The sequence below is a fragment of the Candidatus Binataceae bacterium genome (assembly GCA_035294265.1).
In the GTDB taxonomy this organism is placed as follows: Bacteria; Desulfobacterota; Binatia; order Binatales; family Binataceae; genus DATGLK01.
In genome coordinates this window covers 113,654-171,324 of sequence record DATGLK010000010.1, presented here as the reverse complement: position 1 = coordinate 171,324, position 57,671 = coordinate 113,654, and the positions used below count along the sequence as shown (strand labels likewise).

The window sequence follows — 57,671 nt, the reverse complement described above, 5'->3', positions numbered from 1 at the left end:
GGTCACGGCCCGCGCCGAACGGATTCATACGCTTCAATTCATGCCGTTCGCGGTTCGCAGCGGATTGGAGGCCCCGGGCTTGCGCGGGCCCCAGCAGTGATGAACCATCCTTACTCTGTTGTTTCGCGAATCGCGGCACTGCTGTGGGCGCTGGCGTTGGGCGCGTGCAACGGGATGCCTGGCCGCCCGCGTCCCAGCCAGCGGCCGGTTCAGCCCAGCGCAGTTTCCGACTTCGCTCAGCTCTATGGCGAAAATTGCGCTGGATGTCACGGTGTGGATGGCCGCTTCGGCGCGGCGATGGCGCTGGACAATCCGGTGCTGGTGAATTGGCTCGGAACCTCGGTGCTGCGCGATTTAATCGCGCGCGGCCGGCCCGGAACGGCGATGCCCGGGTTTTCGCTTGCCGCCGGCGGTACGCTCACTGACCGCCAAATCGCTATTCTGGTCGAGGGGATTAGCCAGCGGTGGGGGCAAGGTAGCTCGGCGGTCGGTGCGCCGGTTTTCGCCGGCGCCGAAGGCAATCCGCGGCAAGGGCGCCAGGATTATCTCGCCTTTTGCGCCTCCTGCCACGGACCAGATGGGCGCGGTGGCGCCACTCCCGGCGCGATTGTCAATCCCGACTATCTGACCCTGGTCAGCGACCGGCATTTGGCTGCCGTTATCGTGGCAGGGCGTCCCGATTTGGGCCATCCTAATTGGCGCGGCTATTCAGCGGGCCATCCACTCGACGCGACGCAAGTCACCGATATCGTGACTTGGCTGGCCGCCCAACGGCCGCCAGCGCTAGGCAGCAGCGATGTCGGCGCGCAACTTTCCAGGAGCAGCAGATGAGTGAGGAGACCCAGGCCCACGACGGCCAGCGGCACGAACAACCCACCCGACGCGCGTTGCTCAAGCTGGCGGCGCTGCTCAACGCGGGCGTTGCGTTGTTGTTCGCCATTCCAGTGCTGGGTTATCTCCTGGCGCCGGCTTTGCGCCGCACTTACTTGACCTGGATCGCGCTGGGGCCGGTCACGAATTTTCCCCTTGGCCAAACCCTTCTGGCGACCTATCGCAATCCCTTCGTCAAACCCTGGGACGGTTCCACCGCTGACATTCCCTGCTGGGTGCGCCGCCTGTCGCAGGATAAATTTCAAATCTTTGCCATCAATTGCACCCATTTGGGCTGTCCGGTGCGCTGGTTCCAGGAATCCCAGTTGTTCATGTGCCCCTGTCATGGCGGAGTCTATTACGCCGACGGCCGGCGGGCTTCGGGACCGCCCCCGCGCCCGCTCTATCGCTATTCCTACAAAATTAGCAATGGGCAGCTCTGGGTGCGTGCGGGCGAGTTGCCCACCTTGGGTCAGACTCAGGTTTAGCGGACGGATGAGAGAATGCAGCGCTGGTTAAGAGCGATCGGCGGATGGCTCGAGGAACGTACCCATCTGGCGGGGGCGATCGAGGAAGCCGCCCGCCATCGAGTACCGCGCAACTCGGCCAGTTGGTGGTATGTCTTTGGTAGCGCGACCTTTACCGTACTGATCCTGCAGATCGTCACCGGGATCTGCCTGGCCACGGTTTACGTACCTGCCGCCGACCGCGCCTGGAACAGCTTGATTTATCTCAATTACCAGGAGCCGCTGGGCTGGTACCTACGTGCGCTGCATGGTTGGGGCTCTAATTTCATGGTGGCCCTGATGTTCATCCATCTGATCCAGGTCTTCCTATTCGGCGCTTACAAGTATCCGCGCGAGCTGACCTGGCTGGCTGGCGTGGTTCTGCTGCTGTGCACGCTGGGGATGGCCTTCACCGGGCAGGTGCTGCGCTTTGACCAAGACGCCTACTGGGGACTGGGCATCGCGGCCGCGATCATGGGACGAGTGCCGCTGCTTGGACCGCGTCTTGTCCATCTGCTGCTGGGCGGTCCGATTATCGCGGGCGAGACGTTGTCGCGCTTCTTCGCCCTGCACGTTTTCGTGATTCCCGGCATCTTGCTGGGCTTTGTCGGCCTGCACTTGTTTTTGGTTTTGCGCCTAGGGATCAATGAGTGGCCGGTACCGGGTCGGGTGGTTAAGCGCGAGACCTATCTCCGGGAATATCACGAGCTGGTGGAGCGCGACGGCGAGAGCTTTTTTCCTTGGGCGGCGCAAAAAGATCTGATTTTTGCCGGGCTGATCGTGTTGGCTTTGCTGATTGTGGCGGCGCTGGCCGGCCCGATTGGCCCCAACGGGCGGCCCGATCCGTCGATCATCGAAACCGTGCCCCGCCCTGACATTTTTTTTCTGTGGTTGTTCGCCCTCTTCGCCCTACTTCCGCCCTGGACCGAGACTTTTTTGATCCTGGTCGGGCCGGTGGTGCTGATTGCCATTCTGATTGGCCTGCCATTTTATTCCGGCACTGGGGAAAAAAGCTTTCGCCGCCGCCCCTTCGCGGTGGTCTTCGTGATTCTGGCCTTTCTGCTCTTTGCCACGATGACCTGGCTGGGCCTCAGTTCGCCCTGGTCGCCGGTGATGGATGCCTGGAGCGCGGTGCCAACTCCTGTGGATTACGTCAAGGGGCGCACACCGCTGCAACTGCAGGGGGCGCTGCTCATCCAGGATAAACAGTGTCGCAACTGCCATGCGCTGGGCGGTCAAGGCGGCAAACGCGGTCCGATGCTCGACAACGTGGCCACTCGGCTTACGCGCAACGAACTGATTCGTCAAATTCTGCAGGGCGGTGGTAACATGCCCGCCTATGGCAGCAACTTGAGTCCGTCGGAAGTCGATGCGATCGTGGATTTTCTGCAAACCATGACGCCTCCAGGCGAGCCTCCCGCGCGCAATTCCGCCCCGCCCGCCGAGCCCTGAAGCGTCAGAGAGTTGGCCGTTTATGGTCGTCGGCGGGTTCGAGCCCACTGTTGACTGGCATGCCATCGGCCTGCCACTGCGGAAATCCTTCGCGCAAACGGCGTGCTCGCCTGCCCCGGTGGCGCAACAGGGCAACTGCGCGATGTGCGAGCAGACAGTAGGGGCCGCGGCAATAGGCGATCACCTCTTTGTTGGTTGGAAGTTCCTTAAGGCGCTCCTTCAACTCAGGGAGCGGCATGCAGATTGCTCCGGGTAAGTGGCCTGCGGCGTATTCCTCCGCCGGCCTGACGTCGATGACGATGATGTCGCCGGTACGCAGTCTTCGCAGCAATTGGGCATTGGTCAGCGGCTCAAGATCGTCGGCATTGGCCAAGTAAGAGCGCATCAAGCGATCGATCTCTCCCAGGCGCTTCTCGGCGACTGAGCGAATAGCTGTAAGTAATGCGAGCACGTCGGGACCCGCCAACCGGTACGAGACGAAAAGGCCCGCTCGGTTTGCTTCGACGATGCCGGCGGCGCGCAGCACTTGAAGATGCTGCGACACGTTGGCCACGGACAGATTAGCTTCGCGGGCCAGCGCCTCAACTGTGCGATTGGTTTGGGCCAGCAGCTCCAGCAGTTTGAGCCGCTGCTTGCTGGCGACCGCCTTACCCACGATTGCGAGCTGCTCGAACAGCCGGTCCTGAATTGCGGCCGAGGCTTCATCCCCCGCAACGATGAGCCGCGCCGCATCGGCGATTTCCAAGCCGTGCGATTCGCGCTTGGCTGGAGCTGGTCTGATTAATGCGCGCCTACCGGACATCTGTACGAGGTTCGCCGTAAACGAGGTAGTAAATCAGTGGCACCACCAGCAGGGTAAAGCCGGTGGAAGCGAAAATCCCAAAGATAAAGGCCCAGGCCAGCCCCGAGAAGATCGGATCCAGCGTAATTACGATCGAGCCCAGCACCGCCGCGCTAGCGGTCAGCACAATGGGGCGAAAGCGCACGGCACCAGCCTCCAGCACGGCTTCCTCCAGGCTGAGTCCGCGGGCGAGACCGAGATGGATGAAGTCGATCAGGATGATGGAATTGCGAACCACGATCCCGGCCAGCGCGATCATTCCGATCATCGCGGTGGCGGTAAAGAAGGTTGGGTCGGAGTAGCCGGCGACAGGATGATTGGTCAGCAGGTTCAGGACAAAGAACCCCGGCATGATACCCACCAGTGTCAAGGGTATTGCCGCCATTATGATCAACGGCATGGCCATCGATCCGGTTTGCCCCACCAGCAGGATGTAGATGAAGAAGAGTGCGGCGGCGAAGGCCACGCCCAGGTCGCGGAAGACCTGGACCGTAATGTGCCATTCGCCTTCCCCGGTCCACACAATCGAGTAGCCGCGGGGGAGCATGCGAGCGGTGCGGCCCTCGAGCCATAACACTTCGTTGACCGGGCTGATTCCAGCCGTGCCCGCCATTACCATCGCGACCCGCCGCAGATCCTTATGATAAATCGGCTGCTCATCGGTGGTCTGCTCAATTTCACCCAGTTCCGAGAGCGGCACTAGCTGACCGGCGGATCCACGCAGCTTGAGCGCCAACAGCCCCTGCAGCGAAGAGCGCGCGGCGCGCGCCATTCTAATTTCGATCAGCAATGGGGCGCGTTCGGATTCGGCGTGGATGGTACCGGCGGACTGACCGCCGAGCGCGATCGCCAGCGCTTGGGCGACGGCGGCGGTGGTGATGCCGTTGAGCGCCGCTTTCTGCCGATCGACGACAAACTTCAGCCGTGGAGCACGGGTTATGGAAAAATCATCGGGCGACACCAGGCCCGCGGTGTTGGCGAACACGCCTTTGAGTTGGCGTCCATACTCGATTAGCTGAGTGTATTCCGCATACGGCGGGCCGTAGATTTCGGCAACCACCGAGGCCAGCACCGGCGGGCCGGGCGGGACTTCGATTATTTTAGCCAGGCGGACATGATCGCGCCGGGCGATCGCGCGCACCAACGGTTCCAGCCGCAGCGCGATTTCATGCGAGGACTGCTGGCGGTTGCTTTTAGGCGCGAGCTGGATTCGGATATCAGCTTGCCATGGCGCCTGACGCAGATAGTAGTGCCGAACCATGCCATTAAAGTCGAAAGGCGAATTGGTCCCGACGTAAGCTTCGTAGTCGGTGATCTCGTTGACGCGTGCCAGTAGCCGTTCGAAGTCGAGGGTGACTGCGTTAGTCGCCTCCAGGGGCGTGTCCTGCGGCATGTCGATCACCAGATCGAGTTCGTTTTTGTTATCGAACGGCAGCATCTTGACCGGCACCAGCCCCACAATAACCAGCAATATCGAGAGCACGAATGCGCCACCTATCCCCAAGATAAACAGCCACGCGCGGCGCCGACTCTCCAGCAACGGCTGCAACAGCCGCCTGTACCAGCGCCGTATGCTCGCACCCTCCTCGCCGGCCGCGTCTCCCGGGGGCGTGTCATACTCGTGCTTGAGCAGGTGAAAGGCCGCCCACGGCGTGATCGTGAACGCGACAATCAGTGACATCAGCATCGCCAGCGGTACGTTGAAGGGCATCGGCCGCATGTACGGTCCCATCATGCCGCCCACGAACAGCATCGGAATGAAGGCCACAATCACCGTGAAAGTGGCCAGAATGGTGGGCGGGCGGACCTCGTCCACCGCGATCAGGGTGGCCTCGCGCGCCGGTACCTCGCGGAGCTTGAAATGACGATGAATGTTCTCGACGTCCACAATAGGATCGTCCACCAGCAGGCCGAGCGAAAGGATCAAGGCAAACAGGGTGACGCGATTGATGGTGTAGCCGGCCAACAGATTGCCCAATAGCGCCACTGCCAGGGTTACCGGTACCGCGATGGCAACGATCAAGGCCTCGCGCGCACCGAGCGAAAAGGCCAATAGCACGGCGATGATTGCCACGGCGATCAGAAGTTCGCGCACCAGCTCGTTGACCTTTTCGTCGGCGGTCTGACCGTAGTTGCGCGTAACCAAGAGCCCGACGTTGGAGGGAAGCATCAGCGGGCGTAGCGCCTGGATTTTGGCGAGCAAGCCCTGGGCCACCGCGACTGCATTGGTGCCCTGGCGTTTGGCAAAAGCGATGGTTACCGCGGGATAAATCGCGCTACGCTCTCCGAGTCGCGCAAGCTTTAATTGTCCGGGTTCCTCAAAGAGCAATTTGCGCGCTGGGCCGAAGCCGATGTTGGTGTAGGTCGTGGCCTCGGCAGGGCCGTCGATCACCTGGGCCACATCGCGCAGGTAGACCGGCCTGCCAGCGGACACCCCCACTACCAGGCTGGCCACTTCCTCGGCATTGCGCAGGAAAGGCCCGCTGTCCATCACGAACTGGCGATCGTCGCGCGCGAAACTTCCGACTCGCAGGTTCGTGTTAGCCCCCTGGAGGGCTTGTTGCAGCGCCTGGACGCTGAGGTTATGGGCGGCAAGCCGCTGGGCGTCAAGCAGCACCCGCACCTGCCGCGGCCGCCCCCCGACCACAAAGGAGCGACCGGTGTCGGGCACCTCCTGCATCCGCTCCATAATTTCGTCGGCAATCCGGCGCAGCATGGCGTCATCGACCTCGGCGCTGTATAGGGTAACGCTGAGAATGGGGACGTCGTCGATGCTTACTGGTTTGACAATCCAACCGGTTACGCCGGTGGGTACCGCATCGCGGTTGGACTCCAGCTTGTTGTAAATTTCTACCAGTGCTTTGGTGCGGTCGTAGCCAACGCTGAACCGCACGGTCACCATCGCCACCCCGGGCTGCGAGGCCGAGTAAATGTGACTGACGCCGTCCATTTCCCACAGGCGCTTTTCGAGGTTGGTGGTGACCAGATTTTCGACCTCGGCTGCGCTTGCTCCGGGCATCTGCACGATGACGTCCGCCATCGGTACAGAAATCTGCGGATCTTCCTCGCGTGGCGTGACGGCAAGCGCAACCACGCCGGCGGCCAGCGAGGCCACCAATAATAGGAGCGACAAATTGGAGCCCAGGAAGAGATCGACAATCCTGGCGGTAAATCCGGGCCCGTCGTTAGCGGTTGCCATTGCCCACCATCGGCGCAGTGCCGGCGATTACCCGATCGCCGGACTTAAGACCTGCTAGGACTTCTACGCGGTCGTTGAACTCGCGCCCCAGAACCACTGGCCGCAGTTGCACTGCGCCTGGCGTCAGGACGTTCACCGTTGCAAGCTGGCCGATAAGCCGTATGGCTGAGCGCGGCAGGGTAATCATATTTTGGGTGCCGTAAACGAACTGCGCCCGGACGAACATGCCGGGCTTGAGATCAGGGTCAACAGGCAGGGGAGCTCGCAAGCTGAAGCTGCGCGTGCTCGGATCAGCCGCTGGCACAATTTCGTTGACCCGGGTCGATAGCTCCAGCGCGCCGTCGCCGGCCACGACCTTAAGCGGCGAGCCAACCCTGATTTGCCGCGCCAGCTCTTCTGGTGCTGCCACTTCAACCCGAAGCGCCTTGTCGTCATAGAGCCTTACCAATGGTTGGCCCGGTAGGGCCATGTCGCCGGTGCGCACCAGCCGCTCCACCACTATCGCGTCCACCGGCGCGCGCACCGTGGCGTACGTTAAAGCCGAGCGCGCGACCGCCAGGGCGGCCGTCGCGCGGCTCACATTACCCAGGGCCGCGTGATAGGCCGCGGTGGCTGCGTCAAATTCGTGCGGGGTCACCGAGCCGCGCTTAACCAATGCCGCAAAGCGTCGATAGTCTGCTTGGCTCCTTGTCAGTTCGGCTTGCGCCATCCCAAGCTCACCGGTCGCTTGTGCCACCTGCGCTTTCAGCCCGCTTGGGTCCAGTCGCACCAACACCGCGCCCTGATGTACCAGCTGTCCCGCATGGACTGGAACCGCGATTACGCGGGCTGACACTCGGCTGGCGGCTTCCACGGGCGTCACCGACTCGACGGTCCCCACCAGATTGTAGATCTGTGGCACCGTTTGTTCGGACACCACGACAACAGCTTGGTTTGGAAGATAGGAGGGGCGCTGGTTAACCAAGCCAGGTGCGATTTTGCCGGCGCCGTTCCACCAGATCAGCAGGCCAATCACAGCCACGCCGCCGATCAACAGTATCCAGCGTGGTATTCGCAGACTTGCAGTGTTCGCTTTTGGGGTCATTGGCCGTTCGCCATCGGCATCCGGCCCACCACCAGCTCCAGCGCGGCGCGATCAACCGCGAGGGCTATATGCGCTCGAATCCGCTCCATGTCGGCTCGCTGCCGGGTAGTTTGGGCGTCGAGGACCGCGACGTTAGTTGCTAATCCCGCGCCATAACGATCTTCCAGGATTTTCAAGGCGGCGCTTGCATACGAATAGTTGCGCTGCGCCACGCTCACATTCTGTTGCGCGGCGGCCAGGGTTCGGTAAGCCCGTTCCACCTCCAGCCCGATGGCGTGCTTAAGGTCCTCGGCCAGAGTCTTGGCGCGATTTAGTTGCGCCAGAGCTTCATCGACCTTGTTCTTGGTCGCCAGGCCGTTGAACAGGTTAAGACGCGCGTAAACGAAAACCGCATAATTATTCCCCGCCCGGACCAACTCCTCGGAATCGTTTTCATAGGTGGTGGCCACGCCGACGCTAGGTAAATAATCTGCGCGCGCGATTGTCACCGCTTGCTCGGCTTGCCCAACGTTGGCCGCCGCGATGCCCATCTCCGGGCGTGAGGCGATGGCCTGGCGGTTCAGTTCGGCCAAGTCGAGAGACCCGGTCGGGCCGACGCCAAGGGCACTCTGCGCCATGGGTAGCGGCGCGAGGCGCTCATTCTCATCACCCAAGACATGCGCCAGCGCCGCCCAGGCAATTTGCATCTGGCTTCGAGCGTCGGTGTCTTCTTCCTCCAGGCCCCCGGTCAAAACCTCAGTCCGCAAGATGTCCGCGTTGGCCGCCATCCCTTCGGCGAACAGATTGCGGCTCTGGGTTAGGTGCGCGTCGGCGGCGGCCCTGGCACGCTCGATCACGCCCACGCGCTCTTCGGCGAGCACCGCGGTGAAATAGGCCTTGATCGTGGCAAACGCGATCTGTTCGCGCGTGCGCGCCTGACGCCAGGTCGCGGCTTCGGCGCCAAACTTGGCCGCTTTGAAGCTGGCCAAAAGTCTGCCCCCGGCATAGACCGGGAACGACAATTGAATCTGGCTCTGAAAATTAGACAAGGTTCCAGGGTGGTTGAGGCTGGAAAGCGCAAAATCGCTCTGACTGAAGTCCTGTTGGAGCAAGAGGTCGGAAAATACTAGTACCGGATTATCCGTGGCCGAATAATTTTCGATCGCATCCAACCGCGGCAACATCGCGCCGCGCGCCACCCCTACCGTGGCTTGCGCCGCGTCTTGCGCGTACGAGGCCGCTAGCAACGTGCGATTGGACCTCAAAGCGATCGCGATGGCTTGGGCCAACGAAATCCGCTTGGGTGGCGCTTCCGCGGCGCTTGCCCCGCCTACCATCAGGCCGGCGAGCAGCACGCTGAGCACCAACCTGCTCCAACCCTGAGCGCTCATTCGTCCCTCCCTGAACGTCGCCCAAGTCGCGCCGCCGCTTGGCCGGGAAGCGCGAACTGCGTCAACTCGCGACTGGAGCATGCTTCAGGCCTTGGACGGCGTTTGGCTGGTAAGCGAACAGGCGGTCGCCCCAAGCCCAAAGCGTTTCAGGATGGCCTCGGCCGGGCAGAAGCCGGTCAAGGCGGATTGGAAAAGATTGAGCCCCACGAAGAGCGTCAATAACAGCCAGCCGCGACTATAAAATTGCGCCAACCCCAAGCTCAGGATTACGAGACTTCCCGCCAACAATCGAACCCATCGTTCCAAAGACATTGGCCGTCTCCTTTTCAATAATTTCATTGAATTCTTGATTACTTTGCGGCACGCCGTCAAGTGCCTAATTTTTCCTGAGTTTGCTGGCGAAGGGCGCGCAGGCTTCCCGCCGCACTTGCGCGCTGCCAGCAGATCTGATGGATCAAAGAGGCGGGCCGAGCAGCTTAATCGCAACGGCTAACCGGAGGCTGAAAGCTATGAGAATTGTTTACTTCAAACTGCTGGGCTTCTTGCTACTGCTCGTCTTGTTGCTCGAGTCTGGGGTGACCACCGCGTCTGCGCAGCTCCAGCAGCTCCCGGCCGACAAGTACATCGCGCGAATGAATCAGGCCGGGCGCGACCTCAAAGTAAACCAGGTCATCCAGAAGCTGGGGCTGAAGTCGGGCGATATCGTGGCTGACATCGGCTCGGGCAGTGGCTCCTTCTCTATTCCCTTCGCCAAGGCCGTCGCGCCCAACGGGACGGTGTACTCAGTGGACATCGATCCCAAGATGCTGGCGTACGTTCGCAATCGCGCCAAGGAAGCTGGGGTTACGAACCTCAAGACGGTAGTCGGGCAATACGACGATCCCAAGCTGCCGGTCAAGGACGTTGACGTGGTGTTTTTCCATCGCGTTCTCCACATGATCGAACACCGCCAAGCCTACCTGGACAATGCCGCCAAATACCTCAAGCCCGGTGGCCGGATCGTGGTGATCGATAAGAATCCGCAGGATTCGCTTAACAGCTGGATGTGGCTTAAGCAGTCCGACGTGGATAGCTGGATGGCGGCGATTGGCTTCTATCCCGCCCAGCATTTTGGCATCTATGACGACCGCTACTTCGTGGTATATGCCCGTCCTTATGACAACAGTGTGTTAGTTCAGAAGTACCGTGATCTGAGGAACATGAAACCCTCGGCTCCGACCACCAAATAATGTTGCCATCGGCAAGGGCACGGCGGCCAGCTTGAGCGGGTCGCCGGCGCCTGCGAAGCTTGACAAGTTCTCTGTTCTGTGGAGCCGACCGGAAGGCCGTTGCGGCAACGCTTCCTACCCCGCTTTGTTAGTTTGCTTGGTTAATAACGGGCCCACGTCAGCTCTGTGCTCGAATGTGGGCGGCCGAGCCCGCAGTTGTCAAAGCGGGGTGTTGAGGCGGCTTTTCAGGGATTGTTCATCAGACGATGAGCGGCACTGAGATGGCGGAAAGAATCGCGCGGCCGGTTTTGGCGTTCGTAAAGCTCGGCCAGATGCAGATGGGCTTCGATAAGGTCGGCATCGCACTCCAGCGCACGTAGGAAATTCTCCTCCGCGCGGGCCAAGTCCGATTGCTTGCGATACATTACTCCAAGATCGAAATGCACCTCGGCGTCGCCCGGTTCCAGCCGCGCCACCGTTTCCAGATGGCGAATAGCACCGGCGAGATCACCGCAAGTCTCGAATAGACGACTGAGCCGACGATGGATCGCGCTGTCCTCGGGCTCGTGTTCCACATACTCGTGATAGAGCTTCAGCGCGCGCAGCGGGTCGGTTTCCTCCAGCTCGGCCGCGTTTTGCAGCAAGCGCCGCATGCGTGCTGGTTCCTCCAGTTTGCCCAGCGGCTGGCCGGTGTCCGGAGCCAACGCGAGCAGAAGTTGGCCGCTGTCGGCCTCGAATTGGGCGGTGCCGTCGCGGGCCAGAATATGGCCGTTGCGTTGGTAGAGTTTAAGCGACGTCAGCGGGCGACTTTGGTCGATAACTCGGCCGAGGCGATCGAAGCATTGCTTGAGGGCCAGGATGCGACCGCCGCTTGGTAGCAACTCTTTGGTAAGCCGCATGCGCAGCAGGTCTTCGAAGCTGAATTGATAGTTGCGGCCGTGGGTGGCGGTGGGGGTAACCAGCTTGCGCTTGACCCAATAGCGAATGCGCGCCGGCGATATCGCCAGAATTCGCGCCGCCATCCGGGTCGAGAAACTCTGTGCCGCCATCCCACCCCGCCGCTCCATCGCAGGTTCAGTATAGGGTCGCCGAGAATATCCCATCAATCACAGGCCCGTGCGGTTTTGCACAGGACCGACGCAATTGCTCACATCCATGCTCTGTGGGCCGTCACCGGTGTTCACCTGGAAGGCGTCGTGCGTTCCAGCTCGGCCAGCACCGTCAGGCTGCGCACGGCCGCCCCGACTGCGTTGGCGGCGTAATCCAGCCGCGCGGCGGCCTGGGCATCGGTCATCCCCGGTCCGGTAACCCCCAGCGCCACCGGCTTGCCGCTAGTGGCGGCCAGGCGGGCCGCAACCTGGGCTACGGCGTGAGTAATCACCTCGTCGTGTCGGGTCTCGCCCTGGATTACCGCGCCGATCAATACCACCGCGTCGATGTCGTTACGCTCCAGCAGTTTTTTGATTATTGCCGGCATGTCGAAGATGCCCGCGACGTGGCATTCGGCGCCGATTTCTGCGCCCAATGCGCTGGCCTGCGCGCGCGCCCGCGCCGCCATCGGCCCGGTCACTTCGCCGTTGAAATCGGCCACCAGTAATCCTAACTTCACTTGCACCCTGCCTCCATTCCCACCTCGCGCACCGCGACGCCATGGGCGCGCAGGTAGCGCTTGATCTCGCCGATCGAATGTTCGCCGTAATGGACGATCGAAGCTACAATGGCGGCGTCGGCGCCGGCTTGGACGAAGGCTTGGCGCAGATGCTCGGGCGCACCTGCCCCGCCAGAGGCGATCACCGGAATAGTGACGGCGGCACTGATCTGGCCGGTCAATTCCAATTCAAAGCCCTGGTTGGTACCGTCGCGATCGATCGAGTTGATACATAGTTCACCCGCACCCAAGTCCTCGCCACGGCGTGCCCAGGCAATCGCATCTAGGCCGGTGGGCAGGCGTCCGCCGTCGATCACGACCTCGTAGCCCGAAGGCAGTGAAGGCCGTGCGCCGGTGCGCTTGACCTGCATTGACAGTACGATGCATTGGCGGCCAAAAGCGCGTGCCCCCTGGCTGATGATCTCGGGGGTACGCACGGCGCCGGAGTCGACGGAAACCTTCTCCGCGCCTGCCAACAGCACCGCTCGCATATCCTCGAGGGTGCGCAAGCCGCCGCCTACTGTAAAGGGGATGAAGATTTCACGCGCTACCGCGCGCACCACCTCCAGCATGATCCCGCGCTGCTCGTTGGAGGCGGTGATATCGTAAAAGACCATTTCGTCGGCGCCCTCGTGGTAGTAATGGCGCGCCATCGCCACCGGGTCGCCCACATCGACATTGCCTTCGAAGGCAATTCCCTTGGTGACCTTACCCGCCCTGACATCCAGGCAGGGAATAATGCGTTTAGACAGCATCGGCCTCTATACCAGGCGGCAGAAATTATCCAGCAGCCGCAATCCTGCCGCGCCGCTCTTCTCCAGGTGAAACTGAGTAGCGACTAGCCGACCGCGCGCCAGTGCCGCAGTGAAGCTGACGCCATAATCTGCGATGGCGATGGTCACGTCCGGGTCGGTGGGCACGGGATAATAGGAATTTACGAAATAAAAATGGGTCTGGTCGGGGACACCATCGAAAATCGGATGGGGCCGTACTTGATGGACCTGGTTCCAGCCGATCTGGGGCACTTTCAGCGGATTGGCTTGCTCGGAATGAAATCGGCGCACCGTGCCGGCGATTAGGCCCAGGCAGCGCGTGTCATCCTCTTCGCTGCGCTCCAGCAGGATCTGAATTCCGATACAGATTCCCAAAAACGGCTTCCCGGCCGCGATTACCTGCTCGCGCAGCACCTCTTCCAGCCCTAGCCGGCGCAAATTCTCCATCGTCGCGCCGGCCGCTCCCACCCCCGGTAAAATTACCCGCTCCGCACCGGAAATCACGCCCGTCTCCGCAGTGACCACACATTGGTGGCCCAAATGTTCCAGGGCACGGGCGACACTGGCCAGGTTGCCGGCGCCGTAATCAATAATGGCGATCATGATTTCAAGTAATCGAGCGGTCCGAAGGTCAAAAAGGCCCGGGCCTCGTGATTTTCCTCCCGCGGCGTTCGCAACTTCCTTTGATTTTTAGCACGTGCCAGGCTGCGCTTCCCATCCCTATCGCTCTGCCGCAGCAATTGCGGCGTCCGTGCGGCGGAGCGAAATCCGATGCCTCTTCCCTAAGTAAGCGTAGCGCTTCGCGATTGCGCACGACTGATAGCGTTTTAATAGGGAGCCGCCATGCCCCCCCTATTGGAACCTGCGACGTTCGAGCGCCCTTGGGCCTTTTCCGCGGCTTCCTAGGGTTGGGGATCGCGATGGACCGTGGCGGGAGAAAAAGCGGGCAGGCAGACCGCTATGTATTCCGCCCCCTCGGGCGTGCTGTAGCGCACCCATTCGCCGCGCGGTGCCAACACCGCCTGCCCGGCCCGCGCCTCGAAAGTGCCGGCCTCGCTTTCGACCCTCAATGCTCCGCTCAGAATTAGGCTGTACTCGTCGAAGGCGGGCCGCTGACCGGGTTCTACCCAGCCCGCCGGACTGGTCATCCGAGCGATACTCACAGGCGCGCCCGGCGTATTGACCAATCCCACATATTCTTCGATCCGCTTGGGCTTGTTGCCCGCTGCCGCCACTACCGTGGGGCTGCCAATCAGAGTTGCCATCGGTCCTACTTTCAGTCCATGGTAAGGACGATTTTACCAACTTGAGCATTGCCCAGCATGTAGGCATGGGCATCATTGATCTGCTCGAAGGCAAAGGTGCGATCGACCACGGGATGCATCCGGCCGCGTTCGAATTCGCCCAGCATTTGTTCGGCGAAGCGTTGGCTGCATTGCAGAGCTTCCTCGGCGCTGCGGGTGCGGAAGGTTACTCCGATAATCGAGATGCGTTTGCGCGCGACCTCGTCCAAATCGCACGGTCCAACCTTGCTGTCGTTGCGTCCTACGCTGACCAGGCGCCCCTTGATCGCCAGCGCCTTGATGTTGTCGGGTAACATCGAGCCGCCCACATGATCGATGATTACATCCACACCGCGTCCGCCGGTGGCTTTAAGTACTGCCTCGGTCCAGCCTGGCTCGGTGGTATTAATCACCTGATCGGCACCAAGCGATCGCAAGGCCTCGCTCTTGGCTGCTGAACGGGTGGTGGCGAGCACGGGATGGGCTTCCAGGCAGCGTGCGATCTGAATCGCGGCGGTGCCCACGCCCGAGGAGCCCGCGGTTATCATCACCGCTTCACCCGCGGCCAGGCGGGCGTTACTGACAAGAGCATCATGGGCGGTGATAAAGACGTTGGGAATGGCCGCCGCTGCCACCCAACTTAAGCCGGCGGGAATCGCCATCAGGGCGCGCTGATCCACTACCGTGAAGGGGGCATAGCAGCCGTGGGCTCGTGCCATTACTCGATCTCCCACCTTCCACTGACTGACGCCCGCGCCCACCGCCGCGATCTCGCCGCCGAATTCCGTCCCGCCGCGGCCCGGCTTGGCGTTGGGATTGTCCAGCCGCAGCTCAGGACGTCGAATCAATTCACCGCGGTTGATCGCGCTGGCGTGAATTCGCACCAACACCTCGCCCACCCCAGGGGTGGGAATCGGCACCTCGCGCCACTGTGGTATCGCGCCCTCGGGTCCGGGCACGTTGTAGAGCGCCTTCATGGTCTGGCTCATGATGACCGCCTCCGAAGCCAACTGTCCGATGTTGCTTAGCACTCCGCGACCGGCGGCGCCATCGGCGTGCGCTTCGGTGCGCGGCGCTGGCGATAAGCCTGCCGTTCGTGCTAGTTCCTCGCCAAACCCACCAGCGGGGATGCGGTCGCCGAAGACCCACGGGAGGAGACGTAATGAAGTGCAGCCAGATTTCAAGCCAACAGCCCACGCTCGCGCCGGCGCCCACGGAGCGGGGACGCATCTCGCGCCGGCAGATGTTGGCCGGGATGGCCGCGCTGGGTGCGACCGCGCTCGGCGCCGTGGGCCGCGCTCGCGCGCAGTCGGCGGCCGCCGGCACAGGCGCGGCGCAGCACGGGCGCATCATCGATGTCCATCATCACATGTTGCCGCCCAAATACGTCAAGGCCGTCCATCAAGCCCTTAGCCACGAGACTCCGCCGATTCCGCGAGTGATGAATTGGACTCCGGCCCATTCGCTGGAGGAGATGGATCGCAACGGCGTCGCCACCGCTGTAATCTCCGTTTCCACCCCCGGCGTGTGGTTCGACAACGTCGGGCAGGCCCGTCGCTTGGCGCGCGAATGCAACGAGTACGGCGCCAAGCTAGGGCAGGACCATCCGGGCCGCTTCGGCCTGTTCGCCGCGACCCCTTTACCCGATACCCAAGGCAGCCTGCGCGAGATCGAGTATGCGATGGACAGCCTGCACGCCGACGGGGTGGGATTACTCACCAACTACGACGGCAAGCATTTGGGCGATCGCAAATTCTGGCCGGTGTACGAGGAGCTGAATCGGCGTAAGGCGGTGGTCTATGTCCATCCCACCTCGCTGGCCGGCTGCATGACGCCGGTGCCGGGCACCACGATCGCGCTGATCGAATTTCCCACCGACACCACGCGCACGATTACCGATCTCATCTATAGCGGCACGCTTACCCGCTATCCCAACATTCAGTTCATTTTCTCCCATGGCGGCGGCTCGATGCCGATGTTGGCTCATCGCATCTTCGGCGGCCTGGAAGGACAGCATCGGCTCAAGCCTAGCGATCAGGGCTTTCCGCCCGAGCTGCGTCGCTTGCATTACGACACCGCCAGCATCACCAATCCGCCTGCGATGACGGCTTTGCTCAAGATGGTGCCGGCCAGCCAGGTGCTGTTCGGCAGCGACTATCCTTGGGGGCTGATCGGACCCACCGAGCGGCAATTGGTGGGCCTCAACCTCACCGACGACCAGGTTGCCGACATCGAGTATCGCAACGCCCATCAGCTCTTCACGCGTTTCCAAGCCGGCTGACCGGCGCCACCCGCGACAACAGGCGCGACAGGCTGGCCTTCGCGTATGCTTAGCCCAAGGGTTCCTACAACCCTTGGGCTTCAGGCATGTGCCCGGTAGGGGACTGGATGGGCCTTTTCGTAGGCCGTGATCGCGGCTTCATGGCGCAGGGTCAAGGCGATATCGTCCAGCCCTTCGAGCAGGCAGGTGCGGCTTTGCGTATCGATCTCAAAAGATGCGCTCCAGCCGGCGTCATCGCTGACGGTCTGAGTTTCCAGGTTGATAGTCAGCCGGAGATCCTGCCGGGCGGTGCGGGCAAACAGCCCATCGATTTGATCCTCGCTCAGTTTGATCGGCAAAAAACCGTTCTTGAGCGAGTTGTTATGAAAGATGTCGCCGAAGGAAGGTGCAATCACGGCACGAAAGCCTTGGTCCGCCAGTGCCCATACCGCATGCTCGCGCGAGCTGCCAATCCCGAAATTGGCCCGCGCCAACAGTATGGTGGCCTCGCGGTAGCGCGGTTGGTTGAGGATGAAGTCCGGATTGGGTGAGCCGTCGGGATTACGCCGCCAATCAAAGAATAAGCCTTCTCCCATCCCCTTGCGCACGATTGCCTTGAGGAACTGTTTGGGAATGATCGCATCGGTATCGACATTGGGCCGATCCAGCGGCGCCACCAAGCCGGTAAAAGTCTTGAATGCCTGCATTGATCTATCCTCGAAAGTTCAGCGCCAGCTCCGCACGTCGACGAAATGGCCGGCGATCGCCGCCGCCGCCGCCATCTCGGGCCCGACCAGGTGGGTACGGCCGTCCTTACCCTGGCGTCCCTCGAAATTGCGATTGGAGGTGCTGGCGCAGCGCTCCTTGGGGAGCAGAAAATCGGGGTTCATCCCCAGGCACATGCTGCATCCCGATTCTCGCCACTGAAAGCCAGCCTCGCGGAAGATCTGGTCCAGCCCCAGTTTCTCGGCCGCGGCTTTGACTCGCTGCGAGCCCGGCACTACCAGCGCCTGAATGTTGGGCGCGACTTTGTGTCCTTTTACAATGCGGGCCGCAGCCTGCAGATCGTCCAGGCGCGAATTGGTGCAGGAGCCGATAAACACGCGGTCCAGCTTGATCTCCGTGATCGGCGTGCCCGCTTCCAGCCCCATGTAGGCTAGTGCCCGCTCGGTGGCGGCGCGCTGGGCCGAATCCCCGATTTGTTTGGGATCGGGCACTCGGCCGGTGACTTCGGTGACCATCCCGGGATTGGTGCCCCAAGTCACCTGTGGCGCGATCGCGCTGGCATCCAGGGTAACGGTGCGATCGAAGCGGGCGCCCGGCTCGGTGGCCAACGCTAGCCAGCGCACGGCGGCGCGCTCGAACTCTGCCCCTTGCGGCGCGTAAGGGCGACCGCGCAGATATTCGATCGTGGTCTGGTCGGGTGAGATCATGCCGGCGCGTGCCCCGGCCTCGATCGTCATGTTGCACACCGTCATCCGCTGATCCATCGACAGTGTCCGGATCGCGCTGCCGGTGAATTCCACCGCGTAGCCGATTCCCCCGCCGGTGCCGATCTTGCCGATAATCGCCAGGATAATATCTTTGGCGCTCACCCCACGGCCACGCTGCCCATCCACGCGAATTTCCAGGGTCGGGCATTTTTCCTGCCACAAACATTGGGTGGCCAGCACATGCTCGACCTCGCTGCTGCCCACGCCGATCGCCAGTGCGCCCATCGCACCGTGGGTGGAGGTGTGGCTGTCGCCACAGATAACCGTCATCCCGGGCTGGGTCAGCCCCAGCTCAGGGCCGATGACATGCACGATACCTTGATTTTCCGAACCCAGGTCGAAAAGGCTCAGGCCAAAGTCCTTGCAATTCTGACGCATCGTTTCGACTTGCAGCCGCGAGTTGGGCTCGGCGATAGGCAAACGATGGTCAGTGGTGGGAATGTTATGGTCAAGGGTGCTGAAGGTCCGACCCGGCTCGCGCACCTTGCGCCCGCTGTTGCGCAAACTCTCGAAGGCTTGGGGCGAGGTCACCTCGTGAATCAAATGCAGGTCGATATACAGCAGGGCCGGCCGGCCCGGCTCCTGATAAACCACGTGGTTTTGCCAAATTTTCTCGAATAATGTCTGGGCCATGCGAGAATTCCTTCCTCAGCAGTAATAGCGCTTTTAGCGCTCCCGAATAAAGATGGCCGAACTCGCCCCTAACATGCCTGACCGCCAGTTTAAGCCGCCATTGGCGCGAGCGCGCCTGTGCACGCGCTTGCTCAACGGCCGCGCTAGTACCCTCAGGGCAATGCTACTTGATGCGGGTGGTCGGCGAGGCGCGCGTGGCGCGGGCCAAACCCCGCACCACGGCGTCTTCGCCAAAGCGGTGCGCCAGCTCATCTAGCGCATCGTTGAGCCGCGCGCGCTTGTTGGTGCCTTCGGCGAACAAATCCAACTGACTGGCGCTAGCGCGGCGCAAGTTATGGACCTGGACTCCCGCCAGCCGCACTCGCTCAGCCAGCTTGAGCGCGCCTAACAGGGCGAGGGCGGTGCGCGTAATCCGGTCGCCGTCTGCTGTGGGACTGGTCAGGGTGTGGCTGCGGGTCAGTATTGGATAACGGCCCCCGCCCAGCGGACGAGCCAGTTTGAGCTTGAGGGTGACGGTAAGTGCCTGGACCGAATCGGCGCGCAGGCGGCGGGCTAAAGCTTCGCCATGCGCAATTAAAGTGCGCTTGAGCTCCAGTTCATTCAGCGCCAGGTCGCGCTCAAAGGTGCTCTCTTCCCCGTAAGATTTACGTTGCCAATCAGGATTGACCGGCCGTGGGTCGCTACCCCGCGCCAATTCCGCCAGGTGCGCGCCCAAAGAGCCCAGCCGGTTGGCCAGTAGCCCCGGTGCCGCGCGGGCCAAATCGCCGATCGTTCGTATGTTTGCGGCCTGCAAGCGCTCCAGCGTGACGCGCCCCACGCCCCATAGTCGCTCCACCGGCAATGGCTGCAGAAACCGGTCTAAGTACTCCGGTCCGAGCATCAACAAGCCGTCGGGCTTGGACATGTCGCTGAGGATTTTGGCGACCATCTTAATCGGCGCGATTCCCACCGACACCACCAGCCCGGTTTGTTCGCGCACGCGGCGACGAAGCGCCCGGCCGATCTCCTGGGGCGAGCCCAGCAGCCGCTCGGTGCCTGTGAGGTCAAGGAACGCCTCGTCCAGCGACAGGGGTTCGACCAGCGGTGTGAAGCTGTAAAAGATCTCGCGGATCTGGCGTGAGATTTCACTATAGCGTGTCATCCGCCCGGCCACGAAGACGGCCTGCGGACAGAGCTTCATCGCCTGTGCTCCAGGCATCGCGGCGCGCACCCCGAAGCGGCGTGCTTCATAGGAGGCCGAGGCGACCACGCCGCGCGCGCTGCGTCCACCGACAATTACCGGCAGGCCGCGCAACTCGGGATGGTCCAACTGTTCCACCGAGGCGTAGAACGCATCCATGTCGGCATGGGCGATTACCGCGGGCCAAGCTGATTGTGCCGCCATCCGCTGCCTCCTTAGCGCAGGCAGTGCCCGAAGCTAGCAGCCAAAGCCTATTTCCTTCTTCTCAATATCAAGACTTTGGATTTCCGGGCTCGTACTGACCGACCCTTCCAGTTTAGCCTTCGTCTGGTCGACGTGCGTATAGCACCGGCGACGGCTCGCTCGCGAAGGAAGTGATCGCGACCTGCGGCCCTGACTAGGACTTGAGGACGGTCCTGGTCGCGCCGGGATAGACACTATGACAGTACTACGTTCGCGATATTTCAGAAACACAAAGAGGAGCGGGTTTCTATCGATACGCGCTTGAACAGTTGACTGTGGAACGGTTATTGGCTTGGCGGGCACAAGGCGCTTCAGGTGCCCTGTACCCGCCAAGTGGCTATTTAAAAAAGTTGGGGACCAGAAAGCCGAACACGCCGTTGCGCACGCTGTCGCTGGCGAAGACCTGGCCATGAGCGGGATCAAGCACTAATCCCACCGGATGGAGCAAATCGGTCTGCGCCCCGCGAATGATCGCCCGCGGCGCCACGTCGCCGTTATCGCTCTCGTTCCATACCCCGATAAAGCCCAGCGGCCCGGGGAAGGGCAGCGGCGGTCCGGTGCAATCCTTGCGCGGCTCGTGGCCACCCGGATCGTAGGGTGGGATGTAGTAGAAGTTGGAAGCGGTAGCGAAAATGCGCTGGCCTGCCACCTGCACATGCCAGATGTATTCCAGCCCCGTGGTCGGGCCGCTAATTACCCGCAGCGGCGCCACATCACCGTTGTCGGTGCGACGGAAAATGAAAATGCAGGGCCGATACTGCCGGTTTAGCCCGGCTGCCACTACCAGATCGTGGACCGGGTCGACTGCCACTCCAGTGATGCTGAAGAGCTGGGTCTTGGGTCCCTGGATGTTGCGCAGCGGCGCGATGTTGCCGTTGTCCTCCAGCGGATAGACCCGCAGGGCCCCGCTAGTGATATCGGCGATCCACAGCTCGTTGTGTTGATTGTCCACCGAGGGTTCGTAGGGCGAGTGAATCAGCGTTTTGTTGCCCTGAATTACCCGCACCGGCGGCACATCGCCATGCGCGCCGCCCCTAAAAAACACAATTGACGCAGCCAGCGGTTCCGTGGCAATAATCAGATCGTGGACCGGGTCATAGGTAATCCCGTGAGCGACGCGGGTTAGTTTGGTGTTTTGTCCCTCAATGATCCGCTTGGCTGGAATGTTGCCGCTTGCCACCCGGGCAAACGTCGCAATGCGGGGATCACTCACTCAATTGGGTACCAGCAGTTGGTCGCGCTTGGAGTCGTAGCCTAGCGCCATCGGATTGCCGAAGCCCGCTGCCGGGCTGCCCTCGGGCGCGTTGCGCACGATCTTGCGGGGCTCGACGTCACCCTCTTGAGTGCGATCGAAGACCTCGGCGTTATGGCCGAAGTTAGCCACCCAGATCTGATCGTGGACCGGGTCGTAAGCTACCCCCATGGGCTGGCGAATAGCGGTGTGCGGTCCGCCTAGCACCCGAATCGGCGCCACGTCGCCGTTAGCGTTGCGCGGGAAAACCAGCACTTGATTGCCCGCCTCGTTGGCCACGAACAGCTCGCCGTGGCTGTCATCAACCGCGATTCCAGTGGGCCAGTTGAATTGAGTCTTGGGGCCGCTGATGACTCGCACCGGCGTGGCGTCGCCCTCATCGTCGTCACGAAAGACTCGAATGGAGGGAGGATAATAGTGCCCGCCTCCCATGTAATCGGGATCCCAGTAGCCCTGGTTCCAGTTACCATAGTTGGAGACGAAGATTTCGCGATTGGGCTCGTCCCAGACCACTCCATGCGGATCGGCCAGGCCGGTGCGCGGGCCCCGAATTGAGCGCAGGGGCCGGTCGGCGCCCTTGGCTTGGACGCGATAAAAGATGATCTCGGCGTTGTGCTGAATCGCCACCGCAATCTGCTTGTAATGTTGGCTGATCGCGATTCCGTAGGAGCCGTGAGGCACGGCTAGCACCCGCGAGGCGTAATCGCCGCTGGCGCTGTATGGGAAGGCCGCAACGTCGTCACCGACGTCGTTTTCAGTAGTGTAGAATTCGTGCCGCACCGGATCGACTGCCACACCCGCGGCGAAGGAAAGAAAGGTGTCAGGCCCTTTGACCCAGGCCTTGTACGGCGTGACGTCGGGATCCGAGGGGTTGGCCTTGACGTCGGTTGAATAAATCAGCGCGCTTTTCAGATTGGTGTCGCTCATGACCACGATCCCGGCCTTGGGATCCAGCGCGATACCGTTGAACTCGGGATAGGGGTCGGACAGCTCGGAGCAGGGCGCTATCGGACCGCCGGGAATGGTGGCAAGAATTTTGGTGAACTGCGCGGGCATCGTGTACACCGTGCGCGGCGAGCCCAGTTCGGCCAAGGTGTGGCGCACCGGCCGGCGTTGTCCGCCGGCGCTGGGTGCCGGATGGTCGGCATCGCTGCCGCTTTGGGCATAAGCCGCCTCCAGTCCGCGCCCCCATCGTCCCACCGACGGACTCGTCACCAGCAGGGCCAGCGTCGCGGCCGAGACTGCTATGATAGTAACTATCTTCATTCCAAACCCTCGATTCTCGCTCGGAGCGTTTATGCGCACTTCGAGCGCTAGCCGAATTGCGGTAAATTTACGCGATTTACCAGTTAGACGCTTATAGCGGTGAACGGCTTCGAAAGCTCGGCTACCACTGCGGCGGGGTTGGGTCAATCCGAACGATCCTGCGCTCGGCGGTGGTTTTCGGGCCCTGGGCGACGTAGAGAACGGCTTTGTAGAAAACGGCTTTAGCGAGAGCTTGTAATTCGCCCCGTCCGGAGTTATTTGTTTGACCAGGAAGCTAAACAATTAGATGGGTTTGGCGGCGATATTCCCACGCTAGGCCGGCGCTTGATAGGGACGGTCCAACCTGGGAGGCAGCTCGTACAAAGCGGCTGGCCCGTCTCCCTTTCGAGGAGGGAAGTCCGTGCTCACACACGAAGAAAATGAGTTGCTGGTTCGGGTCGGTCCGGGTAGCCCGATGGGCGACTACATGCGCGAATTCTGGATGCCGGCGTTGCGCAGCGAAAGTTTGGAGGCCGACGGTGCGCCGCGGCGGGTACGCTTGATGGGCGAAAACTTCGTCGCCTTTCGTTCCACCGATGGACGGGTGGGATTCTTCGATGAAGGTTGCCCCCATCGCTGCACTTCGCTGGCGCTGGCGCGCAATGAAGACAATGCCCTGACGTGTATTTTCCACGGCTGGAAGATGGACGTCTCGGGCAAAGTGGTCGAGGTGCCCTCCGAGCCGCCCGAGCGACGGGTCGAATTCGCGGCCAAGGTGCGGGTGCGCCATTATCCCGTGCGCGAGGCGGGCGGCATGGTGTGGGTCTATCTGGGTAAGGAGGAGCAGCCGCCGCGGTTTTTGGATTTCGAGCTCAACACCATCGCGCGCGAGAACGTCGAGCCCTTTCCCGCCTTGGTGCACAGCAATTGGCTGCAAGGGCTGGAAACCACCATCGATTCCTCCCATCTGGGCGTGTTGCATGCCTACTGGCTGAAAAAGATGACCACCACCTCGGGCAGCGCGATGGCCAGTATGAATAACGGCCCAACCTACGAATATCTGTCCAAACCCTACGGCTTCCGCGAGGCGGCTCTGCGTGACCTGTTCGACGGCACCGTTTATCAGCGCATCCGTGAAGTGATGCTGCCCTTTTTCTCGTTCGTGCCGATGGACCACTTCATGCCGCATCTGACCATCATCGTGGTGCCGGTGGACGACGAGTGGCATTGGCAATGGTACATCTGGTTTTATCCCGACAAGCCGCTGAGCGAAGAGCAGCGTCTGCGCATGATGGGCGGGACGGGCACACGCGATAACGTCGCCGCCAACTTTCGCCATCGCGAAGACAATTGGGGCCAGGATCGCGCGGCGATGAAGGAAGGGCATTGGAGCGGGTTCCAAACCCTCAACTATGAAGACTTCGCGGTGGGTGAGGCCCCGGGCGTGATCATGGATCGTACCCGTGAGTACTTGGGCAGCAGTGACAGCACGTTGATTCGCTTGCGCCGCCTCCTGCTGGCCGCGGTCCGTGCCCATCAGCAGGGCAAGCCGGTGTATCATCGCGAGCAAGCCGTGGATTTTGGCAAGATTCGCGCGATCACGCTGCGCGCCCCCAAAGATATGGATTGGAAGGACGTCGATCCGTTCAATCCGCCCCCCTCATTGCCCTTCTTAGGCTGACGCGAGGGCCAGGCGGCCAATGTAGCGAAACGTCGAATTTTGCGCCCGGCGGATACTCCGGGCTGCAGCGAGTGGAGGACTTGGCGATGCTGACGCGTGAAGACAACGAATTGCTGTGTCGAGTCGGCGTGGGAACGCCGATGGGCGAATTGTTGCGCGAGTATTGGATGCCGGCCGCGCTCACCTCGCAGCTGGAAGCCGACGGCGCGCCGCTGCGGGTGCGCTTGATGGGCGAGAACTTCGTTTGTTTTCGCGCCACTGACGGCCGCGTGGGTTTCTTCGACGAAGGCTGTCCCCATCGCTGTACCTCGCTGGCGCTGGCGCGTAACGAAGACAACGCGCTTACCTGCATCTTTCACGGCTGGAAGATCGACGTCTCGGGCAAAGTGGTCGAGGTGCCTTCCGAGCCACCCGAGCGGCGCGCCGAGTTTGCCGCCAAGGTGCGGGTGCGCCATTACCCGGTGCACGAAAGTGGCGGCATGGTCTGGGTATACCTGGGCAAACGCGATCCCGCCCCGGCCTTCCCCGAATTTGAATTTACCAACCTGCCTCCCACCCATTGCGCGATTCATCGCGCGGTAGTGCACAGCAACTGGGTGCAGGGCTTGGAGACTACTATCGATTCCTCCCACTTGGGAGTGCTGCATTCCTATTGGCTTAAGAACCGCAGCAACTCCGGCGGCGCGCTGGCCACCGCCAATAATGGACCGGTGTACGATCAATGGATGAAGTCCTACGGCTTCCGCGAAGTGGCTGCGCGCGATCTGTTCGACGGTAGCGTTTATATGCGCATTCGCGAGGTGGTGGCGCCCTTCTATTCCTTCGTGCCGATGGACTCCTTCGTGCCGCGCCTAGCCATCTGCCTAATCCCGATCGATGACGACTGGCACGCGCAGTGGTACATTCGCTATCAGAGCGAGGCGCCGATCGCCGAAGACTTCATGCGCTACCATCGCCAGTATCCCGACCCCAGCAACATCGCGGCAGATATGCCCGGCCGCGAGCAGGTCTGGGGCCAGGATCGCAAGGCGATGAAAGAAGGGCATTGGAGCGGCCTGGCGACCCTCAATTTCGAGGACTTCGCGGTCGCCGAGGCCCCGGGCATCCTGATCGATCGCAGCCGTGAGTACCTGGGTTCCTCCGACAGTACTCTGATTCGCTATCGGCGCATGATGCTGCAAGCCGTGCGTGACCATCAGGCTGGCAAGCCACCGATGGGGCTGGACGGAACGGTTGATTTCTCCAGTATTCGCGCGGTCACGGTGCGGACTAAGAAGGGGGTTGACTGGCGTGAAATCGATCCGCTCAATCCTCCCGAAACGCTAGCTTTACGCCATCGGGCGGAGTGAACAGAACTGCCGCTGCCAAGCGCCGGAGCATCTAAGCCCTCGGGCCGACAGGGTTTGGCGGGCTCGGTGAACAATCTGTGGGAGGGAGCCAGATGCTGACCCGAGAAGAAAACGAACTCTTATCGCGCATCGGTCGCGATACCGCGATGGGCGCTTACATGCGCGAGTTTTGGATGCCCGCGGTCCATTCGCGGCTGCTTGTGGCTGATGGCGCGCCGCGGCGGGTTCGCTTGATGGGTGAGAATTTTGTCGCCTTCCGCGCCACCGACGGTCGCGTCGGCATGTTCGACGAGGGTTGCCCCCATCGCTGCACCTCGCTGGCGCTGGCACGCAACGAAGACAACGCGCTTACTTGCATCTTTCACGGCTGGAAAATCGACGTCTCGGGCAAAGTGGTGGAAGTGCCTTCCGAGCCGCCTGAGCGGCGCGCCGAATTCGCCGCCAAGGTGCGGGTGCGCCATTATCCGGTCCATGAGGCCGGTGGCATGGTGTGGGTTTACCTGGGCCAGGACGAGCAGCCACCGCGCTTTCCCCAGTTCGAGTTCAATCAGTTGCCGCCCAGCCATTCTCAGGCCCATCGAGCGGTGGTCCATGCCAGTTGGCTGCAGGGGATGGAAACCACCATCGATTCCTCCCACTTGGGTGTGCTGCACGCGTATTGGCTTCGCCGCAGCGGGCGCAATGCGCTGGCAACCTTTAACACCGGCCCCACTTTCGATTATGTGATGAAGCCTTATGGTTTCCGCGAAGCCGCTCTGCGCGACCTGTTCGACGGCACGGTCTATACGCGGATCCGCGAAGTGGTGATGCCCTTTTATTCTTTTGTGGCGATGGAAAATACTTCACCCAATCTGACGGTGATGTTAATTCCGATCGACGACGAATGGCATGCCCAATGGTACGTCTGGTACGACCTCAACAAGCCGCTGACTCGCCAGACCCGGCTGGAGCTGCTCAACAATTACCGGCCGTGGAGCACTGAGCGGCTGGCGGCGCTGGATGACGAGCAACTGGCGGCGGCGCTGGACAACGTGGCAGCCGAGCTTGGCGGTCGCGACCAGGTTTGGCATCAGGACCGGGCCGCCATGAAGGAGGGGCACTTCAGCGGCCTAAGTACCCTGGGCCACGAGGACTTTGCGGTGGCCGAGTCCACCGGACCAATCGCCGATCGCACCCGTGAGTATCTGGGCTCTTCTGACAGCACCGTGATTCGCTACCGACGCATGATGTTGGAGGCCGTGCGCGCTCACGCCAGCGGACAGGCCGCGCGCGGCCTGGACCGCACTATCGACTATGGCGCGATTCGCGCCATAGCGTTGCGCAATCGGCAGGGCGAGGACTGGCGCGAGATCGACGCTTTTAAACCGCCCCAGTCGCTGGATAACGACTAGCCGGCGCTTTAGCCCGGGACAGTTTCCACCTCGAGGAAGCATCGGATGTTGACACAGGCAGACAATCAACTTGTCACCCAGGTTGGCGCAGGCCGGCCCATGGGCGAGATGTTGCGCGAGTACTGGATGCCCGCCGTGCTCGCCAGCAAGCTTGAGGCCGATGGCGCACCGGCACGAGTGCGCCTGCTGGGCGAAAACTTTATCGCTTTTCGTGCGACCGATGGCCGGGTTGGTTTCTTCGACGAAGGTTGCCCCCATCGCTGCACCTCGCTGGCGCTGGCGCGCAACGAAGACAACGCGCTTACTTGCATCTTTCACGGCTGGAAAATCGACGTCTCGGGCAAAGTGGTGGAAGTGCCTTCCGAGCCGCCCGAGCGGCGCGCCGAATTCGCCGCCAAGGTGCGGGTGCGCCATTATCCGGTGCGCGAGGCCGGCGGCGCGATTTGGGTTTATCTTGGCCGTCGTGAACAGCCACCTAATTTTCCCAGGTTCGAGTTCAATCTGCTTCCCCCCTCCCACATCGATGTTTATCGCGGGATCCTTCATTCGAACTGGTTTCAGGTGATGGAAACCACTATCGACTCCTCGCATCTCGGCGTGTTGCATTCGTACTGGTTACGCACTGGACGGGAGGCGGCGGGTACCCCGCTGGCGGCGGCCAATAACGGCCCAACCTACGAAGTCCTCGGTCAGCCTTGGGGTTTTCGCGAGGCCGCTTTGCGCGATCTATTCGATGGCACCGTGTACACTCGGATCCGCGAAGTTGTTGCCCCGTTTTATTCCTTTGTGCCGATGGACTCCAGCGTGTCCAACCTGACCTTGGCTCCCGTGCCGATTGACGACGAATGGACCTCGATCTGGTACTGGCGCTTCGATTTGCATAAGCCGCTCACGCCCGAAGAGTTGTTTCAGATTCGCGGCTACTCGCACGATCCCGACAATGTCGCGAGTGGCTTGGGCGGAATCGACAACCGCTGGGGTCAGGATCGCAAGGCCATGAAAGAAGGCCATTGGAGCGGGCTGCGTAGCCTCAATATCGAGGACTTCGCGGTAGCCGAAGCGCCGGGCGCGATCGCCGATCGCAGCCGCGAGTACCTGGGCTCCTCCGACAGTACTCTGATTCGCTATCGGCGCATGATGCTGGCGGCAGTTCGCGCTCACATGGCGGGACAGCCGGCACTGGGACAGGAGCAGGAGATCGATTACAGCAAAATCCGCGCGGTCACCTTGCGCAACCCCAAGGGTTACGACTGGCGCCAATGTGACCCACTGGCGCCGCCGGCCTCGATGATCGTCTAAGCTGACCGCGAAAAGGCCTGACCCGGGCGCGCCAACCTTAGAGCACGTCTAAAACGATGCGGGCCTGGGCCTCGGTGCCGCTGTTATCGGCGGGATGAGCTGCGGGTTGCACTGCCCCGTCGCCTCCGGTAGCGCGGACGCTAATCTCATAGCGCCCCGGCTTTGCCGTGAAGCGATATTTCCATACCGTCCAGATGTAGGGCGAGTGGTTGCGGACCAGAGTTGCCTGATGCCAGCTTGCGCCTGCGGCTCGAACCTCGACACGGCGCACGCCTGCGGGTCCGTTGATCGCCCACCCGGACAATTCGACCGGAGTGCGGACTCGATGGGGCTGGGTCAGTCGCGTGATTAAGGATGCATCGGCGGCGGTGGGTGGGTAGAAAAAACCGCTGTTGAGTTTGCGCCAAGCGCTGTTGCTCCAGCCGCGCTTCTCCCAATAGCCGAGGTACGGTCGATCGACCAGCTCGATCTCGGTCAGCCACTTGGGCTGTTTCATGCCGAATTTGCCGGGGATGAATATGCGTGCCGGGTAACCGTGCGCGGCCGGCAGCGGAACGCCGTTCATTCGATAGGCGATGAAGTTTTGTTTGCGTAGAAGCTCATCCAGCGCAATTCCGGTAGAGTACCCATCGGCCGCGCGCAGGACGGCATAGACCGCCTGGCGCTTGATGCCGACACGTTCCAACAGCGCGGCTAGATTGGTTCCTTCCCACCAGGCATTCCCGATCAAACTGCCGTTAGGCGGATTGCCTATACATTCCAGGGTCATCTCTTGGCGCACGTGGGGAAGCTGTTGCAGGCTGAAAAAATCCAGCGCCAGCGGCTGCTTCACCAGACCGCCGATACGCAGGCGCCAGCTTTGTGGGTCCACGCGCGGGGTGACCGCGTAAGTGGTCACGTAGAATTGAGCATTGGGCGTGATTCCGCCGTAGCCGGCACTGACCGGCACCGGAAAGCCCCAACTCAGGATGCCGGCGGTCGCGATTAGGAATCGCCGGCGTGTCAGATTTGTAAAATCGCTTCGCATATGCGCCAGCGACTCTCGCAGCTTAGTTTCATAATACCGCTAACGAACGTGAAAGGCCTGCGGCGAAGTACGCGCTCCTACAAGGGGGTTGACGGCCGCACGTTTGGCATGGTGATCCTAGCGGGGTAGCGAAAAACCTGATTTAAAGGCGGTCGATGCGGCGTTGAGATGCGGCGAGCCGTCAAGATTGGCCGGTGCGGGATTTGGAGGAGCATGCTATGAGCTTCAGCTATCAGGGCCGAAACATTTGCGGGATCGACGTTCATACTCACGTGCCGCGCCGCCCGGGCCTGGCGGTTTCCGCTAGCGGCCAGCAGATGGCGCGTTACTTTCAAAGCACCATCCAGAGCAGCACCATCGAAGAAATGGCCGATTTATATCGGCGCATGGATTTGTTGGCGGTTACCTTTAGCGTGGACGCGGAAACCGTCTCGGGCGTGCCATTTGACGGCAACGATTATGTGGCCGACATCCAGCGTCGCTATCCCGATGTGTTCATCGGCTGGGCCAGTGTCGATCCGCACAAGGGCAAGTTGGCGGTGCAGGAGCTGGAGCGTTCGGTCAAGGAGCTAGGGCTGCGCGGGCTTAAGCTCCACCCCATCACTCAAGCCTTTTTCCCCGACGATCAGGCCTTTTACCCGCTGTGGGCCAAGGCGGCGGAATTGGGTGTGCCGGTGGTCTTTCATACCGGCCACACCGGCGTGGGTTCAGGCGGTCCGGGTGGGACTGGGCTCAAGCTGAAGTACGCCCAGCCCATTCATCTGGATGACGTGGCGGCTGATTTTCCCACCCTTACCATTATCGGAGCCCATCCCTCATGGCCCTGGCAGGACGAGATGCTCTCCATCTGCTTGCATAAATCCAACGTCTTCATCGATCTGTCGGGATGGTCGCCCAAATATTTTTCGCCCGCGCTCATCCAGTACGCCAACACCCTGCTGCAGAACAAAGTGATGTTCGGTTCGGACTTTCCGGTCATCAGTCCCGAGCGCTGGCTGAAGGATTTCGAAGCCGCGGCCTTCCGCGACGAGGTTCGCCCCAAGATCATGTTGGAAAACGCGCGGCGGGTACTCAAGCTCGAGGCTTGAGGCTGGTGCGCCGCATCCAGTGGATACTTGAGCCATGGCCGAGGTGAACTGGGAAATGCGCGAGTCGATCGCGGTGGTCAGCTTTGACAACCAGCGCCGGCTCAACGCGATCGATGAAACCCTGGCGCGCGGGTTGGCCGAGACTATCGCCACCATCGCCGAGCGTCCCGAGGTAGGTGCGCTGATTATACGCGGCGCCGGCACGCGGGCCTTCTGCGCCGGCAATGACCTCAAATTTATCGCCGAATATGGCGATCGCGCGGCGGCTTTTGCAGCCCTAGAACAACATATCGAGCCGCTGCGTCGCACCATGGCGAAGCTGCCTTTTCCCTCTGTCGCGATGTTGCACGGAATTTGTTACGGCGGCGGTGTCAATCTGGCGCTGATGGCGGATTTTCGCTTCGCTGACCGAGCGCTGAAGGTTGCCATACCGGCGCTTAAGATGCGCCGCTACTACCCCGTCGCGGGACTGGAACGGCTGAGCGCACTGGTGGGACTCAACAATGCCAAGCGGCTGGTGCTGGAGGGCGAGCCGATCGATGCCGAGCGGCTGCTGGCGTGGGGCTTCATCGATCAGCTCCTGGAAGTGGCGGAATTAGAACCAGCAACCTTGGCTTTTGCCCAGCGCCTGGCGTCCCAGCCGCGCGAGGCAGTACCAACCTACCTCCAGATTTTCCGCGCCCTTGAACGCGGCGACGGCGAGGCGGCGTGCCGCATCCGCCAGCAGGCGCTGGCAGGATCCACCCCTCAAAAGGCCAGCTAATCGGCCTAATGAGCAGTAAGGTGGCTTGCGCTGGCAAACTTTGGTGCTCACCACCCCGGTTTACGGATTGCACGGCGCGTGGGGATTGTAAACCGAAAGCGGCGTTGCGCCGTCTTGACTATAGAACCGGCGGTTAGCGGCAAAACAGCTAAAACTCATCAAGGAGCCGGGCGGGGCGATCTGGTATCGATACCGGCTGCGGCATATTAATCTTTTGATTGACGATGCGAAAGAAGCCTGTGATTAACGGGAGGAAGCAGCAAGTTGGAAGCCTGCGATGAGAGCGGTTTTTCCTTTCTTAGGAAACGCACCGGGCGTCTCTTAACCGGCGCATGCGTCATGTTGGCGCTACTGGTTTGGTCGGCGATTGGGGCACGCGGCCAGTTGGCCCAGCAAACCACTTCCAAACCTGTGTTGACTGGTCAAGCAGCCCTCACCGATTGGCATGATAACGCCCCGCTGGTGCGCCGGCGGATCGTTCGTGCTGATGTTCCTGCGCCCTTTTCCAGCGATCCGAGCGATAACGTAGCGCGTATCTATCCGCGTCCGGCCGGGGCTTGGCCGCAGGCACCCGCCGGCTTCAAAGTTGATTTGTTCGCGGAAAAATTGGGCAACCCGCGTCAAATGAAGACCGCTCCCAACGGCGACATTTTTATTGCCGACAGCCAATGGGGCCGTATCCGCGTGCTACGAGCCAGCGATGGTGCCACCCATGCCGCCCGTAGTGAAATCTTCGCCACCGGCTTGAAGGAACCCTTCGGTCTGGCATTTTACCCGCCCGGGCCCAATCCGCGCTGGCTTTACGTCGGTGACACCGATGCCTTGCTACGTTTGCCCTACCACAATGGCGACTTGAAGGCCTCCGGCGCACCGCAAAAACTGCTTGATCTTCCTCCCTTGGGTGCTCACTGGAGTCGTGACGTGGTTTTCAGCCGCGATGGCCGCAAGCTATATGTCTCGGTGGGTTCGGGGACCAATTACGGGGGAGATCCCAAGACCGATAACGAAACTCGACGTGCGGACATCCTGATCATGAAGCCGGACGGGACCGACGTTCGGGTCTATGCCAGCGGGATTCGCAACGCGGTGGGTCTGGCGGTCGATCCGCGCACCGGTAGCCTATGGTGCTCGACCAACGAACGCGACGGCTTGGGCGACAACCTGCCGCCGGATTACGTCACCAAGGTCAAGTTAGGTGGCTTTTATGGTTGGCCCTGGTTTTTTACCGGCGGCTTCCAGGATCCTCGTTCGCCTAGTCCGCGGATGGAGATGAAGAGCAAGACCCTGCTGCCCGACGTGCTAATCGCGCCTCATTCCGCCTCCCTTGGACTTACCTTCTATGAGGGTAAACAGTTTCCGCGCGAGTATCGCCACAGCCTATTTGCGGCCGAGCATGGCTCCTCTAATCGCTCCCGCTTTACCGGCTACAAAGTTATTTTCGTGCCGGTGGTAGACGGTGCAGCGGTGGGAGACTATATGGACTTTGTCACTGGCTTCGTGGCTCCCGGTAACAATGGCAAGGGGCGAGTGTGGGGCCGGCCGGTGGGGGTAACCGTGGCCCACGACGGTGCGCTGCTGGTATCTGACGACGCATCCAACTCGGTTTGGAGGGTCAGCTATCCCGCCCCTTAATTTTGCCGGCATTTTTGGAGCGCATAGCTCTTAGCTTTGAGGTGATCCAATCTCGCCTTGGCCAGTGTCAACCAAACTGTTGACCGATCCGTCCTGATTCATGGCGACCCAGAGCAGGCATAGAAAACGGTGCCCGGCGATGGCGTCGTGCGAGTGTGAGGTTTGCCAAACGGGCTGGTGCTCGCTTGTGATTCCGCTCAGGCCGCGCAATAGTGCGACCCAGCGAGCGTGGTCCTGAACCGGACAGCTGGGCAAGACCACGGGATCCGCGTTGAACTGTCGCGCGGCTCGGGGTTGATTGCCAATTTGGGAACGGTTTCGCGCAGCGGAGCGTAAACAAGTAATGGACGTGAATGTCGAGGCCAGGGAGCCCCATCACAATCGATACGCCGGGCCGCAGCCGGCACCCCAACCCCCCAAGAGTGGTTGGCGTTGGTTCTGGCTGCTGGCGATACTGTTGGTGGCGGCGCTGGTGGGCTACCGACTCTATCCCAGTTCGCAGGCCGAACATGCGGCGGCAGCGGCTAGCGCCACTCGCCGTCGACCGCCGGTGGCGGTCGAGGCCAGCCCGATTGAGCAGGGAGCCTTCAGTCAGTATCTCAGCGCAATCGGTACTGTGACGCCGTTCAAAACCGTGGTTGTCAAGAGCCGGGTGGACGGCCAATTGATGAGAGTGGCGTTCCGTGAAGGACAGATGGTCAAGGCGGGGCAACTCTTGGCGATAATCGATCCCCGTCCGTACCAGGCAGCCGTGGACCAAGCCAAGGGGCAGTTGCTGCGCGACCGGGCCACGGCGGCGGAAGCCAAACTGGATTTGCAGCGTGACCGGGCTCTATACGCCGGTCACGTTATCCCCAAACAGCAACTCGATGTGCAGCAGGCTACCGCCGATGCCGATCAGGGCACGGTGCTGGCCGACCAGGCGATGCTGGACAACGCGCAGGTCAATCTGCTGTACAGCCGAATTACCGCGCCGCTGACCGGGCGCATCGGCTTGCGCCTGATCGACCCTGGCAACATCATTCATGCCACTGATACTCAGGGCCTGGCGGTCATTACTCAATTGCAGCCGATTGCGGTGCTCTTCAATATTCCCGAAGATGACCTGCCCAAAGTCCTGAGCGATCTGCGCCAGGGCGAGACGCTGCCGGTGGAGGCCTGGGATCGCGACTTCACGACCAAGTTGGCCGACGGCGAATTGCTCACCTTGGATAACCAGATCGATCAGACGACCGGCACGATTCGGCTCAAGGCGCGCTTCGCCAATACTCACAATGAATTGTTTCCCGATCAGTTCGTTAACGTCCGTCTCCTGGTCGCCACTCATCAGGATGTCCTGCTGATACCCTCGGCGGCGGTGCAGCATGGTTCTCAGGGCGCTTTCGTTTATGTAGTGACGCCGCAAAAAACCGCCCAGGTTGTCACCATCAAGGTGTTGGGAACTCAGGGCGACTTTACCGCTGCCAGCAGTGGTCCGCCCGCCGCTTCGCTAGTGGTTACCGGAAATCTCGACCGGCTCTATCCCGGGGCCAAAGTCAACGTGCAGATGGCGAAAGTCACGAGCCCAGCGAGCAGCCCCAACTTCGCCGCGCAAACGCCGGGGGGCGCCCTCGGTGGGAACGCGCCCGCGGCAGGCAATTGGCAGGGTGGTTCGCACCGTCGTGGGGGTGGCCATCATCACGGTGCATGAGGCACGATGAGTCCGTCGCGCCCCTTTATTCTGCGCCCGGTAGCGACTTCACTGCTGATGGTGGGTCTGCTGATTGCGGGCCTATTTGCTTACCGCGAGCTGCCGGTCTCGGCCCTACCTGAGGTGGATTATCCCACCATCCAGGTGATGACCTTCTACCCCGGAGCTAGCCCTGACGTGATGGCCTCTTACGTCACGGCGCCGCTGGAGCGGCAGTTCGGGCAGGTCCCGGGCCTCAACCAGATGACCTCCAACAGCTCCTTTGGCAGCTCCGTCATCACCCTGCAATTCGCGCTCGATCTCAACATTGACGTGGCCGAGCAGGAGGTCCAGGCCGCCATCAACGCGGCCGCGACCTACTTGCCGCCCGATCTGCCGACCCCGCCAGTTTACAGCAAAGTCAACCCCGCCGACGCGCCAATCCTCGCCCTGGCCCTGACCTCGCAACACCTGCCGCTGGCCAAGGTGGAGGATTTGGCCGACACGCGCTTCGCCCAGAAAATAGCCCAGCTTCCCGGGGTGGGGATGGTCAGCGTCAGCGGCGGGCAGAAGCCGGCGGTGCGGATCCAGGCCAATCCGACCCAGTTGGCGGCCTACGGCCTGAGTCTGGAGGATTTGCGCAACGCGATTGTGGCGGGCAACGTCAACGAGGCCAAGGGTGCCTTTGACGGCCCGGCTCAGGGCTATACTATCGACGCCAACGATCAGCTCCTGACCAGCCGCGACTACGCCCATCTGATCGTGGCTTACCGCAACGGCAACCCGGTGCAACTCTCCGACGTGGCGCGGGTGGTCGATAGCGCCGAAAACATCAAGCAGGCGGCCTGGGTGAACACTACCCCGGCGATCATTCTAAACATCAAGCGCCAGCCCGGCGCCAATATCATCGCGGTCGCCGACCGCATCAAGAAACTACTGCCACAATTGCAAGCTTCGCTGCCCTCTTCGGTCAAGGTAGCAGTGCTGACCGACCGCACCACCACGATCCGGGCCTCGGTACGCGATGTTGAATTCGAATTGATGATGTGCGTGGCCCTGGTCGTGATGGTTATCTTCCTGTTTTTGCGCACCCTGTCGGCCACCGTGATACCCAGCGTAGCGGTGCCACTGTCACTGGTGGGTACCTTCGGCGCGATGTATTTGTTCGGCTTTTCGCTCAACAACTTGACCTTGATGGCGCTGACCATTTCCACCGGATTCGTGGTCGACGACGCGATTGTGATGATCGAAAACATCGCGCGCTATATCGAGGATGGGATGCGACCGCTGGAGGCTGCGCTCAAGGGCTCGGAGCAGATCGGCTTTACTATTCTGTCCTTGACCGTCTCGCTGATCGCGGTGCTGATTCCGCTGTTGTTCATGGGCGATATCGTGGGTCGCCTGTTCCGCGAGTTTGCCATTACCCTGAGCGTCACCATCCTGGTCTCAGCCGTGGTTTCGCTGACCCTAACTCCGACCATGTGCGCCAAATTGCTTCACCACACTCCGCCCGAGCGGCAGGGCCGGCTCTTCCGCGCTTCCGAGCGCTGGTTCAAGGCCACCATCGCCGCCTACGGGCGCAGCCTGGAATGGGTGCTGGGACATCAGACCGCGACCCTGCTGGTGGCGCTGGCCACCCTGGCCCTGACCATCGCGCTATTCATGATCGTGCCCAAGGGCTTTTTCCCGGTTCAGGACACCGGCGTAATTCAGGGGATTTCCGAGGCGCCCGAGACCATCTCGTTTCCCGCCATGGTGGAGCGCCAGCAGGAGTTAGCGCGGGTGATACTACAGGATCCGGCGGTCGAGAGCCTGACCTCGTTCGTCGGGATCGATGGCACCAATACCACCGTCAACAGCGGCCGCTTCCTGATTAATCTCAAGCCGCTGGACGTGCGCAAGGTGGGAGTGCGCCAAGTGATCGATCGACTCCAGCCTCGCCTAGCCGCGATCGAGGGCATCACTCTGTACATGCAGCCGGTCCAGGATCTGACGGTGGAGGATCGGACCAGTCGCACCGAATACAACTACAGCCTGGAGGATCCTAAGGCCAAGGAACTGGAGAGTTGGGCGCCGCGGCTGGTGGCCAAACTACGCACCCTACCGCAATTGCGTGATGTTGCCAGTGACCAGGAAGATCACGGGTTGAAAGCCGAGTTGATCATCGATCGCGCTACCGCCGCGCGGATGGGAATCACGCCGCAGGAAATCGACAATACTCTGTACGATGCCTTCGGCCAGCGTGAAGTTACCACGATTTTTACTCAGCTCAACCAGTATCACACGGTGCTGGAGGTTGATCCGCGCTTTCAGGTCACTCCCAAGGACCTCAGTGATATCTATCTGACCTCCAGCAGTGGCACCGAGGTTCCACTTAGCGCCATCTCCCACATCGAACGGAGCAACGCTCCCTTGGTGATCAATCATCAAGGTCAATTTCCTGCGGTCACCATTTCCTTCGACACCGCGCCGGGCTACGCTCTGGGTGACGCGGTGACCGCGATCAAGCAGGCTGAGCAAGAACTGGGCATGCCCGCCAGTATCGAGGCCCAGTTCCAGGGCACAGCGCAAGCCTTTCAAGCCGCACTGGCCAACGAGGTACTGCTGATCCTGGCCGCTTTGATCACCACTTACATCGTTCTGGGTGTGCTCTACGAGAGCTACATCCATCCGATCACGATCCTCTCCACGCTGCCGTCGGCGGGAGTGGGCGCGATCTTGGCCTTGCTCATATGCGGCCTGCACTTCAGCATCATCGCGCTTATCGGCGTCATCCTGCTCATCGGTATAGTCGAGAAGAACGCCATCATGATGATAGACTTTGCTCTCGACGCTCAGCGTAGCGAGGGCAAGGAGGCGCGAGAGGCAATTTTTCAGGCCTGCCTTTTGCGCTTTCGGCCGATCCTGATGACCACGATGGCGGCGATGCTGGGCGGGTTGCCGCTAGCGCTGGGCTCGGGGACCGGTGCCGAGTTGCGCCGCCCCCTGGGCATCGTGATCGTCGGCGGCCTGATGTTCAGCCAGTTGCTTACGCTGTACACCACTCCGGTCATTTTCCTGTTCTTCGATCGCCTGGCCAGCCGCCTGACGGGCTCGCGTACCGCGGTGGCGCGCCCGGAATTGGTCCCGGTGCGGGCGCATGGGAATTTCTGATCCCTTTATTCGCAAGCCGGTGGCGACCACCCTGCTGGTGATTGCCCTGATGCTGGTGGGGATGTTGGCTTTTCGCCATCTGCCGGTCTCGCCCATTCCCCAAGTCGATTTTCCCACCATCCAGGTCCAAGCCCAACTTCCGGGTGCCAGCCCGCAGACCATGGCCTCCTCGGTGGCAACTCCGCTCGAGCGCCAATTCGGCCGCATCGCCGGCCTCACCGAGCTTACTTCCAGCAGCACTCTGGGCTTCACCACCATCGTGTTGCAGTTTGATCTCAGCCGCGACATCGACGCGGCCGCGCGCGAGGTCGAGGCGGCGATCAACGCCGCGCGTAGCCAGTTACCCACCACGCTGCCGCAAAACCCGACCTATCGGAAGGTCAACCCCTCGGATTCGCCGATCATGATGCTGGGGTTGACCTCCGATACTATTACGCGCGGCCAGATCTACGATCTGGCCTCTTCGATCATGGCCCAGAAGCTGTCGCAGATTCAGGGCGTGGGTCAGGTCATCGTGGGCGGTGGTGCCTTGCCGGCGGTGCGGGTGGAGCTCAATCCGACCCAGCTAACTAATTATGGCATCGGGCTAGATCAGGTCCGTGCGGCTTTGGCGGCGGCCAACGCCAACATTCCCAAGGGCGAGTTAGCCAATAACCAGGAATCGATCGAGTTGGGGGCCAATGACCAGCTCATGCGTGCCAGCCTCTACAAACCGTTGATTATCGCTTATCACAACGGTGCGGCGGTGCGAGTGTCAGACGTAGCCCAGGTGGTCGATTCGGTTCAGGACGTTCGCAACGCGGGGATCGTCGACGGCAAACCCGGCATCTTGATCATCATTTTCCGCCAGCCTCAAGCCAACATCATCGAAACCGTCGATCGGATCCGCGCCGCTCTGCCGCAGCTGGACGCCGTCATCCCACCCGCGATCAAGACTACCATCGTGCTCGATCGCACCACTACCATCCGGGCGTCGGTACGCGATACCGAGCGCACTCTGATCATCGCGGTGATGTTGGTGGTGTTGGTGGTATTCCTGTTTCTGCGCAGCCTGCGCGCCACCGTGATTCCTGGGATCGTGGTCCCCGTTTCGCTAACCGCCACCTTTGCCGTGATGTACCTGCTGGGTTACAGCTTGGACAACCTGTCACTGATGGCACTGACCATCGCCACCGGCTTTGTGGTCGATGATGCGATCGTGGTGGTCGAGAACATCAATCGTTACCTCGAAGACGGGTACCGGCCTATGCAGGCGGCGTTACTGGGAGCGCGCAATATCGGCTTTACCGTTTTCTCGATCAGCATCTCGCTGTGCGCGGTCTTCATCCCCATCCTCCTGATGGGCGGGATTGTCGGCCGGCTCTTTCGGGAGTTCGCGGTTACCCTGTCAGTTGCGATCTTGCTTTCGATGGTTATCTCGCTGACGGCCACGCCCATGATGTGCGCGCATCTCCTGCGCGCCCCTGGCCAGCAGCGTCACGGCCGGCTTTATCAACTCAGCGAGCGCGGCTTCAAGGCCGTGCTGCGCGGTTACGACCGCAGCCTGAGTTGGGTATTGGGCCACCCGCGTCAAATTCTGGTGGTAGCCATCGCTACCCTGGCCTTCAACATTTACCTGTTTTACATCATCCCCAAGGGCTTTTTCCCACTTCAGGATACAGGCCGCATCATCGGCGTCCTGCAGGCCGATCAGGACACCTCCTTCCAGGCCTTGAGCAAAACCATGACCAAGGTGATCAACGTAATTAAAACCGATCCCGCGGTCGAGCATGTCAACGGTTGGGCTGGTGCCTCGGCCGGATCTACCAACGTGGCACGCATGTTTATTACCCTCAAGCCCATCGAGCGCAGACGCGATCATGCTACCTTGGAGCAGATCATGGGCCGCATTCGCCGCAAGCTGACGCATTTCGCCGGCGGTGCCTTCTATATGCGGCCGGCCCAGGATCTCACCGTAGGCGGCCGGCTCAGCAACGCCTTGTATCAATACACGATACAGGGTGACGACTTGGACGAACTCAACGCTTTCGCGCCCAAGCTGCTGGCGCGCTTGCGTCGCCTGCCCCAACTGATGGACGTCAACAGCGACCAGCAGTCCCGCGGCCTGGACGCCACGTTGGTGGTGGACAAGCGCACCGCCGGCCGGCTGGGAATCACCCAGCAGCAGATCGACGACGCGCTTTACGATGCTTTCGGTCAGCGCCCGGTTTCGACCATGTATACCGCGCTCAACCAGTACTACGTGATCATGGAGGTCGCGCCGCGCTTCTGGCAACGCCCCGACTCGCTCAATCAGATTTACGTGCGCAGCGCGACCGCGGGTGAGGTTCCGTTAAGCGCCTTCACCCATTATGTACCCACCTCCACCTTGCTCGCGGTCAATCACCAGGGACAGTTTCCCGCGGTCACAATCTCGTTCAACCTGCGCCCAGGGGTATCCCTGGGCCAAGCCGTCGATGCGATCAATAAGGCTGCTCAAGGGCTGAATCTGCCCGGAGATGTCATTGCCAGTTTTCAAGGCACCGCCCAGGCCTTTCAATCCTCGCTCAGTAACGAGCCGATGCTGATCTTGGCCGCGCTGATCAGCGTATACATCGCCCTGGGCATCCTGTACGAAAGCTACGTACACCCCATTACGATTCTTTCCACGCTACCCTCGGCCGGCGTGGGCGCGCTGCTGGCCCTGTTGCTGTTTCATAATGATCTCAACGTGGTCGCGTTGATCGGAATCATCCTGCTGATCGGAATCGTCAAGAAGAACGCGATCATCATGATCGACTTCGCCCTGGAGGCCGAACGTAGCGAGGGCAAGGATGCCAAGGCGGCGATTTACCAAGCTTGTCTGCTTCGTTTTCGGCCCATCATGATGACCACGCTGGCGGCGTTGTTCGGCGGCCTGCCGCTGGCGCTGGGACATGGCACCGGATCCGAACTGCGCCGGCCGCTTGGGATCTCGATCGTTGGCGGGCTATTGTTCAGCCAAGCCCTCACGCTTTACACTACTCCGGTCATTTATCTGTATCTGGATAAGGCGCGGCTATGGGGACTCAGCCAGCGCAAGCGCGTATTTCGCCATCACGCGCCACGCGAAGTGCTCGAAACCCACGCCTGAGCACTTTCTCGCGACCATATTCGCACTGTGCTTTTACTGGAAATGCTCGAGCCGCGGTCCCGCGCGTACCGATATTGCCACCACACCTGCGCCAAGCGGGAACGTACCAGTGCCTGCTCGAAGGTGGCCGAATTGTCCCTCAGTAGCTCGCCGGAATTGTTGCTTCTCGGGAGAGCTTCGGGATCGGGTCGGCGCTCTCAGCGTTCGTGCATAAGTCTGACGTTATGCTGCTCCCTCTCCACCGCGGCGCGTAGGCCGGATCGCAGCTGATTCGTGGGGCGCCACAAGCCCTAAGACGTTGTGGGCCAGGGCCAGGTCCTCGATGCCGCGGTGTGGAAGTTCTGCACCAGCGCGATCGCTTTGGTGGCTGCCGCTGTTTTGCATGCCCGGGGTAGAGCATGAGGTTCGAACAACCGCTGTCAGCGCTTAAACACGCCTAAGATCGGTTGCGCGAACGTCAGAGCGGCTTGCGGCCGACCAGGGCGAGATTATCGGAGAAGGAACGAGCAAAGACGGCGCTCAGAAACGGCGGGTAATGCCACGGGGTGAAGGGGATACGACCGCTGCCGCTATAGTCGATTCGAGGATCAGCGAGGCCGCTCTCGCGCGCTATCCGTATCAGATCGATTTCCAGCAGGGCAGTCAGATGGGCCGGGTAGTGGACGTCCTGAAAATAGGCAAAGCGATGTTTGAGCAAAAGGCAGCCGATGCTGTTCAGGCTAAGCTGGTTGGGCGTCGTGACGATCACCCATCCACCGGGCTTCGCTACGCGCACCAATTCTCGCATCAGAGCCCGTGGATTCTCCAAATGCTCGATAGTCTCGACCGCAACGACCACGTCGCCGAGGTTGTTCGGAACCGCGGGCATGCCGGCGTTAAGGTTCGCCGGGTAAAAGGTGGCGGCGGGCGGGAAAGAGTCGTAGCGCACGGCGTCCACACCGATATAGCGATCGAAGGATTGCTCAACATGGCTCCATAGGGAGCCTGCGCCACACCCAACATCGATCAGCACTCCGCCGCTAACGGCTCGGTGCGCGAGGACGGCGGCGACCATTCGATAGATCGCCTCCTCGCTGGCACCGCGACTGAGCCGAGCGCGTTCTTGAACGGCCTCCGATGGGGTTGCGGCAGTCATAGGAGAACGGTTATCTCAACGCTCCGGTTCAAACACAAGTATCGTCGTTGAACATTCGGGTTGCGGCCGCGGCCCTTTGATGGAGGGTTAATGCCGCGTCTTTAAGGTTTCCAAGCGGGGCCTGGCCCTGATGACCCGCAAACGCACCTGCGGCAGCCTCGAAGCTGTCGCCCAACCAATTCTGCGGTGGAACAACAAACATTCTTAGATGTGTCCGCAATTTCTTACAAAGTCTCGGAGACTCCTTTTGCGCCGCGCGTATAGTCACGGCCGCGTCCGATCCTCCGCCTAGCCGTTACACCTCGGTGACCATGTTGGCAGATCAGCGGACCTTGACCTGGCTCGAGCTTCCGATAGTGCGCTAACCCGTTATGCTTGTCGGAGATCTCTTTACGTAACATCCACGGCAAAAATGGGAGGCAAGCACCAAGCGGGAGCGGTTTTTTGCGCGACACGCTCCTTTTAGGAAACGCGACGCCAGCTAGCGCACCTGCCAACTCAGGCCGCCGTCCGCAGTCGCGTAACGGCGGCCCTCCGCGGTGACGACTGCGGCGTCGCGGTCATTTCGCGCAACGATCGCGGTCAGATCGGCGGTGGTGGGAGGCCCAAGTTGTTTCCAATGCGCGCCGCCGTCGGTGGTGCGGATAACCACGCCGTCGCGGCCAGCGATCCAGCATACGGCACCTGATGCAGCCGAGATCGCGAGCAGATCGCTGGCGATCCCGCTGGGTATCCATTGGACGCGCGCAGGACCTGCGAGGCGCTCCACCCGGCCGCCGATTCCCGCTTCCCATCGAACCCTGCCGTCGGGGGTCGTCGCGATGGCGCGTACCCACGGCTCGGCGGAGAGCGTTGCGATCGCGCTGTCAGGCTTGAGCTGGAGGCGCTCAGTGGCGGAGGTGGAAGTGGGAAGCGCGCTCCGGCCCTTGGCCTCGAACAGCTCGCGGCCCATCCCCAGCGTCGTGATGATGGCAAGTGCACTCGCCACCGCCATCCCTGTCCACGGATTGAACCACCATCGGGCTAGGTGGCCCTCGCGCTTGCGCTGCAGTGATGGCAGCGCTGGGGCGTGCGCGGCTTTTAGTAGCGCCAACTGGGCGCGGCATCGTCTGCAGCCGGCCACGTGCTTGTCGATATTGACACGCGCATCGGCAACCGAAGCGAGGTAATATTCGGCGAGGGCACTCTGATCGGGGCAGTCCAGCGGAGGGATTATCGCGCGCTCTGGCGTTTGGCGAAGCACTCTCGAACCTGCCGCATTCTCCCACTGCGCGGTAAGCAACTGCGGCCGGGAGGACTCCTTGGTGGACGCACCAGGACTTGAACCTGGGACCTCTTGCATGTGAGGCAAGCGCTCTAACCGAGCTGAGCTATGCGTCCACGCAGGCGCTTATTATCGCTTTCGGCGGTACGGGCGGCAAGCCCCGCCGCGCGTAAATGGGCGATGGATCTCATGTCGATCTGCTTTCTAAGGACCCGCCCAGCGTCTTGCATCCCGGGCCACCAGGACGCATTTTAGGCCGATGACAGCGGGAAAAAAGGCTTCTTGGCTAGGGCTGTTGTTGGTATCGATAGTTATTATCGCGCCGAAATTCGCTTGCGCCCAAGGCAAGGACGACACCGGCACGCTTTCGGTGGAGATTACCAACTTGCATAACGACAAGGGCGTGGTTCGCTGCGCTTTGTACTCCGATCCCGACCAATTTCCCAAGGGCGACTACTTTCGCGCCACCACCGCCTCGATCGCGGATAAAAAGGCGACCTGCGTGTTCAAAAAACTGCCGCCGGGTACCTATGCGATCGCCGCTTTTCAGGCCGAACACAACGAACGGCGGATGAGCTACAACTTCTTGGGGATGCCGCTGGAGGGGTACGGCTTCTCGGATAACGCCCCTTCCAGCTTCGCTCCGCCGGCGTTTTCCACCGCCGCGATCACCTTTCGCGGCGGTGAGGCCTCGAGCAAAATTACTTTGCACTATCGCTGATGTCGCGCCTCGAGGATAACACTCTAGCGGTTCGCCCGTGTCGAAGACCTACGCGATGCGCCCCCAACCTGGCCGGGCGCCGCTCAGACTTTCTCCAGGAGCGTGACCATGTCCTCGGCATGCTTGTTTTCCACTTCCAAAATTCGCTCGATCAGTCGGCGCGTGCTGGGATCGTCCGTGCTCAGCCAGCGGACTATCTCCGAATAGGTTTCGATCGCGATGCGTTCGGCGACCAAATCCTCCCGGATCATGTCAACCAGGCTGTTGCCTTCGGCGTACTGGGCATGGCTGCGCGTGGCCAGCCCTTCGGGATTGTAGTTGGGGGCACCGCGCAACTGCACGATCCGCTCGGCCACCCAATTGGTATGCTCCTCTTCCTCTTTGGCGTGCTGGAGAAATTCTGCCTTGACGGATTCCGAGTTGATTCCGCTCGCCATGTAGTAATGACGCATGTAGCGCAGGGTGCAGACGAGCTCGGTCGCCAGCACGTCGTTAAGCACTTTGATCACGCGTTCGCGGTCGGCCGCGTACCCGCCGGTGACGGCGCCTGACTCCATATTCTGGCGGGCATGCTGGCGGATAGCTTCGACATCGGCCAGGAAATCACCCATAATTCCTCCCGCGGATTTGCCGATAAGATTGAAAAACCTCGGCACTAACCTTCCCGCTTCGTGGACTGCTACTTGATGATACGAGAGGACGAACAAGGCTTCGAGCATTTAGTATGGACAGGAGTGCGGATCGGTGGATGAGCCGACAGTAGGGACGATAGCCCAAATCTGGCGTTATCCGGTCAAATCGATGCGTGGAGAGCAGGTCATGGCGGTTTCGATTGGTCCCCAGGGATTGCTGGGCGATCGCGCTTTGGCGCTGCGCGAGGTGAGCAGCGGCCATCTGGTCAGTGCCAAGAAATGGCCGCGGATGCTGGAACTGCGCGCCACCTACATCCATCCACCCGGGCTGCCATTGGATCTCGCCAACGTTGCCATTGAGCTGCCTGGCGCGCCGACGATCGCGGCCGCCGATCCCGCGCTCGACGGCCTGTTGTCGCGCTTCCTGGGGCTCGAGGTGCGGCTGGAGCGCAGCCCCGGCGCCGCGCGCAACAAGATCGGGATCGACCCGGCGACGATCTTCGGTGACCTGGCGGCCGCCGAAGTTATGCGAGGCTTGGCGCCCGGCACCGCGCTGCCGCCCACCTTCGGCGCGCCGCGAGGAACCTTCTTCGACGCCGCGCCGATCCATCTGATAGCCAGCGGCACGCTGGCCCATCTAGGGCAATTGCTGGACCAACCGCCCCCGGCGGCCCGCCGCTTTCGCCCCAATCTGCTGATCGATACCGCCGGCGCAGGCGATGGCTTTGTCGAGGACCGGTGGATTGGCCATGCACTGCGCATGGGAGATATCGAAATTAATCAGCTTAAGCCTACCCTGCGGTGCGTGATGACCACGCACGCGCAGGAGGAGCTGGCGCGCGATTTGGTAATCCTACCGACTGCGGCGCGCTATCACCAAGCCCTGGTCGGCGTGACCGGCAAAATCATAGGCAGCGGGCAAATTGCCGTAGGTGACGCGATCGCTCTACGTTGAGAGCGCTTCTCCAGAATGGCTGGAACGCTTCGTGGTCGCACAAAGCGCTGCTTGACCGCCCGCCATCCCCACTCGTCGCTGGCGCGGACAAGGCCCGCCCGCGCCACTCAGGTCCGCCAAGCTCTCCGCGCTCCTCCGATTTGCTCGCTTCTGCTCGCCTCGCGCACGCTGACATGGTGGCGCTTGCGGCGTCACGTATTCACACGCGATGCGGTGGGTTCGATCGTCGCCAGCTCCGTTACGAAGCGCCACCGGTGGGTAGCGCGCTGGCAGTCGCGCTGGGTTGAGGCGAGCTGATCGGTGCAACCGCGCTTGCTGCCGCGCTGGCACGGGGTTGCGCAGTGGCGCTGGGCATCGGTACGTACACCGTGGGGATCGCGCTGGGCAGCGGTGCCACCTTGGAGGTCGACGGTGGGGTCTGGGCCGAGGCCTGAGCCCCGCTGGTCAGCAGTGCGGTCCCAGCGCCAAAACCGTACACCAATTCTCCCCCTAACCAGCCCTGATAACCCAACAAAATAACTGCCAAAAAGGCCAAGGCCAGGTACACCTGCCGGGTCCGCGCCATGAAGCCTAACGCTTGAATCAGAATCCGCCATAGCGCCAGGACCGCGAAGGTGATTGCCAGAGCGTTGCCCAGTTGGGAGTGGATGTGCAACACCGCTTGCCCGGCCGGATCCAGGTACTTGAAGGTCGCATGCGCCTCGCCACCGCCGGTGAACCAGGAGCAGACAGCGCTGATTGCACCCAAGACCATTAAAGTCAGTGCCATGTAGCGCAACCACAGCCGCTCGGCCAGAATCGAGGCCGCGATATCAATAAGCAGGGCAACCACCAGCAAGGCGATCGTGAAATGGTCGACGATCGGATGTATATGCCAGCGCACCAACTCTTGTGCAATTTTGTCCATCTTGCTGTCCGGCCCTTTCCGCGCTCTAAATTGTTTTCTGCGCCCAGGCGATTATTGGCCGGCGTACCGATCCGGTCGCGGCCTATCGCGCCCAGCGCATTAAGTTAGCCGCCGAATACGTTAGTGACCTGCTCGCGCACGGCCAAATCGCCCCCGGTCGCGAGTTGCTGATAGGGCGCCACCGCCGGCGCGCCGTTGGCTGGAGCCGTCGCGCTCGCACGCATGCCGCCCTGCATCGCGCAGGCGCTGAAAGCGAACGCTGCCAGGGATGCCCACAGCCATCCGGGCAAGTTTAAAATTTTGGTTTTGCCCGTTCTCATCGGCCTTAGAAGTCTAACCCAATATATGGGGTGACAGAATAGCCGACGGAGAGGCGAAGTGAAGTAGGCGGTGCAATCGTCTTTGGGAAGCAGCCAACAGTGGCAAGTTAAGGTACCAGCCGTTCCAGCATACGCGGGAAGGGAATTGCCTCGCGTACGTGATGCAGGCCGCATAGCCAACAGACCGCTCGCTCGATTCCCATCCCAAAACCGGCATGCGGCACCGAGCCGTAGCGCCGCAAGTCAAGATACCAGTTGAAGGCTTCCAGTGGCAGCTCGTGATGCTCGATTTTGGCCCGCAGCGTGGCGTAGTCATCCTCACGCTGCCCGCCCCCGATGATCTCGCCGTAACCCTCCGGGGCCAGCATGTCGACGCACAGCGCAACTTCGGGTCGTGCTGGATCCTGCTTCATATAAAAGGCCTTGCATTGGGTCGGATAGCGATGGACCATCACCGGACGATCGAACTCCTCCGATAAGGCGGTTTCCTCGTCGCCCCCGAGGTCGTCGCCCCAATTGACCGCCAGCCCTTTGGCGCGCAGCCGCTCGATCGCTTCATCATAGCTCAGCCGGGGAAACGGCTTGACCACCCGCTCAAGCTTGCTGACGTCACGCTCCAGGAGCACCAACTCGGCGTGCCGACGTTCCAGCACCCTGGCCACGAGATGGGCAACGAAGTCCTCGGCCAGGTTCATGTCGTCGTCGAGGTCGAAAAAGGCGGCCTCGGGCTCGACCATCCAGAATTCGGTCAGATGGCGGCGGGTCTTGGACTTCTCGGCGCGAAAGGTGGGACCGAAGCAATACACCCGCCCCAAGGCCATCGCGCCCGCTTCGGCGTAGAGCTGTCCGCTCTGGGTCAGATAGGCTTTGCGCTCGCCGAAATAGTCGGTCTCGAACAGGTTAGTAGTGCCCTCGCAGGCGGAGGGGGTCAGAATGGGCGCGTCGAAGAGCACGAAGCCACGGTCCTGGAGGAAGTCACGGCAGGCCGCTTCGATCTCGGCGCGGATACGCAAAATCGCCTGCTGGCGCGGCGAGCGGAGCCATAAATGGCGCCGATCGAGCAGAAACGCGACGCCATGCTCCTTGGGCGTGATGGGATAATCGGTGGCGGCGGCCAGTACTTTTAGCGCACGTACCGAAAGCTCGAAGCCTCCCGGCGCGCGCGCATCGACGCGCACCGTGCCGGTTATTTCCAGCGCGCTTTCCTGCCCCAGATGGTCGGCACGCTCGAAGGCCTCCGCTCCCACCTCGGCGCGCGAGGCCACGCATTGGCAAATCCCGCTGCCGTCACGCACCTGCAGAAAGTGGATCTTGCCGCTGGAACGCCGATTGTGCAGCCACCCCTTGAGCGTTACCTCCTGCCCGACGTGTCGCCCCAGGGCCTCGATGTAAACCCATGCCATGGTGCTATTTAATCATAAGCCGGGCGACGGTCGAATGGCCAAAGCAGGGTGGGCAGGCTCGACACTCATTGTCGCGAGAGCGGCCGGCTTGAGATAGGCTTTGCTGATCGAGGAGCAAGATGAACGGGCTTGACGTGGCGATCGTGGTGGTGGCGGTGTTGGGGGCTTTTTACGGCTTGGGCCGCGGAGTTCTGCGCATGGCGACATCGCTTGTCTCGCTGGGCGCGGCTTTCTACCTGGCCTCGCTGTATTACCTGCGGGTAGGCGACCTGGCCGCGGGTGAGCTGCACCTCAGCCCGCCGGTAGCCGCTGTGATCGGCTTCGTCATAGTGTTCTTTGCCATCTTCGTCGTGGTCGAGCTGGCTGGCTCAATCGTGGCCCGCCTGGTCCGCACCGTCCATCTGTCGTGGATCGATCGCCTGATTGGAGCCGCCGCCGGCTGTGCCCTGACCCTGCTGATGGCAGGGTTTGCCTTGATGCTGGCGACGGCGGTATTGCCGGCGCAAGCGCCCTTGCTGCGCAACTCTACGCTCGCTCCACGAGCGCTGTCTTTTGCCCAAGGGCTGGTCAGCTTTGTTCCTCCCGAGGTCGAAGCGCTCTACCAGCGCAAGCGCGAGCAACTGGAACGCTACTGGCTGTCGGGCGGCCACCAGAAGAACTAAGCAGTCGTGCCGCCAGTGCTTGACGTGGCGAAGCGCGCCGGCCAAGACTCAGACGCAGCTTGGACAGGAGTGGGGAACTTTCCGCGCGGGGCAGGCACACAGCTCCGCCCCCCGCGCTCGGCTAATGGCCGCCGCCCCCGGTCAGCTCGCGCACGATGTTACCCACGAAGTTCTTGGCGTCGCCAAAGAGCATCAGGGTCTTGTCCAGGTAGTACAGCTCGTTGTCGATGCCGGCGAAGCCGGGGCTCATGCTGCGCTTGATCACCATCACCGTGCGTGCCTTGTCCACGTCGATGATGGGCATGCCGTAGATAGGGCTGCCTGGACTGTCGCGCGCGGCCGGATTGGTTACGTCGTTGGCGCCGATGATCAAAGCCACGTCAACCTGCGGCAGGTCTGAGTTGGCCTCGTCCAGATCGAGCAGCTTATCGTAAGGGATATCGGCTTCGGCCAGCAACACGTTCATGTGTCCGGGCATGCGGCCCGCCACCGGATGGATCGCGAACTTCACCGTGACTCCGCGCTTGGTCAGCACGTCGTAGAATTCGCGCACCCGATGCTGCGCTTGGGCCACCGCCATGCCGTAGCCTGGCACCACCATCACGTAGTTGGCCGCCTCCAGGATGGCGGCCGCCTCCTCGGGAGTGGCGCTGCGCACGCTGCGCTCCTCCTGCTTACCTCCGGCGACGACCTGGAGTTGGCCGAAGGCGCCGAACATCACGTTGGTGAAGGAGCGGTTCATCGCCTTGCACATGATCACCGACAGGATGAAACCCGAGGCGCCGTCCAGCGCGCCGGCCACCACTAGGACCTTGCTATTGAGCACGAAGCCCAGCAGCGCGGCGGTGAAGCCGACGTAGGAATTGAGGAGGGAGATGACGGTGGGCATGTCGGCTCCGCCGATCGGAGTCACCAACAATACGCCGAAACCCAGCGATATCAGCACGATCAGCGGAAAGAGGGCGGTATAGCCGGGATGGAAGACCATTACGATTGCCAACACAATGGCGGCTCCCAGCACCGACAGGCTGACGTAATTTTGTCCGCGATAGACGATCGGGCGCTGCGGCAACCACTCCTGCAATTTGCCGGCGGCGATCAAGCTGCCCGTGAAACTCAGCGATCCGATGATCACTTCCAGGGCGATTTCCGTCATCTCGAACTTGTCGATCGCGGGCGCGCGCAGGTAGTACTCGGCAATTCCGATAACCGCGGCGGCCAGCGCACCGAAGGCATGGCTCATCGCGGTTCGCTGCGGCACCGCGGTCATCTGAACCATACCTAATGGAACACCGATGCCCGCCCCCACGATGAGCGCCACGATGATCCATTTGAACTGAACCAGCTCGGGATTGAAAAAGGTGGTGATCAGGGCCAGCGCGGCGCCGATTTCACCCGCCAGCACTCCGCGTCGCGCGGTAGCGGGCGAACTCAACCAGCGCAGCGATAAGATGAACAGCGCGATGGCGACGATATAGGCGAAGTCCGACAGATTGGCCATCATTGGTCTTTGCGTCCACTGAGTTTGAACATCCGTAGCATGCGGTCGGTAATCAGAAATCCGCCCACCATGTTGCTGAAGGCGGCGGCAACCGCCACCGCGCCCAGCGCGGCCGACAATTTGGTGCCTTGTCGACCGGCGATGATGATCGCGGCGACCACTACGATCGCGTCCAGGGCGTTGGTCAACGCCATCAACGGGGTGTGAAGCAGCGGGGAAACCCGCCGAATAACTTCGAAGCCGACGAAGCCCGCCAGCACGAAGACATACAGGTTTGAAATGAACCCTGGTGGCACGGTTCCTCCTTGATGGTTGAGGCAGTCGAGCGCGGCGAGATTAGCGCCCGCGTAACTGCGATTTGTTAGAGCGCCTCCTGGGGCGCCGCCGAAGCCAGCAGGCTGCGGATGCGTTCGTTGACCACCGCGCCGTCGCGGCTTACCAGGGTCTCGCGCGTGATCTCGTCGTTTAGGTCCAGGTGCAGCTTGCCGTCCTTGAGCAGGTGGGCGATGAAGGTGGCCAAGTTGCGCGCATACATCTGGCTTGCATGATAAGGCACCGTGCTGGCCAGATTGAACAGGCCGATGATTGTCACGCCATGAGCCACCGTAATCGCGTTGGGCTTGGTCAGCTCGCAATTGCCGCCGCGCTCGGCGGCCAAATCCACAATTACCGACCCCGGCGCCATCCGTTCGACCATGTCGGCGGTTATCAGCACCGGGGCTTGCTTGCCCGGCACTACCGCGGTCGAGATTACCACGTCGTTTTCCGCGACTACGCGCGTGAGCAACTCGCGCTGGCGGCGGTAGAACGATTCTTCCTGAGCCTGGGCGTAGCCCCGCTCGTCCTGAGCCTGGCCGACCTCCAAGGGCAGTTCCACAAAGCGGCCGCCCACGCTCTGAATTTGCTCCTTGACCGCGCTGCGCACGTCGTAGCCCGACACCACTGCTCCCAGCCGGCGCGCGGTGGCAATTGCTTGCAAGCCCGCGACCCCCGCCCCCAGCACCAGCACCCGCGCGGGTGTGATGGTGCCCGCTGCCGTGGTCAGCATCGGAAAGAAGCGCGGCAGCGCGTCGGCGGCTTGGATGACGGCCTTGTAGCCGCACACCGTCGCCATCGCGGATAGCGCGTCCATGCTTTGGCTGCGTGTGATGCGAGGCATCAGCTCGACCGAAAACGCAGTGGCTCCGGTCGCGGCGATCTGCGCCACTGTGGCGGGAGAATTGAGCGGGCGGACAAAACCGATGAGAAATTGCCCCGGGCGTAGCAAGGGCAGATCGGCCTCGCCAGTGCGATCGTTGGCGCCGTGACACAGGACTTGAAGAATCATCTCGGCGTGGGCAAAGAGCTCGGCGCGCGAACCCGCTACCTTGGCCCCTTTGGCCACGAACTCGTTGTCAGGATAGCCGGCAGCAGCTCCCGCGCCAGCCTCGATCAGTACTTCACAGCCTGCTTTAATCAGCGCCGGTACGGTAGCAGGCACCATCGCGACCCGCCGCTCACCGGGATAGGATTCCTTGGGTACGCCTACAATCATGACCTCACCCAGCTTCCTGTAAGACTTTCAAGCGGCATAGCTCAGATCCTCTCAAGCGTCTAGACGAGGGAATGGGAAAAAGCTTCAGGGCGGCAGCATGCGCCAAATTTGGCGAGCATACTGACTCACCGTGCGATCACTGGAGAAGCGGCCAATGCGCGCGATGTTCAAAATCGCCTTGCGCGTCCAAACTTGCCGATCCGTGAACTGCTGACCGACGATGGCCTGAACTTCGAGATAGGCCCCTAAATCGGCCAGATGAAAATAGCGGTCGCGCTCCAGCAGCAGATCGCGCAGCGCGCCAAACAGCCCCGGCTCGCGCGGACAGAAACGATCGGAACCCAACTCGTCCACCAGTCGGCGCACGCGCGGATCGCTCTCGTAGCTCAGCCGGGGCTGGTAATCGCCGTGCATCAGCTCACTTATCTGCTCGGCGGTCAGGCCAAAGATGAAAATGTTGTCCGCGCCCACCGCGTCCCGAATTTCGACATTGGCTCCGTCCAGCGTGCCCACGGTCAACGCCCCGTTCATGGCGAACTTCATGTTGCCGGTGCCCGAGGCCTCCATTCCGGCGGTGGAGATTTGCTCCGAGAGATCGGCGGCCGGGAAAATATTCTCGGCCAACGAGACCCGGTAATCGGGCAAGAAGGCGACCTTGAGTAAACCGCGGGTGCGCGGATCGCTATTGATCACCTCGGCCAGGTTGTTGATGAGCTTGATGATCATGCGGGCTTCCCGGTAGCCAGGCGCGGCCTTGCCAGCCAGCAAAAAAGTTCGCGGTGCCGCCGGTTCGATCCCATCTTCCACCAGCGTCAAGTACTGATGGATGATTCCCAGCGCCATCAGAAGCTGGCGCTTGTACTCGTGGATGCGTTTGGCCTGGATGTCGAACATCGACGCCGGATCGACGTCGATTTGGGTCAAGCGATTGACCAGCGTGGCCAGCCGCTCTTTGTTCTCGCGCTTAACGGCGTTTAGACGGAGCTGAAACTCCCCGTCCTCGGCATAGCGCTCCAGGCCCGCCAGTTGCTCCAGCTCGGTACGCCAGCCCTGGCCGATGGTCTGATCGAGCAAACTGCTCAGACCCGGATTGGCGATCAGCAGCCAGCGCCGCTGAGTCACGCCGTTGGTCTGGTTGGAGAAGCGCTCGGGCCACAGGGCGTGAAAGTCGGCGGCCAGGCGTTGCTTGAGCAGTTGTGAATGCAGCTCCGAGACCCCGTTGACGCTGTGGCTGCCGACGATCGCCAAGTGTGCCATCCGCACCCGCCGCTCGCCGCCGGGCTCGACGATCGCCATGCGCGCGATGCGCTGGGAATCGTAACCTAAGGCAAGGGTAACCTGCTCCTGAAAGCGGCGATCGATTTCGCAGATGATTTGGAAGTGACGCGGCACCACCCGTTCCAGCAAACTGGCCGGCCAATGCTCCAGTGCCTCGGGCAGCAGGGTGTGGTTGGTGTAAGCGAAGGTGGCCACGCAGATCTCCCAGGCCTGCTCCCAGCGCATCTGGTAGACGTCTACCAACAGCCGCATCAGTTCGGCGATGGCCAGCGCCGGATGGGTATCGTTGAGCTGAATTGCGACGGTCTCCGGCAAGGCCTCCAGCTCTTCGCCGCGCGCGATGAAGTTGCGCACGATGTCACCCACCGCGCAGGCGACAAAGAAGTACTCCTGCACCACTCGTAGCTCGCGCCCAGCCTGAACCGCGTCAGAGGGGTAGAGCACCTTGGAAATGCTCTCGGAGAGGATTTTCTGCTCGACCGCCTTGACGTAGTCGCCGTTGTTGAAGATTTGCATGTCGAACTCGTCCGAGGAGCGTGCCGAATAGAGCCGGACGAAATTGACGGTCTGGCCGCCGTAACCCGAAATAGGTAGGTCCGAGGGCACCCCGATAAGCTCGCGCCGCTCCGCCCATACCGGCCGGTACTGGCCCCAACGATCGGTGCGATGCTCGATATGGCCGTAAACCGGGATCCGACAGGCCGCTTCGGGCCGGGCTACCAGCCAGGGCGAGGTTTCGCGTTGCCAGTTATCGGGCCGTTCATGCTGATAGCCCTCGCGAATTTCTTGGCGGAAGAGGCCGAACTCGTAGTTGATCCCGTAGCCGTACCCCGCCAAGTTCAGCGTCGCCATCGAGTCCAGAAAACAAGCCGCCAATCGTCCCAGGCCGCCGTTACCCAGCGCCGCGTCGGGCTCTTCTTCGAATAGCGCCTGCAAGTCCACCCCCTGCTCGGCCAAAGCCGCGCGGCACCATTCCATGACGCCCAAATTATGCAGATTGTTTTGCAGCGAACGGCCGATGAGGAACTCCATCGACAGGTAATACAGCCGCTTGCGCTTGTCCCGATCCAGCCGCGCGCTAGTGCGCACCATCCGCTCGATCAAAAGATCGCGCACCGCCAGCGCCACCACCCGGTACCAGTCGTGTCGCTGCATCTCGAACCGGCGCTTGGCCAGAGTAAAGCGGACGTGATGCTCGACTAGCTCGCGCACCAGCTCACGGTTGTCGGTGCGCCCGGTCTTAATCTCTGAAAAACCGCCTGCCACTTCGAGATCGAAGATAGCGATCGCGTTCTTTCGATGCCATCCAGCCGGCCCTCGAAATTTTTCCCGTGCGGGTAGGTTCTGCTTCAGGCTGGACTTTCCAGCGCGTAGCTTGCCGTCGTTTCGGCGGGAGTCCGATCGTAGCCTGGGACCGGATAGATCAGAGCGTTGGCCAGCGCGGTGATCGCCAGATAGACCAGCGCCAGCTCGAAGGCCAAGCTGTAGCCGCCGGTAACGTCGATAAGCTTACCTGTGATAAGCGGTGCTACCGCGGTTCCCGCCGCGCGCATCAAAAAGACGATGCCATTGATACTGGCAAATCGGCGCAGGCCGAAGGTCTGACCCACCAGCAGCGGCACAATGGAGGCGGAGGCGCCGGCGGTCGCCGCCCAAAACAGCAAAAACAGGGCAATGAAGGCCAAGTTGTAACGCGCTCCCAACAAGCCTACGACCGATAGGCCGAGCAGGACCAGTGCTCCCTCCAGCACCAGCTTGGGCGGATAACGGTCGGCTAGGTAGCCAGTGGCCACCCAGCCCACCGCGGCCAGAGAGGCTTGAATGCCGAAGATATTGGCCGCGCGCTGGGCTCCAAAGCCGATACTGATCAGGTAGGGCACGATGTGAAAATAGACCGCACCGAAGGTCATGAAGTAAAAAAACTCAAGCGCCATCAGCAACCAGAAGGAACTCGAACGAAGCGCCCGGTCCATTTCCACCCCCGGCAACTCGGCACGGGCGGCGTGCGGATCTTCGGTCCCGCTGGCACGAATGCGGATGAGTAACAGAGCAATTGGTGCGGCGATCGCAATCATAGGTATGCCCATGCAAGCGATTGCCCAGCGCCAGCCGTAACGCACGATCAGAGCGGTGACCGCCGGAGGCGCGATTACCATCCCCAGCGACATTCCGGCTAGCATTACCCCAATGGCCAGCCCGCGGCGCTGCTCAAACCAGGTGGCGGCGACATAGACGCCGGGCAGAGTGGTGGCGGCTTGATTACCCAGTCCGATGGCGGCGAACATTGCCACTACCATCAAGAGCGAATGGGCTTGGCTGACACCGATGTAGGCGGCGCCTGCGATCAAGGCGCCAGCGGCCATCACCCATTGCACGCGAACCCGTTCGATTAGCCAGCCCACTAGTGGCGCCGACAGCCCCATCGCGAAAGAGTAGCCAGTGGCGGTACGCGAGACCTGGGCATGACTCCAGTGGAAATCCCGGATCATGGGGCCGAAGAACACCCCAAACAGACTGATACAGGGTGCGGCGATAAACATGTGCACCACGAACAGGCCGGCTACAATCGCCCAGCCGTGGTCCGACCATGCACGGACGCGTAAAGCCGACAGATTATTGCTCCGATTGCGGCATCTGTCCGCCAGAGGATTGGACAGCAGGGTTGGCGGCGTGCTGGGCGCTCTGTACCGCCTTCTGCATCTGCGAATGAAACTGCTGATGCAAGCTGACCAGGGTGGAGAATAACTTTTGGGCGGCGCTTAGCTGGGTGGGGCTGAGTTTCTGGCAAATAGCGACCTCAAAGGCGTCCTGGTCCTGCAGCAGCTTTTGCGCGGCGCTCATGACCGCGCTCTCCTGGGCTTTCACCTTCGTGCTGTCGCCCGATAAAATTGCCTGGGTCAGGGCATGGCGCCGATCCATCAGATTGCGATGGTCGGCGGTCAAACGTTGGCGATGCTGCTGAAAATCACGGTGAATGCTTGAACGTTGCGCCGGCGTGGCCACCATCATGCACGGTGACATGGCCATCATCACCGGCGGCCGATGCTCTTGCCCCAGATCCTGCGCCTGGGTCGGTAGCTCGCATATGGTCATCGCCGCCACCGCGACTGCGACCACAAGAACGGACCTGCTCATTGGCACTCCTCCACGGCAACTCCGAAGAGTTTCCACCTAACAAGACGCAGCGCAGAGGGCGGTGGTTGACGTGACGGCCTAGGTTCCCATCCGTTGCTCCCCTAGTCTGCGCGGCGGAAAAAGTCTTTGCACCTGCGCCATGTCTCTTGCCTCTCCCGAATCAGAGGGCGGTAAAAGAGAGCGCTGAAACCATCATTATGCGTGTGCTTATGCTCAGGTCCCGCCCCGACGCCTCCAACCAGGGTTTTAAGCCCTCTGCTAGCGAGCTTGGGGAGCGTAAGTCAAGGGCCGAGAAAATTGCTGGTAAACACTCCTGCCGCCGGTTTCGTCAAACCCCTCGTATCGGGTAGCATCGCGCCTGTCGGCCGTGGGGTAATGGTTGGGTCTGCCAGCGATAGCGCGGATGCAGCCGAAATTGCCGGCCGAATCCGTGAGGGAACGACCGGATTTACGTGGAGCCTTCCGATGAGGAGCTGTGTCGGCGTATTGCCGCTCGTGACACGCAGGCCTTCGAGCTGCTGGTAGAGCGCCATCAGGCCGCCGCTTATCGGCTGGCGCGATCCATTTTGGGCCATGACGAGGATGCACGAGACATTTCCCAAGAGGCGTTTCTGCGGGTTTACCAGGCGGCCGAGCAATTTGACGCTCGTTCGCGCTTTTCGACCTGGTTTCACCGCATCCTGGTCAATTTGTGCATCGACCATCAGCGTCGTGGCAAATGGTGGCGCAAATTCGTCTCTTTGGTCGGCCCAGGCGAAGCCGAGGATGACCAGCCCGCGCTCGACCCCCCCTCTCAGGCTCCAGGTCCCGATTTGGAAGCGATTCGTGGTCAGAGCGGCGCACGACTGCGTGCCGCCTTGGCGCTGCTGTCGCCCAATCAGCGTGCCGCGGTCACGCTGCTGGTCCAGGAAGATCTCTCCAGCAAGGAGATCGCCGCTGTGTTGAACTGTTCGGAGAGCACCGCGCGCGTGCATCTGCATCGCGCCATCACCCAATTGCGCAAGACCTTGAAGGAAGAATGATGTTGGGTCGCAGCCATCCAGAGGCCGAATTAATCGCCTATTCGCGCGGCGAGTTGCGCCCCGCCGCCCGCGATCGCGTCGCCCGCCATCTCCATGGCTGCGCGCGCTGTCGTGCCAGCGTGGCGGCGTGCGCCCGGCTGCTGAGCGAGTTAGGCCGTGAGTTGGAACGGACTCCTTTGCCCGATTGGCAGATATATCGGGCTCAATTGATGCAAAAAGTGGCGCAAGTGCCGCCTCCCGCCCCGCCTCGCCGTTGGCGGCCGGCGCTGGCGTGGTCGTCTCTGGGGGCGGCCGCGCTGGCCACCGCCACCTTGCTGCTGACCCTCAATCTGCCGCGCCTGCGCCCACCTGCGCCACCACCGATGGACCAACTCTCGCTGCAGGAGGCGATGGCCGATACCGACGTCGATCTGCTGCGTGCCTATCCAGTCTTGGAGCATCTGGATTTGATCGAGAACTACGATGTAATTTCTCGCCTGGATGAGTTGTCGCCTGCGC

The 57,671-nt window shown here is 61.5% G+C and carries 50 protein-coding genes and 1 tRNA gene (2 of these 51 running past the window's edge); 21 read left to right on the top strand and 30 right to left on the bottom strand.

All coding sequences use genetic code 11. The features are described from left to right. The 4 genes in view from VKV28_01860 to VKV28_01845 are tightly spaced (at most 15 nt apart) and all read left to right on the top strand, a layout consistent with a single transcriptional unit that may run on beyond the window. A protein-coding gene (locus tag VKV28_01860) for a hypothetical protein (GenBank protein ID HLH75528.1) crosses the window boundary here: on the top strand, positions 1–100 show its end. It extends 731 nt beyond the left edge of the window; 100 of the gene's 831 nt are visible here — the last part of the coding sequence; the start codon falls outside the window, past its left edge; its stop codon occupies positions 98–100. Continuing rightward, positions 100–831 (top strand): cytochrome c, encoded by a 732-nt coding sequence (locus tag VKV28_01855; GenBank protein HLH75527.1) that lies wholly within the window; start codon positions 100–102, stop codon positions 829–831. Before VKV28_01860 ends, VKV28_01855 begins: the two co-directional genes overlap by 1 nt. Then, complete coding sequence (locus VKV28_01850; protein HLH75526.1) at positions 828–1,358, top strand: Rieske 2Fe-2S domain-containing protein; 531 nt, start codon at positions 828–830, stop codon at positions 1,356–1,358. The genes VKV28_01855 and VKV28_01850 overlap by 4 nt, the downstream gene beginning before the upstream one ends. Before the next feature lie 15 nt (positions 1,359–1,373). After that, positions 1,374–2,828 (top strand): cytochrome b N-terminal domain-containing protein, encoded by a 1,455-nt coding sequence (locus VKV28_01845; protein ID HLH75525.1) that lies wholly within the window; start codon positions 1,374–1,376, stop codon positions 2,826–2,828. A gap of 4 nt (positions 2,829–2,832) precedes the next feature. On the opposite strand, the gene VKV28_01840 is transcribed toward VKV28_01845, so the two are convergent. The 5 genes from VKV28_01840 to VKV28_01820 form a co-directional block, all read right to left on the bottom strand. Continuing rightward, complete coding sequence (locus VKV28_01840; protein HLH75524.1) at positions 2,833–3,573, bottom strand: metalloregulator ArsR/SmtB family transcription factor; 741 nt, start codon at positions 3,571–3,573, stop codon at positions 2,833–2,835. 46 nt (positions 3,574–3,619) lie between these two features. Further along, positions 3,620–6,868: an efflux RND transporter permease subunit gene (locus VKV28_01835; GenBank protein HLH75523.1), complete on the bottom strand. Its 3,249-nt coding sequence runs from the start codon at positions 6,866–6,868 to the stop codon at positions 3,620–3,622. Further along, complete coding sequence (locus VKV28_01830; protein HLH75522.1) at positions 6,855–7,952, bottom strand: efflux RND transporter periplasmic adaptor subunit; 1,098 nt, start codon at positions 7,950–7,952, stop codon at positions 6,855–6,857. Before VKV28_01830 ends, VKV28_01835 begins: the two co-directional genes overlap by 14 nt. Continuing rightward, positions 7,949–9,322 (bottom strand): TolC family protein, encoded by a 1,374-nt coding sequence (locus VKV28_01825; protein ID HLH75521.1) that lies wholly within the window; start codon positions 9,320–9,322, stop codon positions 7,949–7,951. Before VKV28_01825 ends, VKV28_01830 begins: the two co-directional genes overlap by 4 nt. An 84-nt stretch (positions 9,323–9,406) precedes the next feature. Further along, positions 9,407–9,634: a DUF2892 domain-containing protein gene (locus VKV28_01820; protein ID HLH75520.1), complete on the bottom strand. Its 228-nt coding sequence runs from the start codon at positions 9,632–9,634 to the stop codon at positions 9,407–9,409. A 197-nt stretch (positions 9,635–9,831) separates the two neighbouring features. Between VKV28_01820 and VKV28_01815 the strand changes: the two genes are divergently transcribed. Continuing rightward, complete coding sequence (locus tag VKV28_01815) at positions 9,832–10,551, top strand: class I SAM-dependent methyltransferase (protein ID HLH75519.1); 720 nt, start codon at positions 9,832–9,834, stop codon at positions 10,549–10,551. Between the two features lie 224 nt (positions 10,552–10,775). Here the strand turns inward: VKV28_01815 and VKV28_01810 are convergent, their stop codons facing one another. From VKV28_01810 to VKV28_01785, 6 genes are all read right to left on the bottom strand, one after another. Continuing rightward, entirely contained in the window at positions 10,776–11,579 is an 804-nt protein-coding gene (locus VKV28_01810) for a tetratricopeptide repeat protein (GenBank protein ID HLH75518.1), read from the bottom strand. Between the two features lie 131 nt (positions 11,580–11,710). Then, positions 11,711–12,139 carry a 6,7-dimethyl-8-ribityllumazine synthase gene (ribH, locus tag VKV28_01805; protein HLH75517.1) on the bottom strand — a complete coding sequence of 143 codons (429 nt, stop codon included), beginning with the start codon at positions 12,137–12,139 and terminating at the stop codon, positions 11,711–11,713. Continuing rightward, complete coding sequence (gene hisF, locus VKV28_01800; GenBank protein ID HLH75516.1) at positions 12,136–12,933, bottom strand: imidazole glycerol phosphate synthase subunit HisF; 798 nt, start codon at positions 12,931–12,933, stop codon at positions 12,136–12,138. The genes ribH and hisF overlap by 4 nt, the downstream gene beginning before the upstream one ends. Before the next feature lie 6 nt (positions 12,934–12,939). Next, positions 12,940–13,554, bottom strand: coding sequence for an imidazole glycerol phosphate synthase subunit HisH (gene hisH / locus VKV28_01795; protein ID HLH75515.1), 615 nt, complete (start codon positions 13,552–13,554; stop codon positions 12,940–12,942). A 299-nt stretch (positions 13,555–13,853) separates the two neighbouring features. After that, a complete protein-coding gene (locus VKV28_01790) occupies positions 13,854–14,216 on the bottom strand; it encodes a hypothetical protein (GenBank protein HLH75514.1) in 363 nt (120 codons plus the stop codon). Between the two features lie 11 nt (positions 14,217–14,227). Further along, positions 14,228–15,223: a zinc-binding dehydrogenase gene (locus tag VKV28_01785; GenBank protein HLH75513.1), complete on the bottom strand. Its 996-nt coding sequence runs from the start codon at positions 15,221–15,223 to the stop codon at positions 14,228–14,230. A gap of 173 nt (positions 15,224–15,396) precedes the next feature. Between VKV28_01785 and VKV28_01780 the strand changes: the two genes are divergently transcribed. After that, complete coding sequence (locus VKV28_01780) at positions 15,397–16,515, top strand: amidohydrolase family protein (GenBank protein HLH75512.1); 1,119 nt, start codon at positions 15,397–15,399, stop codon at positions 16,513–16,515. 80 nt (positions 16,516–16,595) lie between these two features. Here the strand turns inward: VKV28_01780 and leuD are convergent, their stop codons facing one another. The 5 genes from leuD to VKV28_01755 all read right to left on the bottom strand — a co-directional run bounded on the left by leuD (position 16,596) and on the right by VKV28_01755 (position 22,561). Next, positions 16,596–17,201, bottom strand: a complete 606-nt coding sequence (gene leuD, locus VKV28_01775; protein ID HLH75511.1) for a 3-isopropylmalate dehydratase small subunit — start codon at positions 17,199–17,201, stop codon at positions 16,596–16,598. An 18-nt stretch (positions 17,202–17,219) separates the two neighbouring features. After that, entirely contained in the window at positions 17,220–18,620 is a 1,401-nt protein-coding gene (gene leuC, locus VKV28_01770; protein ID HLH75510.1) for a 3-isopropylmalate dehydratase large subunit, read from the bottom strand. Positions 18,621–18,783: 163 nt separating this feature from the next. Next, positions 18,784–20,004: a DNA polymerase IV gene (gene dinB / locus VKV28_01765; protein HLH75509.1), complete on the bottom strand. Its 1,221-nt coding sequence runs from the start codon at positions 20,002–20,004 to the stop codon at positions 18,784–18,786. A gap of 376 nt (positions 20,005–20,380) precedes the next feature. Continuing rightward, positions 20,381–21,256: a hypothetical protein gene (locus VKV28_01760; protein ID HLH75508.1), complete on the bottom strand. Its 876-nt coding sequence runs from the start codon at positions 21,254–21,256 to the stop codon at positions 20,381–20,383. Further along, positions 21,257–22,561 (bottom strand): hypothetical protein, encoded by a 1,305-nt coding sequence (locus VKV28_01755; protein HLH75507.1) that lies wholly within the window; start codon positions 22,559–22,561, stop codon positions 21,257–21,259. A 400-nt stretch (positions 22,562–22,961) separates the two neighbouring features. Between VKV28_01755 and VKV28_01750 the strand changes: the two genes are divergently transcribed. The 4 genes from VKV28_01750 (at position 22,962) to VKV28_01735 (ending at position 28,260) form a co-directional block, all read left to right on the top strand. Further along, a complete protein-coding gene (locus VKV28_01750) occupies positions 22,962–24,221 on the top strand; it encodes a Rieske 2Fe-2S domain-containing protein (protein HLH75506.1) in 1,260 nt (419 codons plus the stop codon). A gap of 86 nt (positions 24,222–24,307) precedes the next feature. Then, on the top strand, positions 24,308–25,570 hold the full coding sequence (locus tag VKV28_01745) for a Rieske 2Fe-2S domain-containing protein (GenBank protein HLH75505.1): 1,263 nt from the start codon (positions 24,308–24,310) through the stop codon (positions 25,568–25,570). A gap of 92 nt (positions 25,571–25,662) precedes the next feature. After that, on the top strand, positions 25,663–26,961 hold the full coding sequence (locus VKV28_01740; protein ID HLH75504.1) for a Rieske 2Fe-2S domain-containing protein: 1,299 nt from the start codon (positions 25,663–25,665) through the stop codon (positions 26,959–26,961). Between the two features lie 45 nt (positions 26,962–27,006). Further along, positions 27,007–28,260 carry a Rieske 2Fe-2S domain-containing protein gene (locus VKV28_01735; protein HLH75503.1) on the top strand — a complete coding sequence of 418 codons (1,254 nt, stop codon included), beginning with the start codon at positions 27,007–27,009 and terminating at the stop codon, positions 28,258–28,260. A 37-nt stretch (positions 28,261–28,297) separates the two neighbouring features. On the opposite strand, the gene VKV28_01730 is transcribed toward VKV28_01735, so the two are convergent. Continuing rightward, positions 28,298–29,287, bottom strand: coding sequence for a molybdopterin-dependent oxidoreductase (locus VKV28_01730; protein ID HLH75502.1), 990 nt, complete (start codon positions 29,285–29,287; stop codon positions 28,298–28,300). Between the two features lie 218 nt (positions 29,288–29,505). Between VKV28_01730 and VKV28_01725 the strand changes: the two genes are divergently transcribed. The 6 genes from VKV28_01725 (at position 29,506) to VKV28_01700 (ending at position 40,704) form a co-directional block, all read left to right on the top strand. Continuing rightward, positions 29,506–30,375, top strand: coding sequence for an amidohydrolase family protein (locus VKV28_01725; GenBank protein ID HLH75501.1), 870 nt, complete (start codon positions 29,506–29,508; stop codon positions 30,373–30,375). Positions 30,376–30,409: 34 nt separating this feature from the next. Further along, entirely contained in the window at positions 30,410–31,138 is a 729-nt protein-coding gene (locus tag VKV28_01720) for an enoyl-CoA hydratase/isomerase family protein (protein ID HLH75500.1), read from the top strand. 339 nt (positions 31,139–31,477) lie between these two features. Further along, a complete protein-coding gene (locus VKV28_01715) occupies positions 31,478–32,770 on the top strand; it encodes a PQQ-dependent sugar dehydrogenase (protein ID HLH75499.1) in 1,293 nt (430 codons plus the stop codon). Positions 32,771–33,113: 343 nt separating this feature from the next. Beyond that, a complete protein-coding gene (locus VKV28_01710; GenBank protein HLH75498.1) occupies positions 33,114–34,460 on the top strand; it encodes an efflux RND transporter periplasmic adaptor subunit in 1,347 nt (448 codons plus the stop codon). A gap of 6 nt (positions 34,461–34,466) precedes the next feature. After that, complete coding sequence (locus VKV28_01705; protein HLH75497.1) at positions 34,467–37,592, top strand: multidrug efflux RND transporter permease subunit; 3,126 nt, start codon at positions 34,467–34,469, stop codon at positions 37,590–37,592. Continuing rightward, a complete protein-coding gene (locus VKV28_01700) occupies positions 37,579–40,704 on the top strand; it encodes a multidrug efflux RND transporter permease subunit (GenBank protein HLH75496.1) in 3,126 nt (1,041 codons plus the stop codon). The genes VKV28_01705 and VKV28_01700 overlap by 14 nt, the downstream gene beginning before the upstream one ends. A 457-nt stretch (positions 40,705–41,161) precedes the next feature. On the opposite strand, the gene VKV28_01695 is transcribed toward VKV28_01700, so the two are convergent. The 3 genes from VKV28_01695 to VKV28_01685 all read right to left on the bottom strand — a co-directional run bounded on the left by VKV28_01695 (position 41,162) and on the right by VKV28_01685 (position 43,219). Continuing rightward, positions 41,162–41,758, bottom strand: a complete 597-nt coding sequence (locus VKV28_01695; GenBank protein ID HLH75495.1) for a class I SAM-dependent methyltransferase — start codon at positions 41,756–41,758, stop codon at positions 41,162–41,164. Between the two features lie 562 nt (positions 41,759–42,320). Beyond that, on the bottom strand, positions 42,321–43,082 hold the full coding sequence (locus VKV28_01690; GenBank protein ID HLH75494.1) for a YCF48-related protein: 762 nt from the start codon (positions 43,080–43,082) through the stop codon (positions 42,321–42,323). A gap of 59 nt (positions 43,083–43,141) precedes the next feature. Beyond that, positions 43,142–43,219: transfer RNA gene (locus VKV28_01685), tRNA-Val, on the bottom strand. A 143-nt stretch (positions 43,220–43,362) separates the two neighbouring features. Between VKV28_01685 and VKV28_01680 the strand changes: the two genes are divergently transcribed. Continuing rightward, positions 43,363–43,824 carry a DUF2141 domain-containing protein gene (locus tag VKV28_01680; protein ID HLH75493.1) on the top strand — a complete coding sequence of 154 codons (462 nt, stop codon included), beginning with the start codon at positions 43,363–43,365 and terminating at the stop codon, positions 43,822–43,824. A gap of 83 nt (positions 43,825–43,907) precedes the next feature. On the opposite strand, the gene VKV28_01675 is transcribed toward VKV28_01680, so the two are convergent. After that, positions 43,908–44,435, bottom strand: a complete 528-nt coding sequence (locus tag VKV28_01675) for a ferritin-like domain-containing protein (GenBank protein HLH75492.1) — start codon at positions 44,433–44,435, stop codon at positions 43,908–43,910. 133 nt (positions 44,436–44,568) lie between these two features. Here VKV28_01675 and VKV28_01670 point away from each other — a divergent pair, with 133 nt between their 5' ends. Further along, the gene (locus tag VKV28_01670) at positions 44,569–45,411 is read left to right on the top strand and encodes an MOSC N-terminal beta barrel domain-containing protein (protein HLH75491.1); all 843 of its coding nucleotides are present in this window, start codon (positions 44,569–44,571) and stop codon (positions 45,409–45,411) included. 238 nt (positions 45,412–45,649) lie between these two features. Here VKV28_01670 and VKV28_01665 read toward each other — a convergent pair whose 3' ends face one another. The 3 genes from VKV28_01665 to asnS all read right to left on the bottom strand — a co-directional run bounded on the left by VKV28_01665 (position 45,650) and on the right by asnS (position 48,041). Next, positions 45,650–46,318: a DUF2231 domain-containing protein gene (locus VKV28_01665; GenBank protein ID HLH75490.1), complete on the bottom strand. Its 669-nt coding sequence runs from the start codon at positions 46,316–46,318 to the stop codon at positions 45,650–45,652. A 104-nt stretch (positions 46,319–46,422) separates the two neighbouring features. Continuing rightward, positions 46,423–46,638: a hypothetical protein gene (locus tag VKV28_01660; GenBank protein HLH75489.1), complete on the bottom strand. Its 216-nt coding sequence runs from the start codon at positions 46,636–46,638 to the stop codon at positions 46,423–46,425. A 107-nt stretch (positions 46,639–46,745) separates the two neighbouring features. Then, positions 46,746–48,041 carry an asparagine--tRNA ligase gene (asnS, locus tag VKV28_01655; protein ID HLH75488.1) on the bottom strand — a complete coding sequence of 432 codons (1,296 nt, stop codon included), beginning with the start codon at positions 48,039–48,041 and terminating at the stop codon, positions 46,746–46,748. 119 nt (positions 48,042–48,160) lie between these two features. Between asnS and VKV28_01650 the strand changes: the two genes are divergently transcribed. Beyond that, complete coding sequence (locus tag VKV28_01650) at positions 48,161–48,703, top strand: CvpA family protein (protein HLH75487.1); 543 nt, start codon at positions 48,161–48,163, stop codon at positions 48,701–48,703. 121 nt (positions 48,704–48,824) lie between these two features. Here VKV28_01650 and VKV28_01645 read toward each other — a convergent pair whose 3' ends face one another. From VKV28_01645 to VKV28_01620, 6 genes are all read right to left on the bottom strand, one after another. Continuing rightward, positions 48,825–50,207, bottom strand: coding sequence for an NAD(P)(+) transhydrogenase (Re/Si-specific) subunit beta (locus VKV28_01645; GenBank protein HLH75486.1), 1,383 nt, complete (start codon positions 50,205–50,207; stop codon positions 48,825–48,827). Further along, positions 50,204–50,500 carry an NAD(P) transhydrogenase subunit alpha gene (locus tag VKV28_01640; protein HLH75485.1) on the bottom strand — a complete coding sequence of 99 codons (297 nt, stop codon included), beginning with the start codon at positions 50,498–50,500 and terminating at the stop codon, positions 50,204–50,206. The genes VKV28_01645 and VKV28_01640 overlap by 4 nt, the downstream gene beginning before the upstream one ends. Positions 50,501–50,565: 65 nt before the next feature. After that, positions 50,566–51,738 (bottom strand): Re/Si-specific NAD(P)(+) transhydrogenase subunit alpha, encoded by a 1,173-nt coding sequence (locus VKV28_01635; protein ID HLH75484.1) that lies wholly within the window; start codon positions 51,736–51,738, stop codon positions 50,566–50,568. Between the two features lie 84 nt (positions 51,739–51,822). Beyond that, the gene (locus VKV28_01630) at positions 51,823–54,282 is read right to left on the bottom strand and encodes a glycogen/starch/alpha-glucan phosphorylase (GenBank protein HLH75483.1); all 2,460 of its coding nucleotides are present in this window, start codon (positions 54,280–54,282) and stop codon (positions 51,823–51,825) included. A gap of 83 nt (positions 54,283–54,365) precedes the next feature. Next, positions 54,366–55,556: an MFS transporter gene (locus VKV28_01625; protein HLH75482.1), complete on the bottom strand. Its 1,191-nt coding sequence runs from the start codon at positions 55,554–55,556 to the stop codon at positions 54,366–54,368. A 73-nt stretch (positions 55,557–55,629) separates the two neighbouring features. Beyond that, on the bottom strand, positions 55,630–56,151 hold the full coding sequence (locus VKV28_01620) for a hypothetical protein (protein HLH75481.1): 522 nt from the start codon (positions 56,149–56,151) through the stop codon (positions 55,630–55,632). 452 nt (positions 56,152–56,603) lie between these two features. Here VKV28_01620 and VKV28_01615 point away from each other — a divergent pair, with 452 nt between their 5' ends. Continuing rightward, the gene (locus tag VKV28_01615; protein ID HLH75480.1) at positions 56,604–57,173 is read left to right on the top strand and encodes an RNA polymerase sigma factor; all 570 of its coding nucleotides are present in this window, start codon (positions 56,604–56,606) and stop codon (positions 57,171–57,173) included. Next, positions 57,170–57,671: the 5' portion of a zf-HC2 domain-containing protein gene (locus VKV28_01610; protein ID HLH75479.1), read on the top strand. The gene runs 29 nt beyond the window's last position; 502 of the gene's 531 nt are visible here — the first part of the coding sequence; its start codon is at positions 57,170–57,172; its stop codon lies beyond the right edge, outside the window. The genes VKV28_01615 and VKV28_01610 overlap by 4 nt, the downstream gene beginning before the upstream one ends.

Bases quoted from the DNA above. Each gene is read 5' to 3' on its own strand.
- VKV28_01785 (HLH75513.1), bottom strand. From the start codon at position 15,223: ATGAGCCAGACCATGAAGGCGCTCTACAACGTGCCCGGACCCGAGGGC.
- VKV28_01720 (HLH75500.1), top strand. From the start codon at position 30,410: ATGGCCGAGGTGAACTGGGAAATGCGCGAGTCGATCGCGGTGGTCAGC.
- hisF (HLH75516.1), bottom strand. From the start codon at position 12,933: ATGCTGTCTAAACGCATTATTCCCTGCCTGGATGTCAGGGCGGGTAAG.
- VKV28_01825 (HLH75521.1), bottom strand. From the start codon at position 9,322: ATGAGCGCTCAGGGTTGGAGCAGGTTGGTGCTCAGCGTGCTGCTCGCC.
- VKV28_01730 (HLH75502.1), bottom strand. From the start codon at position 29,287: ATGCGAAGCGATTTTACAAATCTGACACGCCGGCGATTCCTAATCGCG.
- VKV28_01835 (HLH75523.1), bottom strand. From the start codon at position 6,868: ATGGCAACCGCTAACGACGGGCCCGGATTTACCGCCAGGATTGTCGAT.
- VKV28_01695 (HLH75495.1), bottom strand. From the start codon at position 41,758: ATGGTCGCCGCCGTCCTCGCGCACCGAGCCGTTAGCGGCGGAGTGCTG.
- VKV28_01675 (HLH75492.1), bottom strand. From the start codon at position 44,435: ATGGGTGATTTCCTGGCCGATGTCGAAGCTATCCGCCAGCATGCCCGC.
- VKV28_01665 (HLH75490.1), bottom strand. From the start codon at position 46,318: ATGGACAAAATTGCACAAGAGTTGGTGCGCTGGCATATACATCCGATC.
- VKV28_01710 (HLH75498.1), top strand. From the start codon at position 33,114: ATGGACGTGAATGTCGAGGCCAGGGAGCCCCATCACAATCGATACGCC.
- VKV28_01700 (HLH75496.1), top strand. From the start codon at position 37,579: ATGGGAATTTCTGATCCCTTTATTCGCAAGCCGGTGGCGACCACCCTG.
- VKV28_01810 (HLH75518.1), bottom strand. From the start codon at position 11,579: ATGGCGGCACAGAGTTTCTCGACCCGGATGGCGGCGCGAATTCTGGCG.
- VKV28_01645 (HLH75486.1), bottom strand. From the start codon at position 50,207: ATGATGGCCAATCTGTCGGACTTCGCCTATATCGTCGCCATCGCGCTG.
- asnS (HLH75488.1), bottom strand. From the start codon at position 48,041: ATGGCATGGGTTTACATCGAGGCCCTGGGGCGACACGTCGGGCAGGAG.
- VKV28_01715 (HLH75499.1), top strand. From the start codon at position 31,478: ATGTTGGCGCTACTGGTTTGGTCGGCGATTGGGGCACGCGGCCAGTTG.
- VKV28_01780 (HLH75512.1), top strand. From the start codon at position 15,397: ATGAAGTGCAGCCAGATTTCAAGCCAACAGCCCACGCTCGCGCCGGCG.
- VKV28_01680 (HLH75493.1), top strand. From the start codon at position 43,363: ATGACAGCGGGAAAAAAGGCTTCTTGGCTAGGGCTGTTGTTGGTATCG.
- VKV28_01820 (HLH75520.1), bottom strand. From the start codon at position 9,634: ATGTCTTTGGAACGATGGGTTCGATTGTTGGCGGGAAGTCTCGTAATC.
- leuD (HLH75511.1), bottom strand. From the start codon at position 17,201: ATGCAGGCATTCAAGACTTTTACCGGCTTGGTGGCGCCGCTGGATCGG.
- VKV28_01660 (HLH75489.1), bottom strand. From the start codon at position 46,638: ATGAGAACGGGCAAAACCAAAATTTTAAACTTGCCCGGATGGCTGTGG.
- VKV28_01725 (HLH75501.1), top strand. From the start codon at position 29,506: ATGAGCTTCAGCTATCAGGGCCGAAACATTTGCGGGATCGACGTTCAT.
- VKV28_01625 (HLH75482.1), bottom strand. From the start codon at position 55,556: ATGTTTATCGCCGCACCCTGTATCAGTCTGTTTGGGGTGTTCTTCGGC.
- VKV28_01705 (HLH75497.1), top strand. From the start codon at position 34,467: ATGAGTCCGTCGCGCCCCTTTATTCTGCGCCCGGTAGCGACTTCACTG.
- VKV28_01635 (HLH75484.1), bottom strand. From the start codon at position 51,738: ATGATTGTAGGCGTACCCAAGGAATCCTATCCCGGTGAGCGGCGGGTC.
- VKV28_01620 (HLH75481.1), bottom strand. From the start codon at position 56,151: ATGAGCAGGTCCGTTCTTGTGGTCGCAGTCGCGGTGGCGGCGATGACC.
- VKV28_01790 (HLH75514.1), bottom strand. From the start codon at position 14,216: ATGGCAACTCTGATTGGCAGCCCCACGGTAGTGGCGGCAGCGGGCAAC.
- VKV28_01740 (HLH75504.1), top strand. From the start codon at position 25,663: ATGCTGACCCGAGAAGAAAACGAACTCTTATCGCGCATCGGTCGCGAT.
- VKV28_01755 (HLH75507.1), bottom strand. From the start codon at position 22,561: ATGAAGATAGTTACTATCATAGCAGTCTCGGCCGCGACGCTGGCCCTG.
- VKV28_01650 (HLH75487.1), top strand. From the start codon at position 48,161: ATGAACGGGCTTGACGTGGCGATCGTGGTGGTGGCGGTGTTGGGGGCT.
- VKV28_01850 (HLH75526.1), top strand. From the start codon at position 828: ATGAGTGAGGAGACCCAGGCCCACGACGGCCAGCGGCACGAACAACCC.
- VKV28_01830 (HLH75522.1), bottom strand. From the start codon at position 7,952: ATGACCCCAAAAGCGAACACTGCAAGTCTGCGAATACCACGCTGGATA.
- leuC (HLH75510.1), bottom strand. From the start codon at position 18,620: ATGGCCCAGACATTATTCGAGAAAATTTGGCAAAACCACGTGGTTTAT.
- VKV28_01815 (HLH75519.1), top strand. From the start codon at position 9,832: ATGAGAATTGTTTACTTCAAACTGCTGGGCTTCTTGCTACTGCTCGTC.
- dinB (HLH75509.1), bottom strand. From the start codon at position 20,004: ATGGCGGCACAATCAGCTTGGCCCGCGGTAATCGCCCATGCCGACATG.
- VKV28_01745 (HLH75505.1), top strand. From the start codon at position 24,308: ATGCTGACGCGTGAAGACAACGAATTGCTGTGTCGAGTCGGCGTGGGA.
- VKV28_01855 (HLH75527.1), top strand. From the start codon at position 100: ATGAACCATCCTTACTCTGTTGTTTCGCGAATCGCGGCACTGCTGTGG.
- VKV28_01845 (HLH75525.1), top strand. From the start codon at position 1,374: ATGCAGCGCTGGTTAAGAGCGATCGGCGGATGGCTCGAGGAACGTACC.
- hisH (HLH75515.1), bottom strand. From the start codon at position 13,554: ATGATCGCCATTATTGATTACGGCGCCGGCAACCTGGCCAGTGTCGCC.
- VKV28_01735 (HLH75503.1), top strand. From the start codon at position 27,007: ATGTTGACACAGGCAGACAATCAACTTGTCACCCAGGTTGGCGCAGGC.